Below are 57,671 nucleotides of genomic sequence, written 5' to 3'. Positions count from 1 at the left end.
AAGTTCTCCAAAAATTTTATCATTTATTGTCATTTTAAAATCTCCTTATTATTTATTTGCAAATCCTTCAGGTCAAAGGCTACTACGTTTATGTCTCATTGGCTATAAACTTTCCAAACACTAGAAAATCTAGCTAAAGAAGTAGCATGGCTTTAATTTTTTTCTGTACAAAATATTAGCTCAACTTCAACTTCGTATATCCCAAATTTCTTATCACTATAATAAATGCTTCTGTCTATCTTATTCATTTTAGATATTTGTTTCTAATAAGTCATCATGAGTAGCTACTAAGAAAAAAAGTCTTGTACATAGATTCAAAATAACCTCACCTTGAGTACTATTCATAAGGCATGTGGATTTATCATAGCAACAGATGTGGCATCTGTTACTCCTCTAAGATACTTACCAAAATCAATTTTTAGTAGCGCTTCATAATGCTCTGAAGTAATACCTAAATCAGTCATCTTTTTGTTAATCTTAGAACGCTCGTCTACACTGAAAGTACAATTGCGCATAGTAATTTTTATCCTGTTCATCTTATTTGCATTGAAATTACACTATTCAATTTATTCTAAATGTTGTAAACTGGAATGAATTAAGAGAAGTAATTAAGACAGTGCAATGTAAAATATGATATAGGAGACAGATGATAACAATGCAATTAGTAAAACCAACTCACCAGCACAGCAAACAAATCATGGCTTATCGGCAAGCATTCCTAAGTACAAGGGAACAGCCATATGGTAGTTGTTCCTTACAACAATTTGATTCCTTTGACGAATGGCTTAATAAAGTCAAAATACAAGAAAAAGGAGAAAACCTACCACTAAATCGAGTTCCATCCTCTCAGTTTTTGAGCTTTGATAAGGGAAAACTAGTCGGTTTCATCAATATCCGTCATCGATTAACGCCACAATTACTCATAGAGAGCGGACATATAGGTTATAGCGTGCACCCAGACGAACGCCGAAATGGTTACGCTACTGAGCAGCTTCGTCTTTCCTTATTTGAAGCGAAAAAATTAGGATTAGACAAAGTGTTAATAACTTGTGACAAAGCAAATATCGCCTCTGCCAAAACCATTCAAAAAGTTGGGGGTATCTTTGAAGATGAAGTAATTTCCCCGAATACTGGCGAGATTGTTCAGCGTTACTGGATCGAACTATGATTTCATAATTTTTCAAGAGTCATACTTGATATCGTATCGAAACTATATCATAGCGAAAAGAAAAAATCGGAGTGATTTCTCACTCCGATTAAAGTCTAACTTTTGAGATTCAGTACAAGGACCCCTCTCCTTATTTCAACTTTCCCTCAAAAACAATTCTTCTTCCGCACGGTTCTACAACTGTTTTCCCATCTTTCTTCACTTCATGAAAGATGGGCTCTTCCATGCGGCGTGAAGGTGCATACCCTTCTTTTTCCATACGCGCTAAGCAATCTGTAATTGTTTCGTTATCCTGTACTTCAAATTTTTTCTTTTTAGGTTGTTTTGTCATGCCCTAACCTACTTTCCATTTTTCTTGATGCGGATTGGCTTTTCATATATGTGATATATAGAAGTGCAATAATTACCATTATTATCATAACCGCTATAAAAAAGCTTGTATACTGTATTTTCTCTATAAATATGCCTCCTAATACAGGTCCCATAATACTTCCTATACTAAAGGCAATTCCGGATAATATATTTCCTGCTGGCAGTAAGTGTCTTGGTAATAAATCCGTCATAAAGCCAAGCCCTAAAGAGAAACATGATCCAATCACCATACCAGCTAACAGCATACACCCAAATACAATCCAATAATACCCGTCAAACACTGCAGCAAGTAAGAAAATGATTGCACTTATGCTGAATGTCCATGTTAAAATGCGATCTCTTCCATATTTATCACTTAATATACCAAGCGGAATTTGCGTAACAATTCCCCCAATTGCGAATGCAGGTAATAAGAAGGATACATCAGCGACAGACCACCCTTTTCGGAGTGCATACACAGGTAAATTACTATTTAACATCGCTTCCAAAACGCCGTATGCTAAAGGCCCCATTAGTGCAATCCACGCAAGAACAAATACTTGTTTATAACGAGAAAGTGATGATTCATTTTTCTTTCCTGTGTCATCTTGCTCTGGAAAAGCATTTTTGGTTGGAAGTAATAATAGCCATCCAATTAAACAAAGAATCGTAGATACGATAAATGGCGTTGCAAGCCCATATTGGACAGTGCTAGCTAAGTATGGGCCTACTGCAAAACCAATCCCAAAAAAGACTCCATATATAGAGACTTGTCTTCCTATTTTACCAGGATCAGATGTCGTCGTAATCCATGTTTGCGTTCCGACGTGTAACATGTGATCGCCTACTCCAACTAAAAAGCGCAGAATAAACCATGCCCAAAATGAAAATGTTTGTGTAAAAAAGAATAATGAAATAATAACGAGAAATCCGCCGATTACGATAATTGGTTTCATTCCAAAACGCTGCATCGGTTTCTCAAGCCACGGTGAAATAAATAAAATCCCAATATATAACGCAGTTGCATGAATACCATTAATACTAGAACGAATCCCTTCTTGCTCAAAAATCATTGCGATCGCCGGTAGAAGCATTCCTTGTGATAATCCAGAAATTGCAACAATTCCAACCATAATCCAAAATGTAAATCGTATTGACATCCTCTTCTCTCTCCCTTTACATGTTCACCAGCCTTCATTATAAACTTTTTGAACAATAATGTGTAAACATATAAAAAGAAGTTAGACGAATCTTATCTAACTTCTTTTTATATGTTCTGCTTATTTATTTTCCAGCCAATTTGTAACGTGCTGAGTAAATTCATCTAAACAGTCAATAAACGGCGAATGCCCACAATCCTCTAATATGACTAGTTTTGCATTCGGAAGATGTTTTGCTAATTCTTCTCCGACCACTTGCGGGACAACGTAATCCCGATCTCCTTGTAGGACAAGAGTCGGTACTTGCAGGCGATGAATATGTCCATTCCCTGGTACAACTCCATTATGTTCATCTGAAATATTAAACGTAATTAAAGCATAGTTCACATCTACAAAATTACGCTGCGTTAACATATCATCTAAATACTTTTCATAACGCTCTGGATCTGGTTTCTTGTGTGTATAAATCAGTAAATCCCAAACCGTACGATAATATATCTTGTTCATATTTTTAATTGCATCTAGTACTGGAGCAATTTGAACGGGATCTTGCGCAATTTCTTCTTTTGTTTTTAGCAACGTGGATGTGATGGGTTGACCGTTTATATCTTTTTTGAAAATAGGATATCCTTTCATTCCAACTGATTCAACCAAAATCAATTTTTCTACGCACTCCGGATGACAAGCTGCAAACTCCATCGCAACACCACCACCCATTGACCATCCCATCAGTGAAAACTTCTTCAATTGTAGATCATCTATAAATAGCTTTACATCACCTGCAAAGTCTTGCAACGAATCTATTGGCTTATGGTAGGTTGATTTTCCAAATCCTCTTAAATCAATGGCGTAAATGTGATATTCATCTTGTAATTTCCCAATGACTAAATCCCAGTGCTGTGAGGATGTCATATTCCCATGAATTAGGATAAGTTTTTCTTTATTTTGTCTTCCAACTTCTTGATATGCAATCGTTTCTCCATTTGATAACGAAACAAACTTCAGTGTTGCAGGCTTAATCATCACACGCTCCCCCATTCATTTTTAATAGATAGAAAATTCTAAACTTACCTCTAGCATATCATGTAGAATATATGTTCTCAACACAAAAACGATACAAAATACTTACCTAAAACAACATACCTATCACTAGACAATTCTGGTAAAAGATTATATAGTTAGCTAGGTAACTAATTTGAAAGGATTAAACAAATGGACGAAAAACAGCATTTTTTTCACATTGTCAGTCAAACTTCTCGAAAGTTTACGAAGAAATTTAATGAACGTGTATCACCAACAGGTTTATTTAGTGCACAATGGGCTGTCATTTTTCGAATTAATCAAACCGGACCTTGTACACAAACTGAGTTATGTCAATATTTAAACGTTGAATCGCCAACGATGACTCGTACTTTAACACGTATGGAAACAATGGGATGGATTATTCGAACCGAGGGAAAAGATCGTCGCGAAAAGCTCATTTCATTATCTGAAACAGCACTAAAAATGATTCCAATATGGCAAGAAGAAGTTGATACTTTCGAAGAAAAAGCGCTACAAAATATTAATGGAGTAGATTTACAACAAACATTTCAAGTACTGCAAACCATTATTAAAAATTTAGATGATTAATTGGAGGGATGACGATGCAAAGTGAGAGACTTTGGACGAAGGACTTCCTTGGAACTTGTTTTAGTAGTCTGTTTCTCTTTTTAACGTTTTACATGCTTATGACTACTTTACCCGTCTATGTAATAGAGGGGTTGAAAGGAAAACCTGAAGAAATTGGTTTAGTCGCAACAGTATTTCTTATTTCTTCTGTCCTATGCCGCCCGTTTACCGGAAAGTGGCTTGACGATTTAGGAAGAAAGAAAATCTTATTTATTTCTCTTTCCTTATTTTTAGCTGCTACCGTAATGTATTTCGGTGCACAAAGTTTATTTTTATTACTTTCCCTTCGCTTCCTTCACGGCATTGGGTTTGGAATGGCAACGACAGCTACAGGTACAATTGTCACAGACGTCGCACCGGCTCATCGCCGCGGTGAAGCACTTGCCTATTTCGGTGTATTTATGAGTTTGCCGATGGTAATCGGTCCTTTTTTAGGTTTAACGATTATTTCACATTTTTCATTTACAGTTCTGTTTATCGTTTGTTCTATCTTTTCATTACTAGCATTTCTATTAGGTTTACTTGTAAATATCCCACATGAAAAGCCAGTAAGTAAACAAAAACGCGAGCGAATGAAATGGAAAGATTTAATTGAACCTTCTTCTGTTCCAATTGCCCTTACAGGGTTTGTTCTTGCTTTTTCTTATAGTGGCATATTATCTTTTATTCCTATTTACGCAAAAGAAATTGGTTTAGGAGAAGTTGCTAGTTACTTCTTTATTGTATATGCACTTGTTGTTGTTCTTTCTCGTCCATTCACAGGAAAGATATTTGATCGTTTCGGTGAAAATATACTTGTTTATCCTTCCATTATTATTTTTACAATTGGAATGTTCATCTTAAGCCAAGCACAAACGCCATTTTGGTTCCTTGGTGCAGGTATATTAATTGGTTTAGGCTATGGGACGTTAATCCCAAGTTTCCAAACCATTGCTATTTCCGCGGCTCCAAACCATCGACGCGGCTCAGCAACAGCTACTTATTTATCATTCTTTGATAGTGGTATGGGTCTCGGTTCCTTTGTACTAGGTATCGTAGCAGCACACTCAAGCTATCATAATATGTATTTCATCGCTGCCATTATCGTTGCATTTACATTACTTATTTATTACTTTCTACATGGCAGAAAACAACAGTTCAAAAAGCAAGGTACAGATGAAGAATTATCAGCTTAATGTTAATAAGGAAAGTAAACTCCCCTGTTTACTTTCCTTATTTTGTATTTCTAAGAAAACGAGCGTATACTTATTGTAGAATTAACAAGGAGGTATATATATGAATTTTAAAAAATCTCCCCTTTTGTTACTCATACTTACACTAGTGTTTATCGTAACTGGGCTTGGATTTACTTTTTTTAAACAAAACAAAGTCTCCCCTTCTAAAGAGAACGTGACAAAAGAAAATTGGTTACAAGATCCCTACTTACGTTGGTCATATACACATATGAAAGAACTAGCGTTAACAAGCGAAGTAAAAAATAATCCCGAGCAAATATCATCATTTCCTACTGCATTACAAAACTTAGATGATTTCTCAGTTAAAAAAGTGAATGGAGGAAATATCCCTTTAAAGAAACTATTAGATGAGAATAAAACAGACGCCTTTGTTGTTGTACATAACGGAAAACTTGTTTACGAGCATTATTTCAACGGGTTTAAACAAAATGAGCAGCATGGAATGGCCTCTTTAGCAAAAGTATTTACTGGTGCACTTGTACAATCATTAACCGAAGAAGGACTCATCAATGTAAATAAGACTGCTGAAACATATGTCAAAGAATTACGAAACACTCCATTCGGAAAAGCAACAATTCAACAATTAATGGACATGCAGGTTTCTGCTGAATACCCTACACATGGATATATACAGCCGGGTTTAGAAAATCAAGATGCTCAATTATATTTAGCCAGCAATATTCTTCCTCGTGGTAAAAACTATGATGGCCCAATAAAAATTTATGATATGCTACAAGAAGCAGAAGAAACGGCACCACCTGGAACTGCGTTTTCGTATAATAACGGTTCATCTGAAACACTCGGCTGGATTATACGGACCTTAACTGGAAAATCGTTAACTGAAAATGTAAGTGAGAGAATTTGGTCCAAAATAGGTATGGAAGAAAATGCGTATTATGTTACAGATGAAACAGGAGTTGAACAAGCAAGTGCTGGTTTAAATGCGACTGCAAGAGATTTGGCCAGATTTGGGCAATTGATTTTAAATAACGGTCGCTACAATGGCGTGCAAATTCTCCCTTCCTCTATTTCAGAAAATGTAAAGAGCGTGCAAGAAGGAGAATTTGCAATCGGACAAGGTACATCCATTTCTTATCATAATCAATGGTGGATTCCTCATAATGAACACGGTGCATTTGAAGTGTTAGGAAGTTATGGACAATGCCTCTATATAGATCCAAAAGCGAATATGGTCATTGTACATTTTTCATCCAATGCTGAGCCAAGCAATGATGTTCATACAACTTATTCAAATATGTATGTAGATATCGCAAAACACTTAGAAAAAAGCTAGTTTTATACTAGCTTTTTCACATAATAAATTTTATATAAATCAATTGTTTTCTATACATCTTATTACATTTATCCATTCTTCACATGAAAGATTTAATCTTCTATATGTGAATAACGTCGTACAAACACTTTCAATCATTGAAGGGTTTTTCCGTAGAAAATCCCATCTCAATACTTTAGGTAGTTCATACATCTTATATTCTTTACTTTCCTTAATAATTCCATCAACTTCCCGTTCACAAATTCCCCTTACTAAATGATCTGCTCTTAATTCTTGGCACACCTTTTTAAAATTTTCATTATGATGTTTCAATTGAAGTAAACATGTTACATACGTACGAAACAATTCATCATTCCGATTACAGCATCTCATTATATTTTCTATTTTTTTCATCATAAATTTTTTGCCTTTTCTTGTATTTCTAAAAGCCACTTTTCACGCTTTGCTGCTTTACTTGTTTTTACAGATTGAAAGGCAGAACGTTTTATTTGGTGTATACCACAAAATTGCAAATACCTTTTTTCATAATCACCCAATCAGCCGATCGATATAAGAGTGCCACGTACCATAAGGGCGAATCTAACGTATTAATAACCCACGCCGTTTTTCCTGTAAGTAATCCTTTCGGCATTACACCTTCATATCTATATGCAAACCCAGCAACAAAAACACGATCAATAAAACCCTTTAAAATAGCTGGCATTCCCCACCACCATATTGGATAAATAAAAATAAAAGAATCTGCCTCTTTGACCAATTTTCTGTATTTCTCTGTTTCTTCTTCATATACTAAATCACACCTTCTCTTATCTTCATTAAAAGTTAGAACTGGGTTAAATGCTTCCTTATAACGATCAAGTAATGTAACAGAATAGTTCGTCCCTTGCAGTCCTTTTTGCATATGTTCTATAAAATGGATGCATTGAAACTAGATGGATTCGGATGTGCATATACGATGAGGATGTTCACCTTTCAACAACACCTTTCCTTAAATTCCCTTTTGACTTCCAAATGTTTGCGTGATATTCTATTACTTGTCAAGTAGCAAGCCTATATGACAAAACGACTGACACCTACTCGGCGAAGGTGTCTATTTTTTATTTTTAGCCGAATGAAATGCCTCTTTCAGGGCATATTCAACTTTTGACACTACACACTCAACACCATTCCCTTGTATCAGGCTGCTTTTGCAGTCTTTTACTCTACATAGTCAAAAAAATTTAGATAAATTATAACATAAAAAAAGAGAGCCTAGCTCCCTTTTCTTGCCTTATAATATACTCCTTTATTTGTATAGGAATATTCATCATCAGCTAAAGTAATTTTCCCATCCAGTTTTAACTCGTCTAATAGCCTTGATAAATAAAATTGATGTAGCATTTTTTTCGTGAATTTTCCTTCATAATGCGAAACGATATGCTCTTGAATATCTAATAGTGATATTGGTTTATCTTGCTCCATCATATATTCATATACTGCTTTACGCAGCTTTACGTATTTCTCAAGTGTCACAGTACAATTGCAACCCCTTTCTTCTCATGCTGTTATTTTTGGAATCGGTTTTTTTTGCAATAAAAAAACCTCTCCGATAAGAAGAAGTTACGTATATATCTTCGTCTTATCTTCCAGAACAAATCATGTTCTGCTGGAATTAGCACCTGCATCGCGGTTGCTGGGTTTCATCGGGCCAGTCCCTCCACCTCTCTGGATAAGAAAATATTCACTTTATATCTTATAATAGCCACTTCTATTTTCATTGTCAAATCATATAAAGTAACCACATTGAAGTTATATTTTCTTTTCTAACGCTCATACTAAAATTGTATGTACAAAAGGAGGGATTTATAATGGATAAAAATGCTCGTGGATATGTTCAAGATTCGTTTCATTCGTTGCACGAAGCAAAAAATTGTTTGGAACATGCATTACAAACAGTTGAAAAGAGCGATAATAGGGAGCGAATCGAACAGTCTTTACAAGCTGTGGAACATGCATTACAAAAATGTGATCATACGGTTCATATTTTAGAACAAGAATGAAAATTGCCCATCTCTTTACTAGATGGGCAATTTCTCAAATGGCATACTGTAACAGTATTGCCGTCGTAATTAAAAAGTATACAGAATTCACGATTTCTAAAACTCCAACTTTTAAGATAGATATCTTTTTACCATACAATACGATTGCGCGAATTAGGCTCGGTATAAATATAAGAGAAAGCCATGGATTTACCAATAAAGAGGCAATGATTAAGAAAATATGATAGCCCCATGAAACATAGCGATAAGTAGGATTATTCTTTTCACGAATCATTGTTTTCACATAAAATGTACTACCTATAAAATATAGAAAAGAAATACCAGCAATTGCAAAAGCCGTTTCATCGACTGTTTTCATCGAAAAATAATAACTAAGTAAACCGCCTATGCAGAAAACAAGTATTGCACAAACATCATTTACTAAGGCTCGTTCATTTTTTTGTCGAGCAAAGTATATATTTACAATAAAGAGCGGAATCATCGTAACACCAAACAGAAGTATTTTCCATTCATACAGTAAAGATACGCTCCCGAAAACACATGCGATTGTAAAGTAAATAAGTGCCGCATGCATAAATTCTTTCTTTCGAGGTTGCTTTATGTACATTAAAAATGGATACGTTGCTAAATAGATAAATAACCAAGCGATAAAAAGTGGAATATGATATAAAGTAGGTTTACCAAGTATTACACTAAGTATAAACGGAATCAGCAGCATCCCCCAGGCACCGTGCTGCTTTGGAACAACTAGCTTCATGAATATGGCATCTCCTCTTTGAAAATATTTCTCATTTTCTATTATATAAAAAGTCTCATCTAAAAATCGGACTACATTAAAACAATTTTTTGACACATTTCAAAATAATGATCAACATGTATAAAAAAATGCTTCCTACCAATGGTAAGAAGCATGAAAGAGGCAAACGAATATGTAAGTCGCGACCCTACTTTACATTCTTATGCTTTGTAACATATGCTTATGCCTTGTTTTCCTGAGAGAATAGCCCTTTATCATTATCTAAAATTCCATATTTCTTTTTAAATCTCGTAATAATTCTAATCCACGATGAGCTAAACAAGACAAGAAAAATTACATTTGAGAGTGCATGCGCTAAATCAAAGTAAAAGCTCGCAGCATAATATGCTATAAAGGCTTTCCATGTTAATCCTTCTAAAAAACCGAGTATCCCCCACAAATTCATAATCCAGCCAAAAACAAAGCCGGCTATGAATCCATAGATGACTCTCCCCCATAACGTTCTCATTATAAATGTGTTTCGAAGTAGACCCGCTATAAAGCCTATCATTCCCCAAGAAAACATTTGCCAAGGTGTCCAAGGTCCTTGCCCTAAAAATATATTAGATACCAATGCTGCCGTTGCCCCAATCATAAAGCCTGTCTCACTTCCAAAAACAATTGCAGATACAATAATAACAAAAGAAGTTGGTTGTACACTCGGCATAATGGAAAATGGTACACGACTCACTGCTGCTATGGCTGCTAAAACAGCGACAATGACAATTTCACGTGAAACAAATGCTTTCCTCTCAAATCGTATATAAAAAGGTAACATAATAACAGCTAATAAGAATAAACTACACCACATAAAATATTCATCTGTTACAAAAGAAGTAAACAGAAGAGTACTTATGACAATAATGAAAATAAGCATTATGAGAGCAAAATATCGTTTGGACACACTTTATACACATCCTCCCACGTTAATGCATAAGGCAACTGCTTGCGAATAAAACGATTAATAGATGTTGTATAAAAGAAATTATCACTAAAGAATTTCTTTGGCGTATCATCCATAATTACTTTCCCGTCAAATAGCATCATACAATGATCAACATATTTAGCTGCAAATTCAATGTCATGTGTTGCCATCACAATCGTTGTTCCTTTCTTTTGTAACTCCTGAAACAATCCGCCTAATCTTTCCTTTTTCTCTGGATCCAGCCCTTTTGTCGGTTCGTCTAGTAATAATAAGCTTGGTTTTGATAACAAGGCTGTACATAATACGATTAACTGTTGTTCTCCCCCGCTACAATCATGCGGATGACGATCGCGAATGGACTGCAGCCAAAATCGTTTTAACATATCTTCTGCAATTTCTTTCCCTTTATCATCATATAATTCATTTGCTCTTTCAAAAACTTCATCCCACACCGTCTCAAATGTAAAATGATAATACGGATGTTGCGATACAAATCCGATTCTTTTAAACCGTTCCTTTGAATCAATTTTATGAATCTCCGTTCCGTTCCACCGTACTTTTCCTCTTCTAGCTTTGTTTAATCCTGCTAATATAGTTAAAAGTGTTGATTTTCCAGTACCATTTTTCCCAACAAGCGCAGTCCACTTCCCACGTTCAATCGATAGCATTAAATCCTGTAAAATAAAAGGGCTATTTTTTTCATATTGAAATGATATATGATTTGCTTGTAAAACCACTTCTTTTGTTTCTGCCTGTGATATAACCGGTATTTCATATTCCATAGGTAACTCAGAATGTATTTGTGTTTGTGCCTCCCTTACCGTAAATGGGATTTTCTCTACATTCCATTCTAAAAACAACCTTGGAATTTGAGGGATAAACGGGCGGAACTCTTCTAATGCCCACATTTTTGATATAACATGTTGCGGCGTCCCATCATACATTATTTCCCCAGCATCCATAAACACAACTCGAGTTGCTAGTGGAATGACTTCGTCTAAACGATGTTCACTCATGATAATGGTAATTCCGAGCTCTTCGTTAATTCGTTTTAATAACCCTAAAAAATCTTTTGCTGCAATTGGATCAAGCTGTGCTGTCGGTTCATCAAGTAATAATAATTTAGGCTGTAAAACAAGAACTGCCGCTAAATTAACCAGTTGTTTTTGTCCCCCCGATAATGTATGAACAGACTGGTGTAATAAATCTTGAAAACCTAAAAAACTAATTAATTCAGCAATTCTCTTTTGGATTATATTGGTCTCTAGGCCAACATTCTCAAGAGAAAATGCCAATTCTTGAATAACCGTATCCATAACAAGTTGATTTTCTGGATTTTGAAATACCATTCCTACTTCTTGCGCTGATAATAAATCTGGCATCTCAAGTAAAGAAGTTCCATTATAATACATATTACCTATGCGTTTTCCAACTGGAAGTAACTCTTTCTTGAAATGTTTCAAAAGTGTCGTCTTACCACAGCCTGAACGGCCAGCCAACACAATAAATTCCCCTTGAGAAACCCTCAAGGAAACGCCCTTTAATGCTTGTACCTTTTCATCTGCATACGTAAAAGCTAAGTCTTTTATTTCCGCATGCGCCACCATAACCATTCCCTCCCTTCCATTATGATTGGTAAACTAATAAATAGTAAAAATAAAACGAATAAGATTCCATCATATTGCTGAAATACAAGTGATTCCACTCTTGGATAGATTAATAGTTTGCCAGCACCGTAAAAACTGAACAGAAAACAGCTTAGTAATAAAATTGCTAAGCACGCAAGTATGTACCAATCTTGCGTTCCCATACGATATTGAATATATGTACTACGCTTTGTTACTCCAAATCCACGTGCTTGCATGGAATCCGCCGTTTGTAATGCATCTTCTAAAGAACAAACAAGCAATACCTGCAAGAGCTTCATTCCATTTTTGATTCTCCCTATGAATGGGCCTGAATCTAATTGCACTCCTTTTGTCTTTTGAACAAGTGTAATTTGCCTTAAACGCCGGATAAATAAAGGAACGAAACGCACTGTGATCATTGTTAGTAACGCAACTTTCGGTGAAATCCGTGAAAACAAGTACAAAAATTTATGAATTGAAATCACATCATTATAAGAAGTAAATGTGAACATAATAGCAAGTAACAATAATCCCATTATGAATCCATACATACATGCCTCTAATGTAATTCGATTATCCCCTAAACGAAATAATGTAGTCGCTCCTCTATGTGTTAACAAAGGATTCAACACAATAATCATTACGAAGAAAATAAGCGTGCTTGGTATCATTTTTCTTAGTTTCTCGCCATTTCCTTGCATGATGTTTAACAGTACGATCATAATAATCGCACCCATTAAAAAAAGAGGGTGAAGACACACCATACATAGTATCATCACCCCAATATAGTAGATAAAATTCACAAAAGGATGTAAAGAAGAAAAGATAATTTTCATAGTCCTTTACCAAGAATCCTTTCCTATTTTAGCACATATACCCATTCGATTTTATCTCCTGGCTTGACTGTATATGCACCTGCACTTCGATTTGGAAAAGCACCATTTACACGGTACTTCCATCCGCTTGTGCTCGTTATGTCTTTTTCGTATAAATCATTAATTCCCTTTACATAAATACTATCTCTGGATCCCGTTGCATCTACATCTAATCCTGTACGCTGCAATACTTTATAAACCGTATCTCCCTCTTGTGCGTCAACTTTTTTTGCTTCTAATAAATAACCTTCATTTCCACGTACAGAAATGGTAACTTGCTGCGCTTGTGGTTCTTGCTTTGGTTCGGGTTGAGGTTGCGGTTGAGGTTGCGGTTCTGGCTTTGGTACTACTTTAGGTTCTGGGTCTTTCGACTGTTCCTGCTTTGGTGTTTCTTTCGGCTGATTAACTACTTTTGCCTCTTCTTTTACTTCTGATTTTGCTTCTGGCACTTTCTTAGGCTCAGTGTTTGCTTGCTGCGCTTTTGGTTGTTCTTGTTGCGCAACTGGTTCTTGCTCTTTTTTCTCTTGTTTCTCTTCTTTCTTAATTTCAGGTTGTTTTTGTTGCTCTTGTTCCTGATTCCCCTTTTGCTGCTCTTCTTGTTGCTTTTTCTCTACTGATCCTTGCTGCTTTTCCGGTTTACTTTCTTCCTTTTTCTCTTCTTGTTTCAGTTCCTCTTTTTGTTCTGTTTTTGAAATTGCTTTTTGTTCAGATTTTGATTCATTTTGACTACATCCAACAAGCAATCCAAATGAAAGGACAACTGAGAGTAACCATTTCATCATACTCATGTTTTTCTCACCTTTCCTAATAAAATTAGGAGCAAATCATTGCTCCTAATTTTTTGTTAAGCTGCTTTTCGTCTCCATAAAACATATGCTGAAGCAATACACAATACACCCATTCCTACTGGCATTGCAGTGTCCCAAGCAGATGCTCCTGTTTTCGGTAATTGATGGTTTTTCGCAGTTTTTTCATTATTTAATGTTTTCTCTTCTGTAACAACACGAGAGTTCTTATCGTTTGTTTGTTCTTGTGGTTTTTGAATTACTTCTTGCTTTTCAATCTCCTTGCTCTCTTCCACTACCGGTTCCTTCGGCTCTTCAACTGCGTTTTCGTCGCCCTCAGTTGATAAATTTGTCCAATCATATATAGAACCTTGACCAGTTACAAACGATTTATATTGAACAAGCGCTAGAAGTGCTTGTTCAGTCGCCATACCATTGCCCTCTTGGTCATTTGGCAACCATTTAAATTTACCATTTGCAAGTTGGTATGATATTAAATTTTGAACTGCACTTACATTATTTTTAGTAAATGCTTCACTAGTTGGATCAACCCCTGCAATAGCAAGTCCAATAATTGCTTGTGCAACACTATTTGAATTTTCTTGACCGTCAGCTTCAAATCCACCAGTGTTCAATTGTTTATTTGTTAAATATTGCACAGCTTTATCTACAGCATGCTTTACCTCTGGTTGTTTCTGATACGGTGCTAGTGCCGATAAAACCATACCTGTTACATCAATACTACTAGCCTCGTCCTTACTACTTTCCACATGGTATGTCCAGCCACCGTCTGTATGCTGTGCATTTAAAATCTCTTTTACTAAAGCAGCACGATTCCACTTTGCTTCAGCCGGTACTTCATATTTTTTTGAATCCAGTGCAAGTAAAGCGAATGTATAACCAGTAATAGAATTTAGTTTCTCAGATTGATATAGTTTTTGAACTAAATTCTTCCCTGCAACATTCGTTGGATTCCCATTTACCGCTGTTACTGCTAAAACAGTTCTTGCTATATCTGTAGCGGTAAATCGTTCCACTCGTTTTTCTACTTTTTGTGTTAAAGATTGTAAATAACTAATCTTTGTTTCTACTGGAATATTATTTCCTGAACGAGCAAGTGCAATTGCTACCCAATCACTATCAATTCCGTCTTCGATCATTTTTTTTGATGTTTTAGCAATCGCTTGATCTAATTGCTTCATTAATAATTCATTTGTGATTGGTTCTTTCGACTCATTAGGCTTTTGTTCTTCTGGCTTCTTCTGTTCTTCTGATTTTTGTTCCTCAGGCTTTTGACCATCTGGATTTTGCTCTTCCGGTTTTTGTTCCTCAGGCTTTTGACCATCTGGATTTTGTTCTTCCGGTTTTTCTGCATCTGGATTCTTTTTGCAAGTTCCCATCTTATCAAGAACTTGTTGCAATGTTTCTGTGTTCATATTGTTCCAATCTACAACAAAACGAAATGTAACAACATCTTCAGATTCTAATTTATAACTATCCGCCCCTACCATGGCAGCTTTATCATTTACATCATATGCCCATCCACTTGTCTCACCAGCCATTAAACCATCAATACCTTTAACATACATACCATATTGCGTATTCTCAGCTGTTACTTTAGTCCCCATTACTTTTTGTAACAAACTATAGGCTGTTTCTCCATCTTCAATAGCTACTTCTTTCGGACAAAGAATAACTCCTCTTTGCGATTCCCCAATAATCGCAAGTGTTGCTGTTTTTCCTTCAGCAAACGTAATATGTACAGTATTTGTGAATGAAACAAACACTAATGCGACTGCCATAATCGATGTAAGCAGCCATTTTTTCATCATTGCCATCCTTGCTTATTCCTCCCTTTGCTTACATATGCATAAAAAAAGACCCTTCAAGGGCGTGCAATAACACTCTACTGTGAGTGCTATACAAAATGCACAACACCTCCTATCCGCATAGATAGCGGTTGTATTTGTATAGGAAAGACAGTGTAGCTTATGAATGTATTATTGTGATAACATTCACTTTTAGCGGCGAACCCATTTCATTTCCACCTATTTCCTTTAAAAGTTATCGTATAAACGACATACCTATACATTCATTAAATTATAAATATCTGTATTATTTTACTATTGACACGAAATTTTGTCTATGCTTTCTCTGATTTATTTCCTATGAATATTAGTCTGTTACGTGAAACTATAAAGCCTATATATAGTCACTATAGCTTACTATGAAGTGGTTGTTTACATACAATAACACCATCTTCATCGATATACACATAATGATTTGGAATCCACTCAATTGCTCCAAACTGTAAAGGAATTTCTTTTTCTCCTTTTCCTTCTTTTCTACTTCTCTTCGGTATTGTACCTAACGCTAAAATACCAATGTTAATATTTCGTAATTCTTTAGAATCACGAACATATCCATATACAATAATCCCTGCTAAATTTCGTTGACTTGCTATATTTGCCAAGTTATCTCCAAGTAACGCACAATTTGTAGAAGCCTCTCCATCAACTACTAACACTGTTCCCTCCGGTAAAGTTTGTAGAGCTTCCTTTACTATTACATTATCATCCTCCACTTTAACCGTTGCAATTTTTCCATGAAATTGTTCTTTCTTTCCATATGATTGAAATATAGGCTTACATACTTGTACGTCTCCTTCAAAAGCATCACACAGATCTGTTGTTCTCCACATCTTTCTCCCTCTCTTCTTTTTAGTATATGTTACATATTCTTGTCGTTTTATTTTTCACCTGTCTAATATTGCAAAATTTTGTATACTATAACTTTTTTTCCAAACTGCATAATATTTCAAATCCCGTACATACTATATAAAGGCTGGTGAACAGCTTGAGTCCAATTTCGTAGTACCTACAATCTTTTCTCCCTTTCCCTGGGGCTGAGCAGTTAGTTTTTACTAGCTGCTCTTTTGTTTTTATATTTTTGTTTAAAGCCCCTTTTTAATTATCATCACTAAAATCAGACAACCAGTATGTACTCATGAGTGAATAGGACAACCTTTTCTTGTAATATTCTTTTATAAAAGGATAAGGGTGTGACAATGTTGAATAGGAAAAACGCTCAAATTGTTATTCACATAATAAAAGGCTCAACTATAAAAAGGTTTTTAATCTTAGATTTAGTTACTGGAACAGGAATTTTTTATATAGTTAAATTTATTTCTTCAAGTGCATTAATTGCATTTATTGGCAGTCTTATGGGAACCGAAAGTATTAAAAAGATACCGAAATTCAAAAATAATACGAATTAAATCCTAGTACCTAGCCCCACTACCTTTACTTCGTTAAGAAGAACAGACCTTCTCAATAAAATAATAAAAAAGAGCCAAATGGCTCTTTTTTATTACATTTCAATACACGGATCTATTATATCTCCAACTCGATCACCGGAATTAGTAATATACTACTTAATTACAATGTCGTGTAGTTCAAAACGAATCATTTTTTTCAATTCATCTAGTTCTATTTCAACTTGATATCCTATCTTCCCAGCACTAAAGATTATTGTATCTAGCTCCATAGCACTATGATCAATAACGGTAGGAAAATATTTTTTCATCCCAATCGGTGAACAACCCCCATGAATATAACCAGTAAGCGAGAGTAAATCTTTTGATTTCAACATGCTTATTGATTTTTCACGAATGCTTGCAGCAGCTTTTTTCAAATCCAACTCTTCACTGACAGGTACAACAAAAACATAGTGTTTTCCTGATTTCCCTATAGTAACTAGCGTTTTAAAGACTTGATTGGGAGATTGTCCTAATACCAAGGCAACATCTATTCCACTAATAGCATCAGTATCCGCATAGCTATAATGTTTATAATTAACTTTCTTCTTATCTAACAACCGCATTACATTCGTTTTGTATTCCATTGTGCTAAAACCCTCCTGTAATAAATCTATATGTACTATGTAATATATAAATTGAGATGTAGACGGTGGAAATATAATTTCCAATACATAAATATTGTAACTTACTTTACTATTCTCTAACAAGGAATGACAAACATATCACTCACACTGTTTATATAAGATTAATTCATCCGTTAATCTCATTTTTGTTTTCAAAAAGCATTGCTATCTCAATAATCACTTGTTATAATTTTGAAAAAACTTAAGGAGAGACCCAATATGTTTAATTGTACTTCTTTCCAATTTCATCATCATATATAACGCCGTGTATCCGAAGAATTTTTTCTTCGTGGGTACAGGGCTTTTCCTGTTACCCACGAAGCGTTCATAAAGCTATGTGGGTATTTTTATACCTGCATAGCTTTTTTTATTTTATAAAAGGAGTGATTTAAATGGATGTAAGAAATGTAAAAGGAACAAAAGATTATTTACCCGCGGAACAGTTGCTTAGAAACAAAATTAAATGCGCTTGTGAAGAGACTTTTGAACGATATGGCTGTAAACCACTTGAAACACCTACATTAAATATGTATGAACTGATGGCTTATAAATATGGAGGCGGTGCTGAAATTTTAAAAGAGATGTACACACTACGTGATCAAGGAAATCGTGAACTCGCACTTCGGTATGATTTAACGATTCCATTTGCAAAAGTAGTAGCAATGAACCCAGATATCAGGCTTCCCTTTAAACGCTATGAAATTGGAAAGGTCTTTCGTGATGGACCGATAAAACAAGGAAGGTTTCGTGAATTTATTCAATGTGACGTTGATATAGTCGGCGTAGAATCTGTTATTGCTGAAGCTGAATTAATGGCCATGGCATTTGATCTTTTCAAAACTTTAAACTTAGATGTTACCATTCAATATAATAATCGTAAGTTATTAACAGGTATCCTTCAATCGATTGAAATTCCAAACGAACAAACAAACGATGTTATTTTATCATTAGATAAACTTGAGAAAATTGGGGTTGATGGCGTACGAAAGAATTTACAAAACCGTGGGATAACAAATGACACTGTAGAGGTAGTTTGTCATACTGTTGAATCTTGTATAACATTAGAAATTGATGAATTTAACCAAACTTTCTTAAATTCACTTGTTATAGAGGGAATCAATGAACTAAAGCAATTACAGCAATATTTACTCGCACTTGGTATCCAAGACAATGCTGTGTTTAATCCATTCTTAGCAAGAGGACTTACTATGTATACAGGCACAGTTTATGAAATCTTTTTAGCAGATGGAAGCATTACTTCAAGCATTGGTAGTGGCGGACGTTATGATAATATAATTGGGGCTTTTCGTAACGATAATACATCCTATCCAACAGTAGGGATTTCCTTTGGCTTGGATGTTATTTATACAGCTCTTACGCAAAAAGAAACGGAATCTGCTTCTGTCGATATTTTCATTATTCCTATTAACACCGAAGTGGAATGTTTACGAATCACACAACTTTTGCGTTCTAAAAGTACCTTCAAAGTTGAACTGGAACTTGCCGGCCGTAAATTAAAGCGAGCTCTTAATTACGCAAATAAAGAGAATATTCCTTACGTGCTTATTATTGGTGAAACTGAAATTTCTACGGAAACCATTGTTTTACGTAATATGAAGGAAGGTACCGAAATAAACCTCCCCCTATCTTGCATTGAAAATGGAACATTAAAGGATTATTTATAAAAAAGCAGCCAATTAAAAGGTTAAGCCGTTCTCTTTCGAAATACCCGCAACTATACAAACACATTTAAAAGCAGAACAATTCGCACATGAATTCGCTCTGCTTTTTATTATCATATCAATATTTTAAGTTCCTAGTACTTTTTTACCAAGTGGCTTCGTACTATTCGAATCTGGTTCAAGTGTAATACCAATGTTATCAAAGGACTGTTTTTGTGCAATTTCATATGTCAGAAGTCCTGATCCAGTTTCATCCGGTTTAAATATTCCAGCGTTTTTTCTTTCTCCATCTTTTAATAACCAAACTTGATACACTTCTGATTTGTTTACTTGTGGCAAATGATCAGCTTGTACAACTAATTTTTTCTTATCTCCTTGTTGCATAACAAATACATACCCTTTTGTATTTTCATCTTTTTGATCGATTGATACTAATGGACGCGTAGAGATTACTTTCATTGGATCGCTGCTTAATTCATCCTTAGCTAAAGATTGTATTTTTAATTGCGAATTTTCGATTGTTACTGCTACTGTAATCACTAACATTGTTCCTAGTAATACTGTTGCCAACGGTGTAAATTGTTTTTTTAGTAAAACCGTCCATTCTTTCAATTTCGCTGTTACTTTGTTATCTCTATTCGTTTGTTCGCGAACAAATATAAAATCAAACACTTCAGCTTTTAATGTTTCTGGTACTTCTCTCTCTTCAAAATCGAAATGCATTGCTTCCCAAGCTGCCTGCATTGCTGGATACTCAGTTTGACATTTGGGGCATGTCTTTAAATGTTCTTGAAACGCTCTTTGTTCTCTATCATCAAATGTATTCGTAACATAGGATAATAAATGCTCACATTCTCTCTCCATACTATCCCCTCTATTCTAGATATTTTTTTAATTGCTTTAAAGATTGATGAAGACGACTTTTAGTGGTTCCCAATGGTTCATCTTCCATTTTAGCAATCTCACTAAGGGAATAACCTTTCCAATATAGCAAGTCGATTAATCTTTTTTGAGACGTAGACAAATTCTGCTTTGCCTTTTGAATTTCAACACTGTGCATCCTTTTCTCGATTTGATTTTCTGAATCTGCTATATGCATATGTTTTTCAGAATCATAAAGATTATTAAAGTTTCTATACATAAGTTCTTTATTTTCTTTTCGGACATAATCAATACATATATTCCTTGTAATAGTAAGTATCCAATTTACGAAATCACCTTTTGAAGGATTATACATACTTTTAGTTGTCCAAAGTTTCAAGAAAATTAATTGAACAACTTCTTTTGTTTTGTCCTCATTTCCTTGGAAAAATTTAAAAGTGAAGCTATATATCAACTTAATATATCGTTCATATAGTTCTTCTAATGCAGGACGATAGTTTCTTTGTACTAATTGCATTAACTCATAATCATTTTTTTCTTTCATTCTCACCTGCACTCCCTATTGTTTTCGTTTTTCTGATAATTCTAAATTAATTTAATTATATAATTCAAATAGAAAAATAGGAACCACCAACAACATTGGTCGCTCCTTTTAACAGAATATTTATCTCACTATTCGCTGGCATGCGCCCTATTCGGCGTGCTTTCTATCACTGTTTAAATGTAGTTTCACCATTCAGTACAAACCATATATCTTTAACCCCTTGTCCATTTATATCTCCTTTTGATTTATCATTAGCAAAATAATAGAGGGGATAGCCTTTATACGTTACTTGTTGTTCCTTCGTATCCTCTCTTGTTATCGTAGCAAAGTCTTTTCTATCAAATCCTTTTGGCACTTCAAAATCTTTCGCAACAAATGGCGGCCAAAGTTTTACGCAGTCACCACTACAATTACTTACCTTAGATGTGTCTTTTGCAAAATAATAAAGTGTTTTTCCGTTTGAATCTGCTAAGTATTTTCCAACCTTATCGTTCTCTAATAATTGTAAACTAGGAGATTCGTTTTTATTACTACTAACTTCACTCACGTTTTCTCCACTCGTTTTCTTACTTTGAACATCTTCTTTCTTATCGCTATTACACGCTGTTAATAAAAAAAAGCTCACTAATATGGACACAATACATTGCCATGCTTTCATACTGACTCCTCCTTCAATTTTTTATTTATATTTAAGGTAACGATAGAAAGGTTTGATTGGTTTGATACAAAATAAAAAAAGATGCAAGCCTTTCCCTCTGCTTACATCTTTGTTAATTCTATCAATTTATGCCTTTTTTCTTATACAAAAAATTGTTATTCAGCTCGGAGCGTTCTTCATTAATTAGGATTTGTTGTTTTGTTCCATATTTATAACTACATTTCCCTTCTTGTGTCCTTTCTCAACATATCTATGAGCTTCCACAATCTCTTCAAACGCATAGTACTTGTCAATGACCGCTTTTATCCTACCCATCTCAACAAGTTCTTTCAGGAAGTCTAACGCTTCGAAAGTTTCAGGTGAATTTTGACCTAATATTAGCTTCTTGTTGCTTGTCAATTTAGTCCATAGCATTCGAACACTTGGCAACGGTTCAACGACATTTATATAGATACCGTCCTGCTTTAACAACTTGATACAATCTGAAAACAAGCTCTTGTTTACCGCTTCAAAAATCACATCATAAGTCTCGTCTGTAGTAGAAAAATCTTTTGCAGTATAATCAATTACCTTGTCGGCTCCAAGAGATTTTACCAATTCTAAATTTGCGTTACTGCACACTCCTGTAACTTTTGCTCCGAAATATTTGGAAAGCTGTACAGCATAATTTCCTACACTTCCCGAAGCTCCATACACAAGAACATTTTGACCACTCTGAACGTTAGCTTTTCTAAGAAAAAACAAGGCTGTACGTGCCCCAATTGGAATAGCAGCAGCTTCCTCATATGTTATATTAGAGGGCTTAATAGATACCGGACCATCTTCAGGTAGACAAATATACTCGGCATAAGAACCAAAACCCACTTGGGTGGCCGCAAAAACCTGGTCTCCTTCCTTAAACTGCTTGACCTCTTTCCCTACTAACTCAACTTCTCCAGCTAACTCCATTCCTAATATTTGTTTTTTAGGTTGACTAAAACCGAGTATGATTCGAGCAGGTAACCAAACAGAACGAGGAACCGTAAAACTCCTTGATCGAATATCTCCTGCTGTTACAGTTGTCGCTTTTATTTTGATCAGTATTTCATTTTTCTCAGGAACAGGTTTCTCTACCTCTTTCAGTTGAAGAACATCGGGGGGACCGTACTTTGTGTACACAATTGCTTTCATTAAACTTCCTCCAACTCGTTCTATTTATTAATATCATACGAATAATATGAATTGGTTCACTCTTCAACGAGTATAAGCTTTTTTCAATGCGGGTACCTCAAAAGAGAACAGCTTACCAAAAGGTGGGCCACTATTTATAAATAGTCTTTTACCTATAAGCGCGATTCGGTTTACATAATATATTTATGGTATGACTTTTTGTCTACATAAAATTTCGTTCTTCACTTGTTAAAAATTAAAACCAGCTCTGCCTAAACTTAGTTTTTGCTATATCTGCATATACATGTACTCCATCTTCAAGGCATCCAAAACTAGTCTTAGATGCTGACTTTCTACTAACAATTGATCTTCTTGAAGACCTTTCAAACTATACTCGGGATAGAAATAAATAAAGAGTGCGTATCAAGTCAGTATTTTCTTGACGTTACTCTTGTTTTAAAAAAAATATTAATGTCTTAAAATTAAAATGTTTAAATTGCTCTAACGATATTTTACCTAAAAAATAGTATCCTATAATTCCACATAATATGAGATTCCATAAAGCCTCAAGAATCATTTCTAATAGTTTAGGTATATTATCCCCTAAAACACCCCCTATAAATTGATACATAATCCCGGAAATAATCAATAATCCCAAAGCCAAAAGAGATTTTGAATCAATTTTTTTCTTTGACTTCATAATCTTTGTTTCCATAACAACCCCTTATTTCTTATTATTTTATTAATTATGAATATACAACAACACATCATTATCCGAAAAATAGTAATTAGAACAGCCACAATAATTTTATTTTATCAGTTTTGATTTTCTCCTTGTTTTAGGATTTACTTTTTTTACATTTTTTGAATAGTATAATCACTAGATCTATTTACCGCTCTAAGGTGCCCCACCTCATCACCATCAAGCTAAGATTTTGAAATAGCTCCAAAACAAAAATTCTATATCTCTACAGTTATTTATCAGAATTCAGCTCACTTTTTTCGTTTTGGGAAACAACCAATTTCTTAAATTGATGGGTAGCGGTACTCAATAAAGAAAAGACACTCTCATGAGTGCCTTTTCTAATTGTTTTTTAGCAGAAGCAAGCAGCTCCAACAATGATTAATAATATGAAGAGTACAACGAGTAATGCAAATCCTCCAGCAAAGCCGCAACCTCCACAACTACCACCAAAGCCCATAATAGTTCCTCCTTTAAGTAAGAGGGGAAAAACATAGGGGTTCACATGTAACGGATTCGGTTTATTTTATGTTGTTACGAACTAATTGAGCAGGTCCTTTAATAAATAAAGAAAAGACACCATTAAGGTGCCCTATTAACATAGGATTTGAAGGTGAGATTTTTCTGTAAAATATTAAATTTATCTACCGTATATTTGAATGGGTCTAACCATATTCCAGTTTCTTATATAAACTCTAGTCCCTTTGCTAGTCATTTTATAATTCACCTCATTAGCTGCCCAAATAAAACCAGCTTTAATAGCATAGTTAAGAGCTTCCACTCCATTTTCAGTTGTAGTATGTAAGGAGATTATCTCATGGGTTATTTACAAATTGTGGGTGCGTAATATTTGACACTTACTAAATAAAAGAAGAAACCGATATTGTTTCTCCTTTTGCACAGAAATCACTATTTCATAATTTATGAAAGTTTATTTAAAAGCTGATTTAAATCTTGCTTTGTTTTCGTCGTTAATGATTTGATTCGTTTCACATCTATTTTCTCTTTTTCAGTCGCAACAATTAAAGGATACATACTTTGTCCAATCGTTTTATAATCAGTTGGATGTGTTGCTTCTAACTCTTTTTCAATTACATCCCATTTTTCATTTATTTGCTTCCCTAGTTGATTCACTGTATCTAACTTAGGGTTTGCAGCTAATTGCTTATCCAAGCTGTCGATAAGTTGCGCAACTGCTTTTACATTTGCTTTCACAGCTACACTTTTATTTGTATCTTTCGTTGCAGTTTTTCCACTTGTCGTTTGCTCGTTTGTTTTAGTATTTGTTTCTTTTTCTGTCGTTTTCCCATTTGAAGTTTGGTTCGTAGATTTAGCGTTATTCTCCGTTCCAGACGATTCTTTGGAATTCTTTTGATCTTTCTCTGTTTTTTCATTAGTAGATGTGTTTGTTTCTTTCTCATCGTTTTTCGTGGCAGAAGTTTCATCAGCATTCGTTGTTTTTGCTTCTTCTTGTGCGTTCGTTTGTTCCTTTTTCACTTGATCTTTTTCTGCAGAGGGACTACAAGCTGTAATGGAGAGCATTGTACCAATTGCTAGTGATGCAATGGTTATTTTTTTTATTTTCATAATAAAGCCTCCTATATTTACATTTTTATCCTCCTCTTTACGATTCTATTTATCTATAAAAATCCCTTTTTGTTCTAACTATCATCTTTCCGACAGAAATCCTTATATTTATACGACAAGCGATTATGTATTAAACTTTAAAATTCGAGCTTTTTTACTCTGTATAACGCATTTTGTATACAGTTATCCCCAGGAAAAACAGAGGAATATATTGCCCTATACGGAGTAATGGGCAAATTACTTATAGTTTTACAATAATAATTCCACTACCAAAAGTCCCCTTTTTCTGACAATCCATTTATTTTGCACAAAAAATAAATTCATAAAATATTTCACGCTTCCTATTATTTCTCAACATTTTTGTTAACATAATAAAATTATGGATTATTAATGAGATATTAGAAGAAAATAATTCTATTATCGGGTGCGTTTTTACTTCTATATTTCAATGGTGAGTTTGTATTTAAGTGGAATTTTAAAGGGGAGAAAGACACTTTTCATCATTTCGCAGTAGAAACAATAAATTCAAAAAATCAAATAGCTACTACATGTATATTATTCAATGTTACAAATGAATAATAAGTACTATACTGAAAAACACTTTTGTAATTATGTTGCTTGTATATCTACATGTAATAAGGAGGAATGTAAAATGGAGAAAGCGAATGAAAATACATCTAAATCAAGCCATCGAGTAAAAGAGGACGAAATTGCTACAGAGGCAGGTGTAATTCTAAAATTACAATCACTTCAAACAGCAAGTGAAGGATCTGGATTAGCTCCAACTAATCAGCTTCCATCGAACGTTCTGGAACCTCTTGAAGATAACCATAAATAAAGATTTTTAATAAAAAAGGGGCAGTCGCAAATTTCGGCTGCCCTTTTTATATTAAACACTCTTTAACAACTTAACACCTTTTACAATATTCCAAATGAAGTAGTAAATAATGCCTAGTATACGAACATGCGTAGGCTCACGCTTACCGCGATATTTATCTCCCACCTAAAATTGATGCACATTTTTGAGGAGAGAGATGAATGTCAGAAAACGATAAAAAACAATGATAAATCCAGCATTCGAGTTTAAGAATTAGCAAGTGTTCGTCATTACAGTTCCAAATGTATCCGTTTTGCTTCAAAATACAGAACCTGAATAAATTTTTTCGTATCGATACGAGTAGGTAATGTTTGCTCATTATTCAACTCTGTCATCTTTCTCCTTACAGTTGTAAAATCAAAAAACCTAGAAGCGTAATTTTCGAACTTCGGGTTTAAAAAATCAGCAAGTCCAAGGGATGCTAAGTGGTTTAGTGATTGGTAAATTGCCCTCCGGATCCGTTGTTTGGAGGCTTCAATCGACCTTTTTAATTCGGCCTCTTCAGCTAATCCTCCAAGTCTTTTTTGAGCTAAATTCAAAAAAACCTCTTTTAGAGAGGGAAACCCTTGTTCCAACGTTTTATCTTGTTCATATTTATATAAATAATCCAGTATATCCATTAAATCTTTACTTCCGCTTTCACTAGCTATCCCTAATTCAGATAGAAGAAAATGTATGGAGTTTCGAAAATGATTTGAAGTACTTATATGCTTTTCATTACGGTATTTTTCCTGTGTACTTTGATCACTATCCAATTTAAGTACCATATTGAGCGATTCTTGAATATTTTTTATCGATTTTTCCAATCGGATTCGTTCAATGACTTTCTGAACGACTGTTAATACTTCAATCCGGTTAATCGGTTTAATAATATAGTACTCAACACCAAGCGAATATGCTTCAGCAATCAATTCTTTTGACTCTACTTGAGAAACCATGATAATTTTCCCTTTAAACAACGGTTTTATTTGACGAATTGTTTTTATTCCATCTTGAATCGGCATTAACAAATCGATAAATAAAATGTCTATATTTTTCAAGATTAGCGTTTGTTGATCTAACAATGAGCCATCCTCAGCTTCTCCTACAACCTCCCCAAGATCCGCATCCTCGATAATTTGAGCCAACATTGAGCGAACCGCTTTCTCATCATCTACTATATAAAAATACATAGAATCACCCTTTCGCAACTATATGATCAATCCCTAATCTAATTTTAAAAATCGATCCTTTTTCTTCGGTTCTGTCCTCAAATGTAACAACACCTTCAAGTTGTTCGACCATTTCTTTGACATACGATAATCCAATACCTGTTGATGGGTTACCTGCATCATCATATTTAGAAGTAAACCCAGGTTCAAAAATTGAATCTTTATACTTTGAAGAAATACCGGGACCATTATCCCCTATTCGAAATTCAACGAAATGGTGGTCTTTATTAATGTCAATTGTGATGGTTCCCATATCTTGAATAGCTTCTACAGCGTTTGCAACGACATTGTTTATAATTGATAAAATTACGTAAACATGATAGTGAGGATGCACACCGTCAATCTTATACACAAATTGGATGTCTTTCTTTAGTAACCGGGCGTATTTCTCGTTTGCTCGTACAATGATGTTTACCAGTTCATATACGGACATATAATCTGTAAAACTTTCATCAGAAATCAGCTTTGAAAGTCCAGCAAAAATGCGTTGGTTATCCTTTTTAACTTCATGGACTTCACCAGCAATTTTCAATGCCTGCTGCCGTAAATCCTCAATCTGAAAGCCTACCCTCTCGTTATCCAAAGAATCTAAATTTTTGTACAAATCATAGGATTTCTTCGTTATATTTTCAGCATCTTGCAACGTTTTTTTTAAATGAACAGCATCTTCATATAAATTGGAGATGAGCATAAGCATGTGTTCATTTTGTTTTTTTATGTGTCTCTCCCTTGACTGCGCTTCATACAGTTTCATCATATTGAAAAAGCTTAAAACTATAAAACTGTGGGAAAATGCGATAACGATTATCTCATTTATTGCCTCTGGCGTGATAGTTGTTTTTAATACGAAATATTGAATCATTAATTCTACACAGTCTGATAATATTTCAATAATGCAGCCAATAAATCCAATCATCAATGGTTGATGATGAAAGCGTTCTACTTTCGCTAAGTAAAAGAGACAAGAATAAGTAAAGTAAAAGAAAAAACTTGGATACTGGATATGAAAAGAATCTATCCAATCCATATTCCCCTTTGTGATGACGTCCATCAAGATCCGAAATGCTACAACCACTATTGCTGTTAAAAAACCCGGAAAAAATGCTGGCATTCGCCGAAATAATAACAAAAAAAAGAAAAATGTTGGTGCACCAAAGCTCATTCGAAATGTCTCATTTAGGGGAAAAGACTTTATTTCACCTACTAAGGGTACTGTAAATACCATCAAAACCAGAATATAGATGTCTTTTTTTACTAAATTACTAAGATTCAAAATAATCACTTCTCACTTTCGCCTAACAGTCAGTATACAAATCTATTACCATTAATACAACACTTACTCTATTTTTCAAAAAAACTATTAATAAGATATAAACGAAAGTATTGCACATTGCGAGTGCTCTTGATATTCTTCTACTTTAAAACAGGAAGATGCTATGTAATACAAAAATGTTCAGACACATTATATGGTCTGAACATTTTTGTATTCGCTCTGACATCAAAACACCCATGATACTTTTTAGAATATACCTAAATCCCATTCTTGTGCAATATGTTCCAATAACATAACCCCTGGTAAACTATTCCCATAGTCATCAATAGCTGGTCCATAAATACCAATGCCACATCCATCTTGAAACGGTAGTTCCCTCCTGGTCCTTGAGGGGACGAGTGCCATAATCCCTCCGGACACCCCACTTTTAGCTGGTAGCCCGATGAAAGCAGCAAATTTGCCAGAAGCATTGTACATTCCACAAGTAAGCATTAAAGCTTTTGTTAATCTAGCAACCTCTTTAGGGATGACTTGTTCTTTACGAATAGGATGATATCCATCATGTGCAAGTATAAGCCCTATTAAAGCAATATCCTCTGTATTTATTTCTATCGAACATTGTTTCAAGTAAACCTCTAGTGCCTCCTCCACATCTGATTCTAAAAAACCATTCTCCTTTAAATAGTATGCTAAAGCTCTATTTCGATGGGCTGTTTGCCATTCTGATTGAAACACTTTTTCATTAATGGCGGGACGCTTCCCTATCATTTTTTCGATTAATGCGTATAGAGATTCTAATTTTTCTTGCGCCGATGTTCCTGACAGAAGCGAGGCTACCGTAATCGCTCCAGCATTAATCATAGGATTAAAAGGCTTTCCTGGTTTATGCATTTCTAAACGAATAATCGAATTGAAGGCATCTCCAGTTGGCTCTACATCAACCCGCTCTAATACATAAGAAATACTACGACTTAAACAAGCAGCTATAAAGGCGATTACTTTTGATATACTTTGCAAGGTGAAAGGTACCTCCCAATCCCCTGACTTTATCATTGTTCCATCTGGCTCTACTATACAAATACCTAATTGCGATAAATTTACCTTTCCCAAAGCTGGAATATAACTGGCGCTTTGTCCTTTAGTAGCATAGGATCGATAATGAGTTACCCATTGATCTAAGTAAGCTTTTTCTTGACTCTCAACCTGAACGTTATACTCCTTTATCATTTAACCATATTCCTCCGTCTTTTTAACTTTATATAGAATAATTTTTTCTTTATTATAATCAATACTATTTGCATAAGAACCAAGAAAGATATTCAGACATATTACAGTCCGAATATCTTTTTTGTTACATACTTTTCTTTTTTGAAGTTGAAGTGTCCTGATAATGCTCCCAACATTCAATGTTTTCAAGCCCTTTAATGCTATCTTTATAAAAAATAGGATCATTACCAGCTTTTTTCTGTTTCATGTAATCCTGTAACGCAGCAAAGGCCACTTTTGAAAGTAAAGTAATAGCAATTAAATTTATAATAACCATAAAGCCCATAAATAAATCCGCTAAATCCCATACAAGTTGGATCTTTGCAACAGAACCGAATACAATCATCGCTAACACGCCTATTCGGTATACCATCAACCATACTTTACTATTTTTTAAGAATCGAATATTTGTTTCTCCGTAATAATAGTTACCAATTAACGCACCGAATCCAAATAGGAAAATAAAGATAGCAAGACACCCTGATGCCCAAGAGCCGACATGTTCACTTAATGCTGCTTGTGTAAGTGCAATACCATTTAACTCTGGTTGTTTGTATGCATCAGAAAGTAAAATAATAAATGCTGTGCTTGTACAAACAATCAGTGTATCCGTTAATACGCCAAGTGCTTGAATAAGTCCTTGTTTCACCGGATGACTTGTTGTTGCAGTTGCGGCAACGTTTGGCGCACTTCCCATACCAGCTTCATTCGAGAATAAACCACGTTTAACCCCATGCATGAGCGCTGCTCCGATTGAACCGCCTGCTATTTGTTTAAAGCCAAATGCGTTTTGAACAATAAGAGAAAGAACTTCCGGCATTTTTGTGATATTTGTAATGATAACAAATAATGCAATACCAATGTATAACACTGCTAGAAACATTACTTTGTATTCAGCCATTTTTGCAATACGCTGCACACCGCCAAAGATAATCCCAGCGAAAGCAATTGCCATAATAATTCCTAAAGTTAAACGATCTGTACCAAATGCGTTCTCAAAAGCAATTGTAACAGTATTTGATTGGACAGAATTAAATACAAAACCGAAAGTAATCGTAATTAAAATAGAGAATATTATTCCCATCCAACGTTTGTTTAATCCTTTTTCCATATAATAAGATGGACCGCCGCGGAAACCGGCTTTATCTTTTACTTTATATATTTGTGCTAATGTACTTTCAACAAAGCTAGATGCTGAGCTAATAATAGAAATAACCCACATCCAAAATACCGCTCCAGGACCGCCTAGTGCAATCGCAATCGCAATTCCTGTGATATTTCCTGTTCCAACGCGAGCAGCCATACCAATACAGAACGCCTGAAACGGTGAAATTTGGTCTTTAGAACCATTCTTCCCTTCCATTAACACACGGACCATTTCCTTTAGCATCCGAAACTGTACAAATTTCGATTTAAATGTGAAATAAATTCCGCAAACAACAAGCATAATAATTAACAATTTAGACCATAAAAAATCATTCGTTGATCCGACTAAATCCACCAACAATTGTTCCATATCATCACCTCATATCAAAATTCCATATCCCCTAATCTATGTAAAATCACCTTTATTTTCTGACATAAATAACCTCGTTTCATATTCACATGCAGCAAAGACAAAAGTTTTCTATAAAAATGGTATTTCCTCGTTTATACGAATATTCATAATATATAACTGCATAGCTGACATCTTGAAAGACCTAATGCTTTTACACGTGGCTGCTCTAGCTCCTCCCGCAAAAAAATAGTTTTTATCCAGAAATGTGGCTGCACCATCATGCTTGTTTCATATGCCAGGTTTTTAAATTGGACTTATATAGATCCTTTTTGTCTCTTTTTATTATTTGCACAGAAATATAAACAAAATTATCAGAAAACTAAAATGATTATAAACACTTTCGTATTTGTTCCAGTATATAGTCTTTAATTTATAATTAACGCTTCTTTGAAAAGCACTCGACTGCCCTGGTATTCTCCTCTAAATCAGCGCATGATATCAGTAGATCTACTGCCCTTCACTTGTCTTCAAATTTTTGCTACAGAACCTTCATTTAAATACTTTGTTTACATAAAAAATATATTGCCAATTTTACAGTATCTCAGGAATCTTCATTTCTATTTTCCTCTATGGATAAAGAAAATCATTAATAGATTTCCTTAATATCAGATAAACATATAGAGAAGACCTCTTGCTGTTCATTTATTAAAATAAGTGTTTGTTGGTGCAAATCAAGGTTACAAACTTGTCCCTTACATGTTTGTAAAAATCCACTCTGATAGTAATCGATAGTGATTAAGTGATTTTTTGCTAATTTTCTTAATAACATGGATTTACCCCCATTCCACTAATAGTCTATATAAATGGCCTGTAAGTAAAAGAATCTAGGCTAAGTAAAAATTTCAAAAAACACCATTTGAAGCGCTTTCAAATCTAAACTAACAGAAACGTATCTTTAATTTATAATCAAAAGTACAGAAACTCACTAAAAAGTACAGTTTCTTATAAAATAATTTTTTAAATATTTAAAAATTCATATAGACGCAAAAACTTTAAGATAGTTACATGTAATTTCTAAATCTTGGACATACTGATACTATGACTCTAAAAAAGGAGTGTGATCAAAATAGAAAAACAAAAAGAACTCGTAGGAATCTACAAGTTCTTTTTGAGATAATTTTAATATGGCTACAGCAAACTATCTTAACAGACATAGCAAGAAAACTATTGAGATAATGGTTTGACAAGTTCATTATATAACAAATATTAACATTCTAAGATTACATTTTTGGAAATTATGTTAATTAAGAAATTAGGATAATTTATTGCGTTATTATCCCTTGGAAAATCCACTTAAATCAATATATACATAATAAAACCTTACAAAAATGTAAATATAGATAAATAGAGAAGACTATTATTTTTATTAAATGATTAGCCTAGAATACTACTTACTTTACTCTGCATCTACGGAGCTTAGTATAACCTTTCCATCTTCTACTTCAACGCACTTAATTTTTCAATTGCCTGTTGCTCGGTTGGTAAGAAAAAGAAATTGTTTCCCTTGTTACATTCATAGATGAAATACTTCTTACCTCCGAATCTGTCCATTCCCACGAATCACATATTTTGTGGAAGTCAATGCAGACAGACCCATCGGTCCCCTAACATGCAGCTTTTGCGTGCTGATGCCGATTTCCGCGCCGAAGCCAAATTCAAAGCCGTCAGTAAAGCGGGTCGAGGCATTATGATAGAGCGCCGCGGCATCGACGGACGTGAAAAACTTGCTGACGTTTTCCTCGTTCTCTGTAATGATCGCTTCGGAATGCATGGATCCATAAGTATTGATATGGGTAATCGCTTCTTCAACAGAGGAAACTATTTTGACTGCCAGCGTGAGAGACAAAAATTCTGTTTCCCAGTCTTCTTCTGAAGCGGGTACAAGAGAAGAATCAATTTCTAACACTTTCTTATCCCCACGTAGCTCCACTCCTCTTTCCTTCAAGAAAGCAAACAGCTCGGTACCAAATCGCTGCGCCCAATTCTCATGAAGTATAATTGTTTCAATAGCATTGCATACAGACGGACGCTGTGTTTTGGCGTTTACGATAATATCGAATGCCATCTGTTTATTCGCTGTTTCATCAATGAAAATGTGACAATTTCCCGCACCTGTTTCCAATACAGGAACAGATGCTTCTCTCACTACAGTATCTATCAACTGCTTGCCACCTCTTGGAATAAGAACATCCAAGTACTCGTTCAATGTAAATAACTCTTTTGCGCTATCTCGTGACGTGTCTTCAATGAGCTGTACACTCTCTGGAGGCAAGCTCGTTTGTTTGAGCGCTCGGTGAATCACAGCAACGATGGCTTTATTGGAATAAGTGGCGGAAGAACTACCTCTCAAGATCACTGCGTTGCCTGTTTTCAAGCAAATTGTAGCCGCATCCACCGTCACGTTCGGCCGCGCCTCGTAAATCATCCCCACAACACCGAGTGGCACGCGCATCTCCCGAATAGACAATCCATTCGGCCGTTCCCATGTAGCTACACATTCTCCGACAGGATCGCGCAAATCAATCAGCTGTCTGATTCCCGCTGTCATATCAATGATGCGCTGTTCGTTCAGCATAAGACGATCGAGGAGAGAGGCAGACATTCCTTTCGCTTTGCCTTGTTCGATATCTCGTTTGTTCTCCTCCAAAATGTAGGATGTCTCTTCTATCAATTGCTCAGCGATAGCCGCCAGTGCTTTATTTTTTTGATCAGTCGATTTGGTCACAAGCTCTCCAGCAATCTCTTTTGCTTTTTGTCCCTTTGTCAACACTTCATTCATTTTCGTTTCCTCCTTTTTAAAATTAAAAAGCATAAAATTTGAGGCGTGTTTAACTACTCCAACTTGTCACTACCATCCAAGACTCTTCTGCATAGATATTAGTTGAATCAATCGGAAGTTTAGAGCGAGTAAAGACAAACAACGCCTTTTAAGACGGGGAACCTTGTGTTCTTCACTTTAAGATCCCTCTCGGGATCTTAAAGTGAAACCCAATTATCTCTATGAATAACTTCATAGCTATGCCTTTCGCCTCGCGCTTGAATGTCATGGCTCTGCATACCTTTTAAATCCCGCAATTCCTCTGAACTATATCTACACTGTCCTTTTCCTATCACGCGTCCCTGCTCTGTGATGACCTCCACGACCTCGCCTGCTTGAAAGAACCCTGACACACTGGTAACACCGGCAGGAAGAAGACTTTTTCCATGCTGAATGATGGCAGCGGCTGCTCCGGCATCCACTTCGATTTGTCCGCTGACAAGCGAATGTAATGCGATCCATTGCTTGTTCACCTTGATTACTTTTGGAGTAGCGTTACCGATATACGTTCCATCTCCTTTCCCCTTCAAAACATCTAAAAACTTCTCCCGTCCACGTCCTGTTCCGATGAATACACTCGCTCCGAGAGATAGTGCCGTCTTTGCTGCATCGATTTTCGATTTCATGCCGCCCGTTCCAAGTTTTGAGCCAGCATCTCCAGCAAGAGTGGCGATTTCTTCCGTAACTTCAGGGAGAAAGTAATATTTTTTTGCGTCCGGATGTTTCTGGGGGTTCTGGTCATACAAACCGTTCACATCCGTAAAAATCATGAGCATATCCGCCGAAACCAATCCACTTACTAAAGCTGACAACATGTCATTATCACCAAACGTTAGCTCCTCCAAAGAAATAGAATCGTTTTCATTGATTATAGGAAGAGCTGAGCGATTTAGTAACTCCACTAAAGTGGCGTAGGCATTGCTGTATTGTTCTTTTCTGGAAAAATCGCTTCTCGTTAGCAAAAGTTGCGAGGTAACGATCCCATATTTGCAGAATTCCTCCGTATACGCCTGCATTAACAGACTTTGCCCTACAGCCGCGGCAGCCTGTTTCCCTTTAATTGTCACAGGTCGGCCGGGATACCCGAGAGCGGAAAAACCTGCAGCGACGGCACCAGATGTAACCAGCAAGATTTCATGTCCTTCCTGCTTCAGTCGCGCCAAGGCAGCAACGTGATCTGAAAGCTGTTCTTTAGAGATACCTCCATGATTAGCTGCCAAGGAACTACTTCCGATTTTTACGACAATTCGTTGTTTTTTCACTTTTGTACCCCCTAGTCTAAAATCAAAGTTTTTTTGTAAATTGCGTCTCTTTTTTTCAAATGAAAACAAAATATGCTTCTATAACATGCAATTTTCAGCAAAGAATCCTTCACCAATGATGCCTATCTAGCAATAAAGAGCAAAATAAAAATGACCGTTCCGCCCTTAAAAAAGGACGAAACGGTCATTGTTCCGCGGTACCACCTTCATTGATATAAAATATATATCCGCTTGGCGCCTGTAACGCAGGCGTACGCCTAAACTTTCGTTTAAGACTCAGGGATAGGTTCGATACTTTCTATACGAGGAATCTTTCAGCCAGTGAATTCCACTCTCTTGCGTAAGAAGACATATGTACTAGTTCCCTTCAACGATTTTCAATTTAATTTTTTATACATTATGCGATATAATGTATTTTTGTGTCAAGAGATATTTTAGAAAATTAAGAAGGCAACAAGTTTTAAGCATTGAATTATGTACATACTGTATTAACATCACAATATCTAGAAAATGTTGATATAACTATACTTTATCTCTTGTTCATAAACATAAAGTTTTCTAAACATACATCTCTTAGCGTACACCAAAAGGAGTAATTCGTGTCTAAACATATAGATAGCGATACGTCCCTATTCTCCAAAATGATTTAAAATGTTTTGGAGTAGTTTATAACAAAAAATTTAAGTTATAGAGAATGTACTTGTTTAGTACAGAATAAGAGTGATTTCTATATATTTTTGTATTGCAAAAAATAGTGTACTCTCTTAAAATGTGTTTTTATACTAATCTCGATATAGTTTATACGGTTTATTTCTTCTACACAGAATATCATTATTTTTTCAGAATAATATTTTTAAACCAATAAAATTTATAATAAAAGGAGCAAGAGCGAATTATTATGAACAAACAAATAGGATTCATTGGATGCGGAAACATGGGTATCGCTATGATAGGTGGCATGATTAACAAAAATATAGTTTCTTCAGATAAAATAATTTGTTCAGATTTAAATGTCATTAATTTAAAAAATACTAGTGATAAATATGGCATAACTACAACTACTGACAACAATGAAGTAGCTAACAATGCTGATATTTTAATTTTATCAATCAAACCAGACCTATACTCATCAGTAATTAACCAAATAAAAGAGCAGATAAAAAACGATGTAATAATCGTAACTATTGCTGCAGGAAAAAGTATTAAGAGTACTGAGGATGCTTTTGGCAGAAAGTTAAAGGTTGTTAGAGTAATGCCTAATACACCAGCCCTTGTTGGAGAAGGCATGTCTGCGTTATGTTCTAATGAAATGGTTACAGAAAAAGATTTAGAAGATATACTAGATATATTTAATAGTTTTGGTCAAACAGAGATAGTAAATGAAAAATTAATGGATGTTGTAACATCTGTAAGTGGCTCTTCTCCAGCATATGTGTATATGTTTATAGAAGCCATGGCGGATGCTGCTGTACTAGATGGTATGCCAAGAGCTCAAGCATATAAATTTGCAGCACAAGCTGTATTAGGTTCTGCAAAAATGGTACTGGAGACAGGAATACATCCAGGCACATTGAAAGATATGGTTTGTTCTCCAGGTGGAACGACAATAGAAGCTGTAGCAACATTAGAGGAAAAAGGCTTAAGAACGGCCATCATCTCAGCTATGAAACGTTGCACTCAAAAATCTGTTGAATTATCCAGTCCAACCAAAGAGTAAAAACTAAGTTTAAAGGAAACCGATTAAGATATAGTTAGCCAAGTACACATATCTATAAATAGTTGTAAACCATATTTACATTTGGTTTACATAATGTCTCATTATCAATAGCAATTAAAATGGATAAATTCATACCTACTTGAGTTTGTCCATTTTGCTCTTTAATTATTTTAAGATAATTTTATGTAATCCTATTTTTATGTCCTGTTTGGTGCCTCTAGTCTTACAAAAACCCCCTTATTTTCCGCATAAGATCCCTCATAATTACCTTCATAAAAAAATGAGTTACTATATGTAGCATGTAAGGCGATTATCTCATGGGTTATTTACAAATAGATAAGAACATTTGGCACCTACTTATAAACGATATTTAAAAAAACGACACTAAATCTCTTAGTATCGTTTTTATTTTTAAATTAATCCTCGATATATTGATCAGCCATAACTTTCGAATATATATTTCGGATACATACAATAAAAGTAACTACATTCCAAAACGACCTACCTTCTCTTATTAATAAAACCCACCATTCGAATGAATTACTTGTCCTGTCACCCATTTTGCTTCTTCACTTACTAAAAATGCTATTAAACGTGCTACATCTACTGGCTCCCCTATTCTACCTGCCGGAAATTTGTTTACTAAATATGCTTGCACTTCTTCAGTCATCCACCCTGTATTGGTCGGTCCTGGATCAACAGCATTCACAGTAATCCCCTTTTTCATCGCAACTGGTGCTACTGAGGTAGTAAAAGCTTCAATCGCTCCTTTCGTTGCTATATAAGCAAGCTCATTCGGCATGGGCCCTAGCGATTGTCCAGATGTAAGATTGACAATATTTCCACTCGTTTCAACCGTATAATTTTTAATAAATAATGAACTTAATAGCATCGTAGCGCGTACATTTACTGTATAATGTCTGTCTAATTGTTCTACATCTAACTCTTCAACATTTGTATCCGTAGAATATGCAGCATTGTTAATCAAAATAGACGGCTCTCCTAATCGTTCTGATACCATATATAATAAACGGTTAGGGGCATAAGACTGCGCTAAATTCACCTCAGCCATTTCACATCGAACGCCATAATTTTCAACTTCTCTTTTCAATAAAAATGGTTCTTCATCATTCATGCTCCATGGCATTGCCTTATCATACCTAGGCCAGTACGTGAAAAATATATCGATACCTTTTTGCGCAAGTGCTGTGCAAATCGCTGCTCCAATTCCATTTAAACGTGTCGCTCCTGTAACAATTGCTATTTTCGTCACTTGTTTCTCCCCCTATTTTGCCTTCTCATAATTTCAAAACATAAATAGCATTTCTGACAAATAAATCCCCTGTATGAATACAGAGGATTTATCATTTTTTTATTTAATATTTGCTAGAATACGTTCTGCTCCTAACTGTAAACTACGTGTTACTATTACATTTATAATAATAAACGCAATCAATAGAATACTAAACATGCCCCATATACCGATTCCAAAGAAGTAGTATAATCCAACAACCCCACCTACGATTACTAGATCCATCGCGATATTTGCAAGGAAATTCCATAGAGTTGTATACCTGCTTTTAAATAACTTCTGCTCTGAATCCCAATGTATATCCGCCGTTTGAGCGTCCCAACGTGTACCGATTAAATTCGTTAACCAAAGACCATTTGCACTTAGTAAAAACCATAACAACATAAAGAGTGGTGAAACACCGGCAACAATTGTCATGATAAGACCAAACACAGCTAAAATTGTTACATTTATAAGCCATGCTGTAAAAACTTTTGCAAAAAATATATCTGATGCCTTTACTGGTAAATAACGATTGACAAACCACGAACTCCCATCCCTAGAAAAAGATGTTGTTGCAATAACATTACTTCCCATTAAGAATAAACCTGCACAGAAACCTATGCCAAGAGCTAGCCCAGACCATGTTGGTTCTTCTATAAACTTAGTTAACCATTTTAAGCTCCCCTCCTGTACGAAAATTATAAAGAATAGCATAATTGGCATAACAAAAGTTTGCACAATACAATTTATAAAAAATTGTGGTGTACGGAATAAAATTTTAAACTCTTTTTTAACATAAGCTTTTATGTGTGAGCTTTGTACAGTTGATTTTTTTAAGTTTTCTGCCGAGATGGCCTCTTTTTTTGCGGTACTCGTTGAAAGTCCGATAACTCCTTTTAAATACGTACGCTGTGCAACATAGAAAAACAATCCGAAAAACGCTAAAGAAATCGCTGCAAAAATCACAACGTATATAATCCCTTTCCAAGAAGCATTCTCTATTAACCCCATTGCACCAAAGTATGTAGTTGGAAAATAATTTGTCATCTGAACCAGTAAGGAAGATTGATGATCAGCAAAGTAATTTGCAAGCGCATCTCCTGATACTGCACTTCTGTTTCTCCATTGCATAAACACGTTAATGCCTACAATAAATAATAGAGTTAACAGCCCAATGAACATATTGCTACGATCTTTATTCTTAGCTATATTTGTATAACGCATAATAACCGTCATTAAGAGTGATGCGAGTACTAACGGAATAATAGGGAAAAATATGTAAATTAATAGTGCATATAAGTAATATGTAATAAGCGCACCAATTTGCAAACCATATACAATAAAGATTGGAAATAAAATGAAAGATCCCATTATATATTGTGTAATTAATACAGTAATAAATTTAGCCGTAATGATTTGTGATGGTTGTAGTGGTAAAGGTAGTAAAGTTTCAACATCATTATTATAATAAAATACCGTTAAAATGTTCGTAATACTAATTACAAATACCCATATGCTCGCAACAGCTAATCCCATTCCAATTATCGATGTTTCTTGTCCGATTGATTTCATTCCTACATACATCCCATATGTAAGTGGGCCGATAAATATAAAGCCAGCGAATAATAATGCTAAAAATGAAAATGCATACGCCAACCGTTTCTTTTTATCCGTTATGACATCTGCATAATTTAATTTCAATAATACTTTTGTTAATGTCCAAATTTTATTCATTTCCAGTCATCTCCAAGAACATTTTCTCAAGTGATTCATTGGATTTAAAATGATCTCTCATTTCATCTAAATTACCTTGGAACTGCAAATTCCCCTTATTAATAATCGCTACTCGATCACATAATTTCTCGGCTACTTCTAGCACGTGTGTTGAGAAAAACACTGTTTTCCCTTTATCTGCATGCTCCCTCATCATCTGTTTTAAAATAAACGCTGATTTTGGATCAAGCCCTGTCATTGGCTCATCTAAAATCCATACATCCGGATCATGCAGAAGTACACCAATAATAATAATCTTCTGTCTCATTCCGTGTGAATAACTTTGAATTTGATCTGACAAAGCATTATAAAGATCGAATCTCTCTGCTAAAAATTGAATTTTTTCCTGCCTAATTGCATTTGGCACCTCATACATATCAGCCATAAAGTTTAAATATTCTATCCCTTTTAATCGCAGAAACATATCTGGACTATCCGGAACATAGCCAAATGTTCGCTTTGCCTCCATAGGCTCTTTTGTCACATCTTTTCCGTTGACCAAAATTGTTCCTTTATCTATTGCATGAATACCTGTTACCATCTTAATTGTTGTTGATTTTCCAGCACCATTCGGCCCTAAAAATCCAAAAATTTCTCCACTCGGTACTGTTAAACTTAAATCTTTCACAGCATAGGAAGAACCATTGTAACTTTTTGATACATTTACAATTTCAATCATTTCATCCAATCCTTTCCTCATTTACCAATAAACTATATCTCTATTATAGCATACTTACATTTTAAGATTTTGTATTTTTCAGAATCACATAAACCTCCATGAAATACCTTTATAATTTATCGGTGTATTCAGAAAAATCAGTTCACTATTATTTCTATAGTAAATATACATATTCACTTTGATTTTTCAATATGTAAACTACGGCTATGAAAATAAGAAAAGAATCCCCACTCGTTTCTTCCATTTGGGCACACATAGCATAAGGGGATAAGAGTATAAGAAACACTGACCACAGATGTTCTCTCCACCTAAAAGGAAAGTTTTATATCAGTGTTTCATATTCTTTATCCATTAAAATATATATATAAACCTAGACCAACAATTAAAACAACTGCTAACAAAAGGTAAATCATTGTAAGTCTCGTAATATTTCCTTTCGTTGATTTACCATAATTTTCATCCCCATTTTTTCCAACCACTATCGTTCCAACAACTATTACTGCAACTATCATTAACATAATTAGCATCCACTTAATCATACGTTTCTCCCTCCCTTCCTCTTGCAACCATTTTACGATATTTTTACTGTCTATAACTTGTAAATATTATCATTTTTCTGAACTTTAATATATTTCTCACTCTTTTTTTACATTTACCTACTTGTTCTTACGTTAGATTCTTTATTTGTACAATACACTCATAAATACAATGGATTAGGTTGACAAGATAAAGGGAATCCATTCTCCTGGATTCCCTTTATGATTTCTTCTTTACTATCAACAGTAATGTTTAACGGAGCGTATTACTTAAAAATCTTTCGCAAAATTTCAATTTTGTTCCTATAGGGCGGAAATACCAATCCTAACTCTACCCTTGAACTTTTCTTTAAAATGCTTTTATGATGAGTAAAAGCATCAAAACTATGTTTCCCATGATAGGCACCGAACCCTGCATTTCCTACTCCACCAAAAGGTAAGTGGAGATTGGCCATATGTGACATTGTATCGTTGACGCACCCTCCTCCAAAAGAGATTCGCCCTAATACCTGTTTTTCAACATTTTTATTTTCAGTAAACACATACAAAGCTAACGGTTTTGGTTGGTTGTTAACCATATGAATGACTTCATCTAAATCATTGTAATCCATAATTGGTAAAATCGGTCCGAAAATTTCTTCTTTCATAGCTGCAGCATCCCATGAATTCACTTCAAGAATTGTTGGTTCAATATATAAATGACTTCTAGATGAATTTCCACCAAATACTATATAATTTCGGTCTTGTTCTAATATAGAAATAAGTCTATCGAATTGTCTCTCATTAATAATTCGACCGTAATCATTGCTTTTTAATACATCTGATCCATAAAAGCTTGTGATGATTTCTTTCATTTTCGAAATCAGTTTTCCCTTGACAGATTTGTGTACAATAACATAATCAGGTGCAATACAAGATTGCCCAGCATTTATGAATTTCCCCCAGATAATACGTTTGGCTGCTATATCCAGGTTAGCTGTTTCATCGACAATAGCTGGTGCTTTTCCACCAAGTTCTAATGTTACTGGTACAAGATTTTTCGCCGCAGCTTCCATAACAATTTTTCCGACTTGAACGCTACCAGTAAAAAAAATATAGTCAAATGGTGCATGAATTAATAAAGAAGTTGTTTCTCTATCTCCTTCAATTACACGAATATATCGCTTATCAAACGTTTCACCTATTATTTTGTTAATTACAGCTGCAACGTTTGGAGCATTTTCTGAAGGTTTGAGAACTACACAATTCCCTCCCGCAATTGCCCCGATAAGAGGTTCAATTAATGATTGAAATGGATAATTAAAAGGTCCAATAATTAGCACTGTACCATATGGCTCTTTTATTATGTAGCTTTTGGAAGGTAAAAAATGCATAGGTGTTTTTACTTTTTGAGGCTTCATCCACCGTTTTAGATATTTCATTATAAAATTGATACTGTTAAAGGCAAAACCAATTTCTGCAGCATACGCTTCAAACTCGCTTTTGTGTAAATCCTGATATAATGCACTCAGCACTTCATTTTCATATTTTTGAATAGATTTTTTTAATTTTTCTAATTGTTCAAGACGAAATTGAAGACTTCTTGTATAATCATTATGAAAAAATTGTTTATGCTCTTGAATCAGTTGTGGAATATTATCAACCATTAGGAAATTCCTCCAATAGCAAAAAATTATTTGATTTCACTGAATTTCAAGCTACATATTTTAGAATAAAGTTTGATTACAAATGTTCTATAAACCTTGATTCTAAATACGGTACTTTAGCAATAACTATTCCTACAGTTTACAACATCATTAACATACTCTTATACATTTCCTTGTAGGCTATATTTATATTAATATCATCCTATATCTCTTTTTGCTTCTCAAAATGAGCCATACCAAAATTTTCATTAAATCTCTTACACCATATAGAAACTAAACCATATGCATCGATATCTAAACCTTCAGGAATTTCATAGTTTTGAGATCCTTTATTCCCCTTTAAATTACCTAATTCAATATACTGATAGTTTTTAACATCTTCATTATTCTTTAAACTTTTCGTAGGAACCAATACCACTCGAACATCTGGACCATTAGAAGTTTCAAAATCAGTCAGTCTTAGAACACGCTTTCCATCTGGTAGTTGATAAATTGTTGCTATTCCATTCGTTTTATGAACACCATTCTGAAACTGCCCTTTGCTTATTACACGTTGTTGTTGATCTTCTTTTGATTTTATTTCTGTTTGTGGAAATACTTCGTTAATTTGCTTATCAATAAATAATTTTTCAGGACGGAATAAAAACCATAAAAATCCCCCAACTATTATTATTCCTCCAATAAACAATACATGTTTTGTTTTCATAAAATAAAAACCCTCCTGTAACATAGTGCTTGTATGTATGTTAACAAGAAGGTCTATCATTTCTATATCAAAACTATTACAAAAGTCTTTCAATCAGTTCTTTTTTTCTGATGTAACGGGAAGCGTAAACCGAAATTCACATCCGTAAGATCCCGAACACCAATTTCTCCCTTATGTATTTCAGTTAGCGATTTTGCATCACTATTTCGAGTTCAGACCCTTCGGATTGTGAACTTCTTGATGGATCCGTTCTGAAAAAACGTTCAAATATACGCATTTGATCATGTGAGCAATCCCTTGCCATTCATCATGGAAAGTGAATTGGCTTGCTGTTTTTGTTTATTTTGGTCTGTGTAGAAGGCAGCTCTCTCTTCTCTAGTTTCATTCGAATCTTAAAAATAGTTATACAAAAAGAGAAACAACGACAGAGGTTAATAAGATGTCTGCCCCTCTATTTTTTCAATTTTAAGCAGATAATTTTTTTGATAATACGTTATTAAAGCTTCTGTATGTTATTTTTACAATTTTTTAAGTTATCTAACAGACTAAAAGTAGATATCCTGTGACTAGGTCTGGTGAACTACCCGCCACTTAACGCTCTTACGAGCTGTTTGAAGTGGGGGCTTCTCGTTTAGTCGTTACTTTTATTAGCTAACGAATTAGTCGTAAGACCGCGAGCTATCTCCCATGTTCCATAGGTTCTTTAATACGATTTATGGTAATGCTAACAAACGTTCAGCTTCATTTTTGATATTGATTGCAGAATTATAATCTCTATCTATTGACGCACCACAATCACAAACATACACTCGTTCAGATAGTGCTACATCCTTTACGTTTCCACAACTACTACATGTCTTTGTAGAAGGAAACCATTTATTAATTTTCACAAGCTGTTTCCCCTGTTCTTGTAACTTATAGGCTAAAAAAATCGTGAACATCCCCCACCCATTATCAGTAACACTTTTTCCAAAGCTAAGTGCTCGTGACATTCCTTTCATGTTCAAGTCTTCAATTGCTACAACATCAAAGTTGTTAACTAATTCTTTTGATTTATGATGAAGGAAGTTCTTACGTTGATTTGCTACCTTTTCATGTAATCTAGCTACAAGAATACGTTGCCTATTCCAACGCTCTGAGCCTTTTGTACGCCTTGACAATACTCGTTGTGCCTTTGCTAATTTTTCTAATACTTGACGGTAGAAGCGAGGATAATTGGCTTTCTCATTCTCACTACTAACATATAATTCTGACATAGAAAAGTCTAACCCAATAACAGTTATCACTTCTTTTGGCACGATTTCTTTTTCATACTCAGTCAAGATAGACACATAGTATTTTCCAGTGGATGTCATGGAAACCGTGCAAGATTTAATCACATGGTCTGGGGGGATTTCTCTATGTTGTTTCATCTTTACAAGCTTCAACTTCGGTAATTTGATATGACCATTAAGCAACATAAGATTTCCGTTAACCATATTCGTTGTATAAGATTTTCTATCCTTTTTACTTTTGAACGTGGGGAAGCCATTTTGACCACTAAAGAAATTTTTATAAGCAGTTTGCAAGTTTAATTGAGCATTCGCTAATGCTAATGAATCCACTTCTTTCAACCATTCAAACTCCCCCTTGTACTTTGCAGGAGTAGGGAATTTTTGTTTCTTTAGTTCTTCTTTATTCCCTTTGTGCTCCTCATACACTTCTTTTCGTTCAGCCAACATCTTATTGTATACAAATCGCACACATCCAAAAGTTTTACGTATAAGATGTGCTTGTTGTTCTGTTGGATACAAACGAAATTTGTACGCTTTATTATGTATTGTCATATCATTTCACCTCACTTTTCCCCTTGCTTTTCGATATACTTCTTTACTACTTCTATTGGTGAATCCCCAGTAGTGAGTAAGCAAAAACTTCTTGACCAAAACATCTCTTTCCAAAGTTTCTTTTTCACTTGTGGAAAGTCTCTCTTGATTAGTCGAGAACTGGCATTTTTATACGCATTGATGAACTTTGTAATTTCTGTATTTGGATGCGATTTGAATAAAATATGAACATGGTCATTGTCATGATTCCACTCAACTAAAGTTATGTTATAGCGTTCTGAAATCCTGATAAACATATCTTTTGCATAGTTAGACATATCATCATCAAATACATTTCTTCTATATTTCACAACTAATATAAGATGATAATAAAGCGAGAATACTGAATAATTATTACTATCTAACTCCATTTATATACCAACCTTTATGCTTTATAAGACTGATTATATCAGAGTGAAAATAAAAATAATAGCAAGTACTTTTCGGCTAACGCCGAACCGAAATCCCTCTCCCACCTACCGCTTTGCTATCGCCCTTCACACGCTTGAGGAAGGAGAATTCTTTCGGATAAAGTGTTAAAATTTACTTAACTATTCGTTTTAAGGAGGTTCGTATGAAAACAACGTTAGTAATTATTCGTGGAAACTCAGGTTCAGGAAAAAGCACAGTAGCCCGGCAACTACAATTACTCCTAGAAGGCACTTTATTAGTTCCACAAGATGTAGTTCGCAGAGATATGCTTCGTGTGAAAGATACTGTCGGGAACTTGTCTGTTGAACTCATCAAACAAACCGCACTGTACGGTATCGGTAAAGTGAACTATGTAATTGTAGAAGGTATTCTAAGCACTCATAAGTACAAAACTATGCTTACAGAACTAATTGATACATTTGAAGAAAGTTATATCTATTACTATGACATTTCTCTCAAAGAAACAATAACTCGGCATAAAACCAAACCCAACGCTGATGATTTTGGCGAAGCTGAACTAACAGCTTGGTACACTGATAAGGACTTTCTAGACTCACCAAACGAGAAAATCATTTCCGAAACCATGTCAGTAGAAGAAACCGTTAAAATGATCATCTCTGATATTCGGGTTGTTTCTAAAGCATCAGAAGGCATTTTCACTAATACACTGAAAAAGCGGTGACAAAAGTATGGTTGCTGGAATAATCCACTACTTTACACTCTATGACAGCAACCCTGTCACTAGGCCTATTTTGATGACCTTTTAAAGCTGATGTAACAGGATTTCCTACCAAAACTAATTACAGTTTACTTCTCTTCTAGTAACAATGTTTTCATATTTTCTAATTGTTCTTTTGAAAAACCAAGTCCTTTTTCAGCATACATTTCAACACTGCCAAACTTACGCGCAATCTCATCAATTGCTGCCTGTAAATAATCAGCACGAGCTTCAAACATAGCTCCTAATATTTCTTTACTTTCCTCATTTTGTAGCTTCGCGCCTAAAAATTCCATCATTTTTTGATTTAACTTTTCACGGAATCCATTACTTAATAAATAGTCTTGCATTACCGTTTCTTCTGAGACACCAAGAAGAAGTAATAATAGTGCCGAACCAAATCCAGTTCGATCTTTCCCAGCAGTACAATGGTTAACTAGTGGTAAATTTTCTTGATCTTGAGCAAGCTGTAGAAAACCAATAAATGCTTCATTACCTTCTACAAAGCCCTTATTCATTTTCACTAAATATTCACCTGGTTTTCCAAGCATTGATAAATCTCCCACTTGGAAAAATTCATTAATATTTAAATCTTTTGCTATATCTTGCATGACCGGTAAACAAACTTGACGAACACCAGCAATGCTCGGATTTGGTTTATGCGTCACTTCAAAATCTGTTCGATAATCACAGATTAGTTTTAAACTAGACTGTTGTAAATAAGCAATATCCGATTCTGTTAACCCTGCTAATTCTTCGGAACGATATAATTTCCCCCACTTTACTTTGCGACCGTCACTTGTATCATAGCCACCTAAATCACGGAAATTAAACGCTCCTTGTAATGGTAAACGGCGCTCAGCTACGGTAACTGTTTGTCCATTACTTGCTACTAACCGGAAATACGGGCGCATGTTTGGACTCGGATCTGCTATTGTACATGAAGCTGCTCCAGTGACATGCAATAACAATTGTCCATTTTCCTCAATATGTTCTGATGAAGTACTCCAATAAATAGTCACTTCTCCTACTCCATCTTCCCATTCAATATGTAAGGTATTCTCTAGATTCCGTTCTACACTTGCTTGTAACCAATCTTTTTGTTGTTCCATATTGTCACCAATTCTTTCTTTATATAATCCGTTATATGAAGTAATAATCTATTATATTATATTGTATTGCAAATATAATAGCTCTGTTCTGACTATATTTATGACATTCCCTTGCCTTTCTTTAAGATTAAGAAAAGATTTCTTTTACTTTTATGAGTGTTGTAGATGGAATACCACGAAATACGTATGCAATCTGCTCGTCACCTAAATTTTGATATACAACTGTACCACGCTGAGGATGGGAGTAGAATTCTAATCCATTGATCATTTTCATTCGGCTATAATTTTGAATCCACGACAATACTGGATAATAATTGTGCTGTGAATGACGACACGCCCAAAGAGCATATAGTTGTTCCTTTACATCCCAGTATACATATTGTATTTCATCATCCCCAAAACCAACTGATTCGAGTTCCCATTCATCTGGGGTTGTAATTGGTAAAGAGTCAAATTGCACTTCATTTGGTAAATGCCACTTACTACATCTACTTATTTCACCACAAATTTGTGCTCTTGCCTGAAAACTTAATTGGTGAAATGGTTTATTTACTTGTTTTTTTGCTTTCTCTAATTCTAATGGTTGTAAACCTTCCAAGAACTTTTCCATTTCTTGTTGCTCTATAAAGCCTTCATCAATTGAAATTTCAATCTGCGTTTTCCATTTAGAAATGACATAACTAACTTTACCTTTATAATTCACACCTCTCCAATATACGAGAGCATTATACTGAAAACATTCACCTTGTGCTTGATACATACAACTATCCGGAAATGTCGGCTCCATTATATCAAGAAAAAATTCTTTTACGCGAAACACTCCTGTTGGTGTAAAAACTTGAAACCAAAGTGTTTCCCATTTCTCTCCTTCACTCCGCTCCGATACATTTTTAATATGCCACCCATCAAATAATACGACTGGGTATAGCGCAACCATATGTTCCAGTTTTTGTTTTAGCATAATAAACTCCCTCCTTATTAACTACTTCGGGAGAAGTTATTCTTTATCCTTGCACGAGCAGGATTGTCTTCGAATATATAGAATACTAGGAAACGATGCATTACGAAAGCATAGAGGAGGAACAGCTTTGGATATCATTACACTGCAACAACAGTTGGAACTCATTCAGCTAAATGACTATATACAGATGCAGAGTATCGACCTTGATGAGTTAAGTTCCCATATGATTCAAAACATCGGAACCACTGATAGCTACGTCCGTGATCAATTAATATATAAATGTTTTGCACATTTTATTCAAAATGAATTCCTATCCCATGATCAATTGGAGACTTTATTAACAACCTGTCTAAGTAACGATTACTTATACAAAGACATTACCTCTCCAAATACAGATGGAGTTTTCACACGTTCTTATACCACTTTATTAATTGGTTTAATTATACAGTTCGATAATTCTCATTCATTTTTATTACAAGAAACAGTGCAAGAAGTAAAAGAAAAGCTCATTACGTATATGAATCTCGAAATAGATTACCGTGGATGTGTACAAGATAAAGGCTGGGCTCATAGCATTGCCCATGCATCTGATGCCTTTAACGAACTCGTACACAGTTCACATATTACCTGTTCTTGCTATGAAGAGATTGCTCATTGTATATTAAATAAAATTTTCATTTATTCTACTGTATATCATAATAATGAAGATGAAAGAATTGTAACTCCCCTCCTATCTATGCTTTATTATGACTTTCCAAGAGATCAACTTTTTTCGATTATCTATAAAAAAATAAAACGGTTACCACAATTCAAAGTCAGACTTTCTTGTCATGAATACTTCATATTATGTGCAAATATAAAAACTTTTTTACGCACCTTGTTTTTCAGAACAAAAATAGATTCGAACCTTACTTCTGTAGCCAATCAAGCCGAAAAAATGTTGAGGGAATTACCGAAATATTGTTAATGATACAGGAGCATACATAATGTACATGCAATCTATACAAAAGCCATCAAATCTCATCATTAGGATTGTCAAATCAAAACGATTACTTGCTACATACCAAGCAAGAAGAGAACATTCTGCACCTATTTTGAAAAAACTTGGCTTTACAGAATATGAAACGTATTTACAATTCGCAAAAAATCTAAATTTAAAAAAATGGGATACATTGAAGACATGCGAAAACTCGTAGGGAATCATCCGCTTATCATAACTGGTTCACACGTTATGATTTTAAATGAACAACATGAAATCTTGCTTCAACTTCGCACCGATTTTAAGATGTGGGGCATTGTTGGTGGAACTCTTGAATATGGAGAAACATTAGAAGAAGCTGCCAAAAGAGAAGTGTATGAGGAAACCGGACTTATTATAAAAGATTTAGAACTCTTTCATACTTTTTCGGGACCTGAATTATTTCAAACATATCCAAACGGCGATCAAGTATATGGTGTCATGGTTGTTTATCTTTGCCGAAATTATGAAGGTGATTTACAATGTGCTCCTAACGAGTCAAAAGAATTGCGTTTCTTTCCATTGCATACACTACCACATAATATAGGCACTGTACCAAAAATGATTATTGAGCAATTTCAACAATCATTTGCAATAAAAACAAGTAAATAGTTGCCAAAAGACGTTCCTAAATGCAGGTAACCAGTTGGCTTAATTCCTGTTAACATTATTTCTTCACATTCTGACTCCTCCTTTCCAAAATGAAAAGAGCCCCTCGTCCTAGAAAAGGACGAGGGGCTCCCGCGGTACCACCTTTATTAGCTACAATTATAGCTCACTTGATGCTTCTTTAACGTGAAGCGAATCGCCCTAGCTTACTTATTTCAGCCAGAAGCTCCAGAGTCCATTACATATTCATCCCTTACTGATTTCCACCAAATATCGGCTCTCTGTGAAGTTCTAAATATGTACTCTTCTCTATCATTGTTTTTGTTTATTTTTTACATTTCACTACATTTATTTTTCTGATAAACATAAATATTCTGTTTTACGCAGCAGGACTTTCACTTTTTTTATCTAATTATATATAGGTTTGCGGAAAATGATTCTACAACTTTGGAGGAATTATCATGGTAAAATATATTTCGATTCTTGGTTCAACTGGTTCAATTGGTACGTCTGCATTAGATGTAGTCGCTGCACATCCTGAACACTTTAAAATTATTGGTTTAACAGCAAATCACAATATTGATATTCTTGAGAAACAAATACATACATTCCATCCTCGTATTGTTAGCGTGGGTACAAAAGAATTAGCAGATACACTTCGCAAACGAATTTCTGCTGATACGAAAATTACTTATGGAGAAGACGGATTAATTGAAGTTGCAACTTATCCTGATTCTAATCTTGTATTAACTTCCGTTGTCGGTGTCTCTGGACTGCTTCCAACTATTGAAGCATTAAAAGCAAAAAAAGATATTGCCATTGCTAACAAAGAAACATTAGTTGCAGCTGGGCATATCGTGACAGAGTTAGCTAAACAAAATAACTGCCGTTTAATCCCCGTAGATAGTGAACACTCTGCTATTTTTCAATGTTCAAATGGTGAGAATAACAAAGAAATCGAAAAACTAATTGTTACAGCTTCCGGCGGTGCATTTCGAGATAAAACACGTAATGAGATGGAAACTTTACAAGCTAAAGATGCTTTAAAGCACCCAAATTGGTTGATGGGAGCAAAACTAACAATTGATTCCGCTACATTAATGAACAAAGGCTTCGAAGTCATGGAAGCACGTTGGTTATTTGATATTCCTTATGAAAAAATTGATGTTTTAATTCATAAAGAAAGTATTATTCATTCTTTAGTTGAATTTATAGATGGATCTATGATGGCACAGCTCGGTGCTCCTGACATGAGGATGCCTATTCAATATGCGTTCCATTATCCAACTAGATTACCGTCCTCTTATAAAAAGTTAAATTTATTAGAAGTCGGTAGCTTACATTTTGAAAAACCAGATTTAAAGAAATTTCCTTGTCTACATTATGCCTACGAATCTGGAAAGATTGGCGGAACCGCACCTGCAGTCTTAAATGCCGCGAATGAAATTGCAAATGCGCTATATTTACAAAATGAAATTTCATTCTTTGATATAGAAAAAACAATTTATTCTACACTTGAAGCTCATCATAATATCATAAACCCATCTTTAGAGGCTGTACTAGAAGCCGATCGTTGGGCTCGTGAATATGCAAACGAATTATTAATTAGAAAATGAAAAAAAGAGCTAAAACAGACACATTCTGCTTTAGCTCTCCTCTTTACGTGTTCAATTTAATACATCTATAGCAATGCGTAACAAATACTTTTAAGATCACTAAGGTAATAGATTACTAACTGTTAAAATGGGAGGTTTATTCATGATTAATCAATTACTTATCACTTCTTTTGATGTGGCTTCAGCTATTTTAGCAATTCAAATTCCTGCATATGAAATTGAAGCAACGTACATAAACAGCACGGCAATCCCACGTTTATACGATACTGTAGAAGATATCCAAAATTGTAACGAAACATTTTATGGATACACCTTAGAAAATAAACTAATAGGATTTATTTCTTTCGTAAATGAAGGGACAATTATTGATATCCATCGTCTAGTTATATCACCTGACTATTTTCATAGAGGAATCGCAACAAAGTTACTCCTTCATTTATTTAGCATATGCTCTGAAACAAGTAAATACATTGTACAAACAGGGAAAGCAAACATCCCTGCGCTTTCTTTATATAAAAAACACGGATTCATTGAAATAACAGATATTGTTTTACCTGACGGACTCGTTCTTACGAAATTAGAAAAATCAGAAAAACCTAAATAATTTGACTTTATTTGTGAGTTATGTTATTTTATTTTTTATAAAACCTTTTGCTGAATCCAATTTTTGGATCGGGGGAACCATCTATGTAGCCGATGCTACTTGGGGCGAATCTTTTTTAAGTAGGGATACTCTCACTTCCCGAGTCCGACAGCTAACCTCGTAAGCGTAATGGGAGAGAGAGGGTGCTTTTTACTTATGTTACACAGTATCCCTCCTTAGCTATAAAGTTTGTGGTATCGATATCATTAGAAACCTATATTTATAGCAAAGGAGACTTGTACAATGTTACGTTTATCAGATCATGAGATGAAAATGATGGAACAGCGTATGCGATTAGAGCAGCAACGTACGTATCAAGCAAACAAAGTTGTGGATAGTTTACATCACAAATATTTTTTTCAACATATTTTCCAGCCGAAAAGATGAAGTAAAATTCTTACGCATATAAGATGATTTATACGTACAGTATAACTAAACATGAAAAAAGCTTTGCTACTACAGCAAAGCTTTTTTCTGTTACTTTTTCCTTCCTAACATTAAAAGTAATTCTTCATTAATTTACTTATCCAATGTGGAGCATGAGTATTCTCTCTCACATCGAATTGCGCAAAACAGCCTTTTTTTCATCAAAATCATTTAACTCACTAGGTTTTCTAATCCATGATTTGTTGTTCTCTTCCTTAAAATCATTCATTAAAAAAATAATAGTGGCATGAGAGTATTCTTCAAGGCCTATCAATCCTTCAACATACCCTGAATATATCAGAATATTAGAGATAATCCCCTACCAATTATCACCCTATGAATATTACACATTATTTACACTTTCATTTTTATACGATAGCTTATTTTCTTGCTTTCACAATTAAAGTTGTTGGTAACGCTCTCGCTTTATATAACGAATAATATTTCACAGACGGTTCAACTGCTTGTTCCTCAAAATCACTTGATGGTTCACCTTCAACTATTTTTTCAATTGTAAATCCTACCTTAATAAGCTCATTTATGTATGTACTCAATTTTCTTTTATATAATACAGCTTGTACATCTTCCCCTTTAAATGTTTCAAATGTAATAGGTACCTCTTCATGATATGAAGATTCCAAAACAATTTCAGGCGTTCCATACTTCAAGTTTGAATAAATCGGATGCTCCCAACTCAAAACAAAGCTTCCTCCTTTTTTTAAATAAGAATAAATAAGCTGCAATGTTTTTGGTAAATCAGATGTCCATCCTAGCGCATAAATGGAATATACAATATCAAAATGTTCTTTCGGAATATCTGTTTCATCCTCCATCGCAGCACATATCAAGTGTGGATTCCACTCTATTAATGTCTGCTTCGCTGTATCAATTTGTATTGTAGAAAGATCAACGCCCCATAATTCTTTTGCTCCATGCTTCGCCATGTACTCCAAAGAATGTCCGCTGCCGCACCCTATATCAAGAACCTTTTTATGCTTTATCGTATCAAACAAATGAATTTCATCTTCAGAAGCAGTATACGGCCCGTATCTTGGCAAAGAATCTACCTGAAAAAAGTAAGGCGCTACTATATCCCAGCACTTTTTATTGAGCTCTAACATTTTTGCTTGTTCCATTTGTCAAATCCCCCCTCTATTATAGTCACCGTACATTCATACAAATTCTTCTTTCTTAGTACTCGTTACTTTGCACGAAATCCCATTAGCTAACTTCTGTCTATATATTTAAGCATTATAGCTAGATCTTCCTTTTCTCTTCGCCCGATAATTTTTCACTTTCGCGATTGTACCACAAGCTCTCCCCTCTTTACTCCCCGCATACATTCCGCACCAACGCTTACTTCCATTACGAGAATGATCATAAAAGACCCAGCGGCAATCTGGACATGCCTTTAATCGTTTCCACTTTCCCTGCTCAATATCAATCAGAATAATTTGCAATATGGTTGTATAAATATTTCGTTCTCCTATTGGTTCATATGTGACAGAATCCATGTTTTCTGTCACACACACGCGAAATAGATATTTTTCAAACCACTGTTGTAGTGCTCCTTTCCCCTCAACTGCGAAACGAATTTCATCTCGAAATCGTTTCAGTTCATCAACTGTACCAAAAGATAATTCTTCATTAAAATGGATCCTCATAAATTGAAGTACATCATCTATAGTATGAAGCCCGTCTACGCACATTCTTGAATCATTCGGAATTCTCCATGTATTTAAAAAGTCCCTTACGGTTTCTAATTGTCCTGGCGCCTCTTGACCATGTTTCAAATTCATTCACCATCTTTCTAAATTTTACTTTTTTCTGACTTTATGTATAATTATAGTATAAAACAGTTAACCATTAAAACTTTTTAATGGTTACATTATTGAAAGGAGTCTCTATGAAAAACTTTTCTATACCAATACGCGTTATACTTATTTCATCATTTTTCATGGCGTTTGGATACTTTGCTGTATATGCATTTCTCGCCATCTATTTATCGAGTTTTTTAAACTTTTCTGGCATACAAGTAGGAACCATTTTAACCATTATGACGATTACTTCACGAGTTATTCCTTTATTTTCTGGTATCATCGCCGATAAAGTAGGCTACATGATTATGATGATATCTGGTTTACTATTAAGAGGCATTGGCTTTATTTGTTTAGGAATATTTTCAGAGTTTCATACTATTTCAATTTCCGCCTCCCTGATTGGATTTGGAACTGCATTTTACGAACCAGCTGCTCGTGCTGTATTCGGCTCACAGCCAGCTAACATCCGAAAAGATTTATTTACATACTTAAACCTCGCTTTTAACAGCGGCGCAATTATCGGTCCAATTGCTGGTAGCCTATTACTCGTATGGAACCCTTTGTATCCATTTATCCTTACTGGATTTCTCATGTTATTATTTGCTATCATTTTTTATCTTCTTAGATCCCACTTCCAAGTTTCTACTGAAAATGTACAGCTCTTATCTGGATTAAAAGCCGTTTTTGAAAATAAGCATTTTCTGTTATTCTCATTTATCATGATTTTCTTTTACATTATGTTTACTCAGCTTACTGTCGCGCTCCCGCTTTATATGACCAATATCAGTCATAGCGTAAAGTTAGGTGGACTTGTCATTACAGTAAATGCAATTACAGGCGTTTTGTTTATGATTGTATTTCGAAAAATATTTCACAAATACAATACACTTTCAATTGTAAAATGCGGTGTGCTATTTATGGGGCTTTCCTTTTTACTTATTCCTTTGTTTCCACATCCTTATTGGCTGTTTGGCTGTGTCATTTTATTTACAATTGGCGAAACACTTGTATTACCTAATGCTGACATTACAATTGCAAATTATAGTAATGAATCCTATACGGCCACATATTTCGGGGCTTATCAGCTCTCACTCGCTATTGGATTTATTATTGGAAACTACACAGGAACATGGTTTACATCACAGTTACAAGGAATGTATACGCCTTGGCTGATTTTTGGCACAATGGGGGTTACAGGTTTTATTTCGCTTCATATTTTGAAAAATATGGAACAAAAACAAGAAAAAGAAATGATTCATACAGGATTGTAATCATATATAACGTCAAAAAAGCACCGTCCAATCTATTATTGAACGGTGCTTTTCATAAAATAATTATAATTTTTTCATCCCGCATTAACAGGCAGAAAACGAAAATGTGTTTTTTGCGAAATCATTAATGAATATCATGTTTTTTGAAATTGCCGCCCTTCACTTCTGCTACGTCATATACCGTAACAAAGGCACTTTCATCAATTTCATGAATGATTTCTTTTATTTTACTTTCTTCTAAACGGTTAATAACACAAGTAATTTCTTTAAATTGTTCCTTTGAATAACCGCCGTACACTTCATTATACGTTGCACTTCGACCTAAGCGGTCTCGAATTGTTTCTACCATTAAATCAGGTTCCTTTGTGATAATTTTAAATGTTTTAGAACCACTTAAACCTACTTCAACGATATGAATTACTTTAGAAGCAATAAAGTAAGCAATTGCTGAAAGGATAGCCCCTTGCAGACCAAATACCGTTGAAACAACAATAAAGACAAACATGTTTAAAAATAAGATGAGGTCACTTGTCCCAAAAGGTAACTTTCGAGAAAGTAATACAGCTAACATATCGATTCCATCTAATGCGCCACCATTACGCAATGCTAACCCCATACCAAAACCGATGATAATCCCCCCAACAACGGTAATTAACAATGTATCACCGTGAATAATAGTTGGTATGTCGTGCATAAGAACCGTACCGATTGCTAGTGAAGCAATACCGATAACCGAATAAATAGCGAAATTTTTACCAATTTGCTTATACCCTAACCAAACAAAAGGAATATTAATGACTGCAATTAGAATTCCTAATGGTAATCCAAATAGTTCTGAGCTTACGATACTTAAACCCGTCACACCACCATCTGATACATTGTTTGGAATTAATACCGATTCTAGTCCATATGCTGTTATAAACGCCCCTATAATAATCGCTAATACTCGTAAAACGATCTTTAGTTTATTGGGCTTGTGCTTTTTGATTTTACTCATATCATTTCCTCGTTTCAAACTTTTTTCTATTTTCATTACTACACATGTTTAATTTGCCAGACTCACTCCTAATAACTATTTTAACACATTACCACCATAATATTAATGGTTAAACAGCTTTATTATTAATTAACAAAATTGTTATAAAATTAGTATATTATTTCCCCCTAAAAATGAAAGCCCCATGTAATTCTGAAGTGAACCCTGAAAATGGGACACACATCAAAACACCTAAACTACCTGTCCCTTATATTCTTTAGGGGGTAGGTAGTTTAATTTTTCCTGAATTCGCACACAATTGTAGTAATGAATGTATTCTAACACAGTCTTTCGCACAGTTGTGTTGGATACTTTTGTTAGATTTTGTGAGTAGAAAGCTTCACTTTTCAAATGTCCGAAGAAGCTTTCCATGACGGCATTATCATGGCAGTTTCCTTTCCGAGACATGCTTGTG

60 protein-coding genes, 4 pseudogenes, 2 riboswitches and 2 other annotated features (1 of these 68 running past the window's edge) are annotated in these 57,671 nt (G+C 34.7%); of the genes and pseudogenes, 17 read left to right on the top strand and 47 right to left on the bottom strand.

Annotated elements, in window-relative coordinates; genetic code table 11:
• From M014_RS0114205 to M014_RS26915, 3 genes and pseudogenes are all read right to left on the bottom strand, one after another.
• A protein-coding gene (locus M014_RS0114205) for a DUF6985 domain-containing protein (protein ID WP_026592350.1) crosses the window boundary here: on the bottom strand, positions 1 to 33 show its 5' end (the start). 435 nt of this gene lie to the left of the window's left edge; only the first 33 of its 468 coding nucleotides appear in the window; the start codon lies at positions 31 to 33; its stop codon lies off the left edge, out of view.
• A gap of 222 nt (positions 34 to 255) precedes the next feature.
• Positions 256 to 348 (bottom strand): annotated as a pseudogene (locus tag M014_RS30635) (Imm47 family immunity protein); the annotation flags it as partial.
• Positions 342 to 515, bottom strand: a complete 174-nt coding sequence (locus M014_RS26915; protein ID WP_231503941.1) for a hypothetical protein — start codon at positions 513 to 515, stop codon at positions 342 to 344. The gene M014_RS26915 and the pseudogene M014_RS30635, both read right to left, overlap by 7 nt.
• A 140-nt stretch (positions 516 to 655) precedes the next feature.
• Here M014_RS26915 and M014_RS0114195 point away from each other — a divergent pair, with 140 nt between their 5' ends.
• Positions 656 to 1,168, top strand: a complete 513-nt coding sequence (locus M014_RS0114195) for a GNAT family N-acetyltransferase (RefSeq protein WP_331280096.1) — start codon at positions 656 to 658, stop codon at positions 1,166 to 1,168.
• Between the two features lie 130 nt (positions 1,169 to 1,298).
• On the opposite strand, the gene M014_RS0114190 is transcribed toward M014_RS0114195, so the two are convergent.
• The 3 genes from M014_RS0114190 to phaZ form a co-directional block, all read right to left on the bottom strand.
• Positions 1,299 to 1,499 (bottom strand): NETI motif-containing protein, encoded by a 201-nt coding sequence (locus tag M014_RS0114190; RefSeq protein ID WP_026592348.1) that lies wholly within the window; start codon positions 1,497 to 1,499, stop codon positions 1,299 to 1,301.
• On the bottom strand, positions 1,483 to 2,679 hold the full coding sequence (locus tag M014_RS0114185; RefSeq protein WP_026592347.1) for an MFS transporter: 1,197 nt from the start codon (positions 2,677 to 2,679) through the stop codon (positions 1,483 to 1,485). The genes M014_RS0114190 and M014_RS0114185 overlap by 17 nt, the downstream gene beginning before the upstream one ends.
• Before the next feature lie 120 nt (positions 2,680 to 2,799).
• Positions 2,800 to 3,702, bottom strand: a complete 903-nt coding sequence (gene phaZ, locus M014_RS0114180) for an intracellular short-chain-length polyhydroxyalkanoate depolymerase (protein ID WP_026592346.1) — start codon at positions 3,700 to 3,702, stop codon at positions 2,800 to 2,802.
• Between the two features lie 189 nt (positions 3,703 to 3,891).
• Between phaZ and M014_RS0114175 the strand changes: the two genes are divergently transcribed.
• The 3 genes from M014_RS0114175 (at position 3,892) to M014_RS0114165 (ending at position 6,879) form a co-directional block, all read left to right on the top strand.
• Positions 3,892 to 4,311, top strand: a complete 420-nt coding sequence (locus M014_RS0114175; RefSeq protein WP_026592345.1) for a MarR family winged helix-turn-helix transcriptional regulator — start codon at positions 3,892 to 3,894, stop codon at positions 4,309 to 4,311.
• Positions 4,312 to 4,325: 14 nt separating this feature from the next.
• Positions 4,326 to 5,525, top strand: coding sequence for an MFS transporter (locus M014_RS0114170; RefSeq protein ID WP_026592344.1), 1,200 nt, complete (start codon positions 4,326 to 4,328; stop codon positions 5,523 to 5,525).
• Between the two features lie 100 nt (positions 5,526 to 5,625).
• On the top strand, positions 5,626 to 6,879 hold the full coding sequence (locus tag M014_RS0114165) for a serine hydrolase domain-containing protein (protein ID WP_026592343.1): 1,254 nt from the start codon (positions 5,626 to 5,628) through the stop codon (positions 6,877 to 6,879).
• A gap of 39 nt (positions 6,880 to 6,918) precedes the next feature.
• Here M014_RS0114165 and M014_RS30105 read toward each other — a convergent pair whose 3' ends face one another.
• From M014_RS30105 to M014_RS0114150, 3 genes and pseudogenes are all read right to left on the bottom strand, one after another.
• Complete coding sequence (locus tag M014_RS30105) at positions 6,919 to 7,272, bottom strand: hypothetical protein (RefSeq protein WP_026592342.1); 354 nt, start codon at positions 7,270 to 7,272, stop codon at positions 6,919 to 6,921.
• A pseudogene (locus M014_RS26910) lies at positions 7,272 to 7,848 on the bottom strand (NAD(P)H-dependent oxidoreductase). Before M014_RS26910 ends, M014_RS30105 begins: the two are co-directional and overlap by 1 nt.
• A gap of 282 nt (positions 7,849 to 8,130) precedes the next feature.
• Positions 8,131 to 8,391, bottom strand: a complete 261-nt coding sequence (locus M014_RS0114150) for a hypothetical protein (RefSeq protein ID WP_026592341.1) — start codon at positions 8,389 to 8,391, stop codon at positions 8,131 to 8,133.
• A gap of 103 nt (positions 8,392 to 8,494) precedes the next feature.
• Positions 8,495 to 8,594: riboswitch (SAM riboswitch) on the bottom strand.
• A gap of 132 nt (positions 8,595 to 8,726) precedes the next feature.
• Between M014_RS0114150 and M014_RS0114145 the strand changes: the two genes are divergently transcribed.
• The gene (locus M014_RS0114145; protein ID WP_026592340.1) at positions 8,727 to 8,918 is read left to right on the top strand and encodes a hypothetical protein; all 192 of its coding nucleotides are present in this window, start codon (positions 8,727 to 8,729) and stop codon (positions 8,916 to 8,918) included.
• 34 nt (positions 8,919 to 8,952) lie between these two features.
• Here M014_RS0114145 and M014_RS0114140 read toward each other — a convergent pair whose 3' ends face one another.
• The 7 genes from M014_RS0114140 to rraA all read right to left on the bottom strand — a co-directional run bounded on the left by M014_RS0114140 (position 8,953) and on the right by rraA (position 16,628).
• Complete coding sequence (locus M014_RS0114140; protein ID WP_026592339.1) at positions 8,953 to 9,675, bottom strand: YwiC-like family protein; 723 nt, start codon at positions 9,673 to 9,675, stop codon at positions 8,953 to 8,955.
• A 220-nt stretch (positions 9,676 to 9,895) separates the two neighbouring features.
• The gene (locus tag M014_RS0114135; RefSeq protein WP_026592338.1) at positions 9,896 to 10,618 is read right to left on the bottom strand and encodes an ECF transporter S component; all 723 of its coding nucleotides are present in this window, start codon (positions 10,616 to 10,618) and stop codon (positions 9,896 to 9,898) included.
• Positions 10,591 to 12,252, bottom strand: a complete 1,662-nt coding sequence (locus M014_RS0114130) for an ABC transporter ATP-binding protein (RefSeq protein ID WP_197030402.1) — start codon at positions 12,250 to 12,252, stop codon at positions 10,591 to 10,593. The genes M014_RS0114135 and M014_RS0114130 overlap by 28 nt, the downstream gene beginning before the upstream one ends.
• Positions 12,225 to 13,103: an energy-coupling factor transporter transmembrane component T gene (locus M014_RS0114125; protein ID WP_026592336.1), complete on the bottom strand. Its 879-nt coding sequence runs from the start codon at positions 13,101 to 13,103 to the stop codon at positions 12,225 to 12,227. Before M014_RS0114125 ends, M014_RS0114130 begins: the two co-directional genes overlap by 28 nt.
• 23 nt (positions 13,104 to 13,126) lie before the next feature.
• The gene (locus tag M014_RS0114120) at positions 13,127 to 13,930 is read right to left on the bottom strand and encodes a DUF4430 domain-containing protein (RefSeq protein WP_026592335.1); all 804 of its coding nucleotides are present in this window, start codon (positions 13,928 to 13,930) and stop codon (positions 13,127 to 13,129) included.
• A 56-nt stretch (positions 13,931 to 13,986) separates the two neighbouring features.
• Entirely contained in the window at positions 13,987 to 15,765 is a 1,779-nt protein-coding gene (locus tag M014_RS0114115; protein ID WP_026592334.1) for a DUF4430 domain-containing protein, read from the bottom strand.
• A 377-nt stretch (positions 15,766 to 16,142) separates the two neighbouring features.
• The gene (gene rraA, locus M014_RS0114110) at positions 16,143 to 16,628 is read right to left on the bottom strand and encodes a ribonuclease E activity regulator RraA (protein WP_026592333.1); all 486 of its coding nucleotides are present in this window, start codon (positions 16,626 to 16,628) and stop codon (positions 16,143 to 16,145) included.
• A 366-nt stretch (positions 16,629 to 16,994) separates the two neighbouring features.
• Between rraA and M014_RS0114105 the strand changes: the two genes are divergently transcribed.
• Positions 16,995 to 17,204 (top strand): hypothetical protein, encoded by a 210-nt coding sequence (locus M014_RS0114105; protein WP_035415092.1) that lies wholly within the window; start codon positions 16,995 to 16,997, stop codon positions 17,202 to 17,204.
• 152 nt (positions 17,205 to 17,356) lie between these two features.
• On the opposite strand, the gene ybaK is transcribed toward M014_RS0114105, so the two are convergent.
• Complete coding sequence (gene ybaK, locus M014_RS0114100; protein WP_026592331.1) at positions 17,357 to 17,830, bottom strand: Cys-tRNA(Pro) deacylase; 474 nt, start codon at positions 17,828 to 17,830, stop codon at positions 17,357 to 17,359.
• A 431-nt stretch (positions 17,831 to 18,261) separates the two neighbouring features.
• Between ybaK and M014_RS0114095 the strand changes: the two genes are divergently transcribed.
• On the top strand, positions 18,262 to 19,554 hold the full coding sequence (locus tag M014_RS0114095; protein WP_026592330.1) for a histidine--tRNA ligase: 1,293 nt from the start codon (positions 18,262 to 18,264) through the stop codon (positions 19,552 to 19,554).
• A 123-nt stretch (positions 19,555 to 19,677) separates the two neighbouring features.
• Here the strand turns inward: M014_RS0114095 and M014_RS0114090 are convergent, their stop codons facing one another.
• The 7 genes and pseudogenes from M014_RS0114090 to M014_RS0114060 all read right to left on the bottom strand — a co-directional run bounded on the left by M014_RS0114090 (position 19,678) and on the right by M014_RS0114060 (position 25,113).
• Entirely contained in the window at positions 19,678 to 20,415 is a 738-nt protein-coding gene (locus M014_RS0114090) for an anti-sigma factor (protein WP_026592329.1), read from the bottom strand.
• Between the two features lie 10 nt (positions 20,416 to 20,425).
• Positions 20,426 to 20,977 (bottom strand): RNA polymerase sigma factor, encoded by a 552-nt coding sequence (locus tag M014_RS0114085; RefSeq protein ID WP_026592328.1) that lies wholly within the window; start codon positions 20,975 to 20,977, stop codon positions 20,426 to 20,428.
• A gap of 166 nt (positions 20,978 to 21,143) precedes the next feature.
• Positions 21,144 to 21,635 (bottom strand): COG4315 family predicted lipoprotein, encoded by a 492-nt coding sequence (locus M014_RS0114080; RefSeq protein WP_026592327.1) that lies wholly within the window; start codon positions 21,633 to 21,635, stop codon positions 21,144 to 21,146.
• A 183-nt stretch (positions 21,636 to 21,818) separates the two neighbouring features.
• Complete coding sequence (locus tag M014_RS0114075) at positions 21,819 to 22,805, bottom strand: NAD(P)-dependent alcohol dehydrogenase (protein ID WP_026592326.1); 987 nt, start codon at positions 22,803 to 22,805, stop codon at positions 21,819 to 21,821.
• Between the two features lie 442 nt (positions 22,806 to 23,247).
• Positions 23,248 to 23,499 (bottom strand): annotated as a pseudogene (locus M014_RS0114070) (CPBP family intramembrane glutamic endopeptidase); the annotation flags it as partial.
• Between the two features lie 379 nt (positions 23,500 to 23,878).
• The gene (locus M014_RS28360) at positions 23,879 to 23,986 is read right to left on the bottom strand and encodes a YjcZ family sporulation protein (RefSeq protein WP_000505670.1); all 108 of its coding nucleotides are present in this window, start codon (positions 23,984 to 23,986) and stop codon (positions 23,879 to 23,881) included.
• 461 nt (positions 23,987 to 24,447) lie between these two features.
• Positions 24,448 to 25,113 carry a hypothetical protein gene (locus M014_RS0114060; RefSeq protein ID WP_026592324.1) on the bottom strand — a complete coding sequence of 222 codons (666 nt, stop codon included), beginning with the start codon at positions 25,111 to 25,113 and terminating at the stop codon, positions 24,448 to 24,450.
• Between the two features lie 652 nt (positions 25,114 to 25,765).
• Between M014_RS0114060 and M014_RS0114055 the strand changes: the two genes are divergently transcribed.
• Complete coding sequence (locus M014_RS0114055) at positions 25,766 to 25,951, top strand: hypothetical protein (RefSeq protein ID WP_026592323.1); 186 nt, start codon at positions 25,766 to 25,768, stop codon at positions 25,949 to 25,951.
• Between the two features lie 269 nt (positions 25,952 to 26,220).
• On the opposite strand, the gene M014_RS0114050 is transcribed toward M014_RS0114055, so the two are convergent.
• From M014_RS0114050 to proB, 9 genes and pseudogenes are all read right to left on the bottom strand, one after another.
• Positions 26,221 to 27,162 carry a response regulator gene (locus tag M014_RS0114050; RefSeq protein ID WP_026592322.1) on the bottom strand — a complete coding sequence of 314 codons (942 nt, stop codon included), beginning with the start codon at positions 27,160 to 27,162 and terminating at the stop codon, positions 26,221 to 26,223.
• A gap of 4 nt (positions 27,163 to 27,166) precedes the next feature.
• Positions 27,167 to 28,483: a sensor histidine kinase gene (locus M014_RS0114045; protein ID WP_026592321.1), complete on the bottom strand. Its 1,317-nt coding sequence runs from the start codon at positions 28,481 to 28,483 to the stop codon at positions 27,167 to 27,169.
• A 237-nt stretch (positions 28,484 to 28,720) separates the two neighbouring features.
• Positions 28,721 to 29,701, bottom strand: coding sequence for a glutaminase (locus M014_RS0114040; RefSeq protein ID WP_026592320.1), 981 nt, complete (start codon positions 29,699 to 29,701; stop codon positions 28,721 to 28,723).
• On the bottom strand, positions 29,702 to 29,926 hold the full coding sequence (locus M014_RS29660) for a hypothetical protein (RefSeq protein WP_231503940.1): 225 nt from the start codon (positions 29,924 to 29,926) through the stop codon (positions 29,702 to 29,704).
• Positions 29,826 to 31,256: an alanine/glycine:cation symporter family protein gene (locus M014_RS0114035; RefSeq protein WP_026592319.1), complete on the bottom strand. Its 1,431-nt coding sequence runs from the start codon at positions 31,254 to 31,256 to the stop codon at positions 29,826 to 29,828. Before M014_RS0114035 ends, M014_RS29660 begins: the two co-directional genes overlap by 101 nt.
• A 628-nt stretch (positions 31,257 to 31,884) precedes the next feature.
• A complete protein-coding gene (locus M014_RS0114030) occupies positions 31,885 to 32,067 on the bottom strand; it encodes a YolD-like family protein (RefSeq protein WP_026592318.1) in 183 nt (60 codons plus the stop codon).
• Positions 32,068 to 32,735: 668 nt separating this feature from the next.
• A pseudogene (locus M014_RS29195) lies at positions 32,736 to 32,828 on the bottom strand (DUF4180 domain-containing protein); the annotation flags it as partial.
• 1 nt (position 32,829) lies between these two features.
• On the bottom strand, positions 32,830 to 34,077 hold the full coding sequence (locus M014_RS0114025) for a glutamate-5-semialdehyde dehydrogenase (protein WP_026592317.1): 1,248 nt from the start codon (positions 34,075 to 34,077) through the stop codon (positions 32,830 to 32,832).
• A gap of 197 nt (positions 34,078 to 34,274) precedes the next feature.
• Positions 34,275 to 35,378 (bottom strand): glutamate 5-kinase, encoded by a 1,104-nt coding sequence (gene proB / locus M014_RS0114020; protein WP_026592316.1) that lies wholly within the window; start codon positions 35,376 to 35,378, stop codon positions 34,275 to 34,277.
• 168 nt (positions 35,379 to 35,546) lie between these two features.
• Positions 35,547 to 35,758: a binding site (T-box leader), on the bottom strand.
• A gap of 518 nt (positions 35,759 to 36,276) precedes the next feature.
• Here proB and proC point away from each other — a divergent pair.
• The gene (gene proC / locus M014_RS0114015; protein WP_026592315.1) at positions 36,277 to 37,095 is read left to right on the top strand and encodes a pyrroline-5-carboxylate reductase; all 819 of its coding nucleotides are present in this window, start codon (positions 36,277 to 36,279) and stop codon (positions 37,093 to 37,095) included.
• 514 nt (positions 37,096 to 37,609) lie between these two features.
• Here the strand turns inward: proC and M014_RS0114010 are convergent.
• From M014_RS0114010 to tnpA, 8 genes are all read right to left on the bottom strand, one after another.
• On the bottom strand, positions 37,610 to 38,368 hold the full coding sequence (locus M014_RS0114010) for an SDR family oxidoreductase (RefSeq protein ID WP_026592314.1): 759 nt from the start codon (positions 38,366 to 38,368) through the stop codon (positions 37,610 to 37,612).
• Between the two features lie 99 nt (positions 38,369 to 38,467).
• Positions 38,468 to 40,123, bottom strand: coding sequence for a putative ABC transporter permease subunit (locus tag M014_RS0114005; RefSeq protein WP_026592313.1), 1,656 nt, complete (start codon positions 40,121 to 40,123; stop codon positions 38,468 to 38,470).
• Positions 40,116 to 40,841 carry an ABC transporter ATP-binding protein gene (locus M014_RS0114000; RefSeq protein WP_026592312.1) on the bottom strand — a complete coding sequence of 242 codons (726 nt, stop codon included), beginning with the start codon at positions 40,839 to 40,841 and terminating at the stop codon, positions 40,116 to 40,118. Before M014_RS0114000 ends, M014_RS0114005 begins: the two co-directional genes overlap by 8 nt.
• A 344-nt stretch (positions 40,842 to 41,185) precedes the next feature.
• A complete protein-coding gene (locus M014_RS0113995) occupies positions 41,186 to 41,380 on the bottom strand; it encodes a hypothetical protein (RefSeq protein ID WP_026592311.1) in 195 nt (64 codons plus the stop codon).
• 263 nt (positions 41,381 to 41,643) lie between these two features.
• On the bottom strand, positions 41,644 to 43,023 hold the full coding sequence (locus M014_RS0113990; RefSeq protein WP_026592310.1) for an aldehyde dehydrogenase: 1,380 nt from the start codon (positions 43,021 to 43,023) through the stop codon (positions 41,644 to 41,646).
• A 202-nt stretch (positions 43,024 to 43,225) separates the two neighbouring features.
• Positions 43,226 to 43,729, bottom strand: a complete 504-nt coding sequence (locus M014_RS0113985; RefSeq protein WP_026592309.1) for a DM13 domain-containing protein — start codon at positions 43,727 to 43,729, stop codon at positions 43,226 to 43,228.
• Positions 43,730 to 44,442: 713 nt separating this feature from the next.
• Positions 44,443 to 45,555, bottom strand: coding sequence for an RNA-guided endonuclease TnpB family protein (locus M014_RS0113980; protein ID WP_026592308.1), 1,113 nt, complete (start codon positions 45,553 to 45,555; stop codon positions 44,443 to 44,445).
• 11 nt (positions 45,556 to 45,566) lie between these two features.
• The gene (gene tnpA / locus M014_RS0113975; protein ID WP_026592307.1) at positions 45,567 to 45,965 is read right to left on the bottom strand and encodes an IS200/IS605 family transposase; all 399 of its coding nucleotides are present in this window, start codon (positions 45,963 to 45,965) and stop codon (positions 45,567 to 45,569) included.
• Positions 45,966 to 46,168: 203 nt separating this feature from the next.
• On the opposite strand from tnpA, the gene M014_RS0113970 reads away from it, so the two are divergent.
• Complete coding sequence (locus M014_RS0113970; RefSeq protein ID WP_026592306.1) at positions 46,169 to 46,708, top strand: kinase; 540 nt, start codon at positions 46,169 to 46,171, stop codon at positions 46,706 to 46,708.
• Positions 46,709 to 46,833: 125 nt separating this feature from the next.
• Here M014_RS0113970 and M014_RS0113965 read toward each other — a convergent pair whose 3' ends face one another.
• Positions 46,834 to 47,856, bottom strand: a complete 1,023-nt coding sequence (locus tag M014_RS0113965) for a tyrosine-protein phosphatase (protein ID WP_026592305.1) — start codon at positions 47,854 to 47,856, stop codon at positions 46,834 to 46,836.
• A gap of 127 nt (positions 47,857 to 47,983) precedes the next feature.
• Positions 47,984 to 48,817 (bottom strand): hypothetical protein, encoded by an 834-nt coding sequence (locus M014_RS0113960; RefSeq protein ID WP_026592304.1) that lies wholly within the window; start codon positions 48,815 to 48,817, stop codon positions 47,984 to 47,986.
• A gap of 127 nt (positions 48,818 to 48,944) precedes the next feature.
• Between M014_RS0113960 and M014_RS0113955 the strand changes: the two genes are divergently transcribed.
• The 6 genes from M014_RS0113955 to M014_RS29650 all read left to right on the top strand — a co-directional run bounded on the left by M014_RS0113955 (position 48,945) and on the right by M014_RS29650 (position 53,090).
• Positions 48,945 to 49,784, top strand: coding sequence for a DUF2785 domain-containing protein (locus M014_RS0113955; protein WP_026592303.1), 840 nt, complete (start codon positions 48,945 to 48,947; stop codon positions 49,782 to 49,784).
• Between the two features lie 19 nt (positions 49,785 to 49,803).
• Entirely contained in the window at positions 49,804 to 50,013 is a 210-nt protein-coding gene (locus M014_RS29655) for a hypothetical protein (protein ID WP_026592302.1), read from the top strand.
• A complete protein-coding gene (locus M014_RS0113945) occupies positions 49,980 to 50,447 on the top strand; it encodes an NUDIX hydrolase (protein ID WP_026592301.1) in 468 nt (155 codons plus the stop codon). Before M014_RS29655 ends, M014_RS0113945 begins: the two co-directional genes overlap by 34 nt.
• A gap of 111 nt (positions 50,448 to 50,558) precedes the next feature.
• Positions 50,559 to 50,769 (bottom strand) — a binding site (T-box leader).
• A 136-nt stretch (positions 50,770 to 50,905) separates the two neighbouring features.
• Complete coding sequence (locus M014_RS0113940; protein WP_026592300.1) at positions 50,906 to 52,060, top strand: 1-deoxy-D-xylulose-5-phosphate reductoisomerase; 1,155 nt, start codon at positions 50,906 to 50,908, stop codon at positions 52,058 to 52,060.
• 142 nt (positions 52,061 to 52,202) lie between these two features.
• The gene (locus M014_RS0113935) at positions 52,203 to 52,664 is read left to right on the top strand and encodes a GNAT family N-acetyltransferase (protein WP_026592299.1); all 462 of its coding nucleotides are present in this window, start codon (positions 52,203 to 52,205) and stop codon (positions 52,662 to 52,664) included.
• A gap of 38 nt (positions 52,665 to 52,702) precedes the next feature.
• Positions 52,703 to 52,844, top strand: a riboswitch (cyclic di-AMP (ydaO/yuaA leader).
• Between the two features lie 102 nt (positions 52,845 to 52,946).
• Positions 52,947 to 53,090 (top strand): hypothetical protein, encoded by a 144-nt coding sequence (locus M014_RS29650; RefSeq protein ID WP_090690615.1) that lies wholly within the window; start codon positions 52,947 to 52,949, stop codon positions 53,088 to 53,090.
• A 419-nt stretch (positions 53,091 to 53,509) separates the two neighbouring features.
• Here M014_RS29650 and M014_RS0113920 read toward each other — a convergent pair whose 3' ends face one another.
• Together M014_RS0113920 and M014_RS0113915 are read right to left on the bottom strand one after the other, a co-directional pair.
• Positions 53,510 to 54,265 (bottom strand): class I SAM-dependent methyltransferase, encoded by a 756-nt coding sequence (locus M014_RS0113920; RefSeq protein ID WP_026592298.1) that lies wholly within the window; start codon positions 54,263 to 54,265, stop codon positions 53,510 to 53,512.
• Positions 54,266 to 54,373: 108 nt separating this feature from the next.
• Positions 54,374 to 54,928 (bottom strand): CGNR zinc finger domain-containing protein, encoded by a 555-nt coding sequence (locus M014_RS0113915; RefSeq protein WP_026592297.1) that lies wholly within the window; start codon positions 54,926 to 54,928, stop codon positions 54,374 to 54,376.
• A gap of 107 nt (positions 54,929 to 55,035) precedes the next feature.
• Here M014_RS0113915 and M014_RS0113910 point away from each other — a divergent pair, with 107 nt between their 5' ends.
• Entirely contained in the window at positions 55,036 to 56,220 is a 1,185-nt protein-coding gene (locus tag M014_RS0113910) for an MDR family MFS transporter (protein ID WP_026592296.1), read from the top strand.
• Positions 56,221 to 56,344: 124 nt separating this feature from the next.
• On the opposite strand, the gene M014_RS0113905 is transcribed toward M014_RS0113910, so the two are convergent.
• A complete protein-coding gene (locus tag M014_RS0113905; protein WP_026592295.1) occupies positions 56,345 to 57,217 on the bottom strand; it encodes a YitT family protein in 873 nt (290 codons plus the stop codon).
• Between the two features lie 231 nt (positions 57,218 to 57,448).
• The coding region (locus M014_RS26905) for an IS3 family transposase (RefSeq protein WP_035415089.1) at positions 57,449 to 57,671 on the bottom strand (223 nt) is incomplete at its 5' end.

This window comes from Bacillus sp. UNC437CL72CviS29 (assembly GCF_000482345.1).
Taxonomy (GTDB): domain Bacteria; phylum Bacillota; class Bacilli; order Bacillales; family Bacillaceae_G; genus Bacillus_A; species Bacillus_A arachidis.
This window is presented reverse-complemented; position numbering and strand designations above follow the sequence as displayed.

Bases quoted from the DNA above. Each gene is read 5' to 3' on its own strand.
- M014_RS0113935 (WP_026592299.1), top strand. From the start codon at position 52,203: ATGATTAATCAATTACTTATCACTTCTTTTGATGTGGCTTCAGCTATT.
- M014_RS0113920 (WP_026592298.1), bottom strand. From the start codon at position 54,265: ATGGAACAAGCAAAAATGTTAGAGCTCAATAAAAAGTGCTGGGATATA.
- M014_RS0113945 (WP_026592301.1), top strand. From the start codon at position 49,980: ATGGGATACATTGAAGACATGCGAAAACTCGTAGGGAATCATCCGCTT.
- phaZ (WP_026592346.1), bottom strand. From the start codon at position 3,702: ATGATTAAGCCTGCAACACTGAAGTTTGTTTCGTTATCAAATGGAGAA.
- M014_RS0114120 (WP_026592335.1), bottom strand. From the start codon at position 13,930: ATGAGTATGATGAAATGGTTACTCTCAGTTGTCCTTTCATTTGGATTG.
- M014_RS0113985 (WP_026592309.1), bottom strand. From the start codon at position 43,729: ATGAAAACAAAACATGTATTGTTTATTGGAGGAATAATAATAGTTGGG.
- M014_RS0114125 (WP_026592336.1), bottom strand. From the start codon at position 13,103: ATGAAAATTATCTTTTCTTCTTTACATCCTTTTGTGAATTTTATCTAC.
- M014_RS0113960 (WP_026592304.1), bottom strand. From the start codon at position 48,817: ATGCTAAAACAAAAACTGGAACATATGGTTGCGCTATACCCAGTCGTA.
- M014_RS29650 (WP_090690615.1), top strand. From the start codon at position 52,947: ATGTTACGTTTATCAGATCATGAGATGAAAATGATGGAACAGCGTATG.
- M014_RS0114140 (WP_026592339.1), bottom strand. From the start codon at position 9,675: ATGAAGCTAGTTGTTCCAAAGCAGCACGGTGCCTGGGGGATGCTGCTG.
- proC (WP_026592315.1), top strand. From the start codon at position 36,277: ATGAACAAACAAATAGGATTCATTGGATGCGGAAACATGGGTATCGCT.
- M014_RS0114130 (WP_197030402.1), bottom strand. From the start codon at position 12,252: ATGGTTATGGTGGCGCATGCGGAAATAAAAGACTTAGCTTTTACGTAT.
- M014_RS0113970 (WP_026592306.1), top strand. From the start codon at position 46,169: ATGAAAACAACGTTAGTAATTATTCGTGGAAACTCAGGTTCAGGAAAA.
- M014_RS0113905 (WP_026592295.1), bottom strand. From the start codon at position 57,217: ATGAGTAAAATCAAAAAGCACAAGCCCAATAAACTAAAGATCGTTTTA.
- M014_RS0114080 (WP_026592327.1), bottom strand. From the start codon at position 21,635: ATGAAAGCATGGCAATGTATTGTGTCCATATTAGTGAGCTTTTTTTTA.
- M014_RS0114165 (WP_026592343.1), top strand. From the start codon at position 5,626: ATGAATTTTAAAAAATCTCCCCTTTTGTTACTCATACTTACACTAGTG.
- M014_RS0114095 (WP_026592330.1), top strand. From the start codon at position 18,262: ATGGATGTAAGAAATGTAAAAGGAACAAAAGATTATTTACCCGCGGAA.
- M014_RS0114025 (WP_026592317.1), bottom strand. From the start codon at position 34,077: ATGAATGAAGTGTTGACAAAGGGACAAAAAGCAAAAGAGATTGCTGGA.
- M014_RS0114000 (WP_026592312.1), bottom strand. From the start codon at position 40,841: ATGATTGAAATTGTAAATGTATCAAAAAGTTACAATGGTTCTTCCTAT.
- M014_RS29660 (WP_231503940.1), bottom strand. From the start codon at position 29,926: ATGATCCTATTTTTTATAAAGATAGCATTAAAGGGCTTGAAAACATTG.
- M014_RS0114145 (WP_026592340.1), top strand. From the start codon at position 8,727: ATGGATAAAAATGCTCGTGGATATGTTCAAGATTCGTTTCATTCGTTG.
- M014_RS0114060 (WP_026592324.1), bottom strand. From the start codon at position 25,113: ATGAAAATAAAAAAAATAACCATTGCATCACTAGCAATTGGTACAATG.
- M014_RS0113940 (WP_026592300.1), top strand. From the start codon at position 50,906: ATGGTAAAATATATTTCGATTCTTGGTTCAACTGGTTCAATTGGTACG.
- M014_RS26915 (WP_231503941.1), bottom strand. From the start codon at position 515: ATGCGCAATTGTACTTTCAGTGTAGACGAGCGTTCTAAGATTAACAAA.
- M014_RS0114105 (WP_035415092.1), top strand. From the start codon at position 16,995: ATGTTGAATAGGAAAAACGCTCAAATTGTTATTCACATAATAAAAGGC.
- M014_RS0114075 (WP_026592326.1), bottom strand. From the start codon at position 22,805: ATGAAAGCAATTGTGTACACAAAGTACGGTCCCCCCGATGTTCTTCAA.
- M014_RS0113915 (WP_026592297.1), bottom strand. From the start codon at position 54,928: ATGAATTTGAAACATGGTCAAGAGGCGCCAGGACAATTAGAAACCGTA.
- M014_RS30105 (WP_026592342.1), bottom strand. From the start codon at position 7,272: ATGAAAAAAATAGAAAATATAATGAGATGCTGTAATCGGAATGATGAA.
- M014_RS0114005 (WP_026592313.1), bottom strand. From the start codon at position 40,123: ATGAATAAAATTTGGACATTAACAAAAGTATTATTGAAATTAAATTAT.
- M014_RS0114055 (WP_026592323.1), top strand. From the start codon at position 25,766: ATGGAGAAAGCGAATGAAAATACATCTAAATCAAGCCATCGAGTAAAA.
- M014_RS28360 (WP_000505670.1), bottom strand. From the start codon at position 23,986: ATGGGCTTTGGTGGTAGTTGTGGAGGTTGCGGCTTTGCTGGAGGATTT.
- M014_RS0114030 (WP_026592318.1), bottom strand. From the start codon at position 32,067: ATGTTATTAAGAAAATTAGCAAAAAATCACTTAATCACTATCGATTAC.
- rraA (WP_026592333.1), bottom strand. From the start codon at position 16,628: ATGTGGAGAACAACAGATCTGTGTGATGCTTTTGAAGGAGACGTACAA.
- M014_RS0114195 (WP_331280096.1), top strand. From the start codon at position 656: ATGCAATTAGTAAAACCAACTCACCAGCACAGCAAACAAATCATGGCT.
- M014_RS29655 (WP_026592302.1), top strand. From the start codon at position 49,804: ATGTACATGCAATCTATACAAAAGCCATCAAATCTCATCATTAGGATT.
- M014_RS0114115 (WP_026592334.1), bottom strand. From the start codon at position 15,765: ATGGCAATGATGAAAAAATGGCTGCTTACATCGATTATGGCAGTCGCA.
- M014_RS0114175 (WP_026592345.1), top strand. From the start codon at position 3,892: ATGGACGAAAAACAGCATTTTTTTCACATTGTCAGTCAAACTTCTCGA.
- tnpA (WP_026592307.1), bottom strand. From the start codon at position 45,965: ATGGAGTTAGATAGTAATAATTATTCAGTATTCTCGCTTTATTATCAT.
- M014_RS0114050 (WP_026592322.1), bottom strand. From the start codon at position 27,162: ATGTATTTTTATATAGTAGATGATGAGAAAGCGGTTCGCTCAATGTTG.
- M014_RS0114035 (WP_026592319.1), bottom strand. From the start codon at position 31,256: ATGGAACAATTGTTGGTGGATTTAGTCGGATCAACGAATGATTTTTTA.
- M014_RS0114170 (WP_026592344.1), top strand. From the start codon at position 4,326: ATGCAAAGTGAGAGACTTTGGACGAAGGACTTCCTTGGAACTTGTTTT.
- M014_RS0113965 (WP_026592305.1), bottom strand. From the start codon at position 47,856: ATGGAACAACAAAAAGATTGGTTACAAGCAAGTGTAGAACGGAATCTA.
- M014_RS0113910 (WP_026592296.1), top strand. From the start codon at position 55,036: ATGAAAAACTTTTCTATACCAATACGCGTTATACTTATTTCATCATTT.
- M014_RS0113995 (WP_026592311.1), bottom strand. From the start codon at position 41,380: ATGATTAAGTGGATGCTAATTATGTTAATGATAGTTGCAGTAATAGTT.
- M014_RS0113990 (WP_026592310.1), bottom strand. From the start codon at position 43,023: ATGGTTGATAATATTCCACAACTGATTCAAGAGCATAAACAATTTTTT.
- M014_RS0114090 (WP_026592329.1), bottom strand. From the start codon at position 20,415: ATGGAGAGAGAATGTGAGCATTTATTATCCTATGTTACGAATACATTT.
- M014_RS0114040 (WP_026592320.1), bottom strand. From the start codon at position 29,701: ATGATAAAGGAGTATAACGTTCAGGTTGAGAGTCAAGAAAAAGCTTAC.
- ybaK (WP_026592331.1), bottom strand. From the start codon at position 17,830: ATGGAATACAAAACGAATGTAATGCGGTTGTTAGATAAGAAGAAAGTT.
- M014_RS0113980 (WP_026592308.1), bottom strand. From the start codon at position 45,555: ATGACAATACATAATAAAGCGTACAAATTTCGTTTGTATCCAACAGAA.
- M014_RS0114190 (WP_026592348.1), bottom strand. From the start codon at position 1,499: ATGACAAAACAACCTAAAAAGAAAAAATTTGAAGTACAGGATAACGAA.
- M014_RS0114185 (WP_026592347.1), bottom strand. From the start codon at position 2,679: ATGTCAATACGATTTACATTTTGGATTATGGTTGGAATTGTTGCAATT.
- M014_RS0114085 (WP_026592328.1), bottom strand. From the start codon at position 20,977: ATGAAAGAAAAAAATGATTATGAGTTAATGCAATTAGTACAAAGAAAC.